This is a genomic window from Telluria sp. RT2P19, from assembly GCF_059685725.1.
This window is the reverse complement of sequence record NZ_JCASIL010000005.1, coordinates 170806-228476: the sequence shown is the minus strand read 5'-3', so window position 1 is coordinate 228476 and position 57671 is coordinate 170806. Positions and strand designations below refer to the sequence as shown.

The window sequence follows — 57671 nt, the reverse complement described above, 5'->3', positions numbered from 1 at the left end:
CGGCTGTGTTGGCGACCCAGCCGGCCAGCACCAGGCCGCGCGCCACGATCGCTTCGACCGTGAGCAAGGCGTGGCTGATGCAGCCCAGGCGCATGCCGACCACCAGGATCACCGGCAGGTTCAGTTGTGCGGCCAGGTCGGCGCTGTCGAAGGTGTCGTTGAACGGCACCCGGAAGCCGCCCACGCCCTCGACCACGACCGCGTCGGACGCGGCCTGGATCTCGGCGAAGGCGGCGATGATCGGCACCACGTCGATGGTGACGTTTTCCAGCGCGGCGGCGATGTGCGGCGCCGCCGGTTCGCGCAGCATGTACGGGGTGGTGATCGACGAAGGGAGGTGCACGTTGCCGGCGTTAAACAGCATGTCGGCGTCGTCGTTGTGCAGCTGGCCGTCGCGCAGTTCGGCGCCGGCCGCCACCGGCTTCATGCCGCAGGCGCGCAGGCCGCTCTTTGCCAGCTTGTACAGGATGGCGCTCGACACCAGGGTCTTGCCGATCTCGGTATCGGTGCCGGTGACGAAGCAGGCAAAGCGCGGCGACAGGCCATCGATGGCGCGCGCCTCGAGCTCCGGCTCCAGCGCCGGCTCGTCGAGATCGGCCTGCGGCACCACGGCCGGCGGCGCCGCGATCGGGACGTCGGTCTCGTTCAGGTTGTTCGGGTTGTTCATGGTGCGGCCTTTTCCAGTCTGTTGAGCGCCTGCGCCAGTTGCGCGACGTCGTCGATGCCGTGCGCGGCCGACAAGGTCACGCGCAGGCGCGCCGTGCCGGGCGCCACGGTCGGCGGGCGGATCGCCGGCACCCACAGGCCCTGCTCCTGCAAGGCCGCACTGGCTGCCAGCGCATCGTCGTTGCTGCCGATGATGACGGGCTGGATCGCGGTGTGCGAGCTCGCCAGTGTCCAGCGTTGGAATTCCAGCGATTCGCGCAATTGCCTGATGAGGCCCGCCAGGTGGGCGCGTCGTTCTTCGCCCTCGGCGCCGCCAATGATATCAAGGCTGGCGAGCAGGGCGTGTGCGAGGGCCGGCGGACAAGCCGTGGTGTAGATATAGGGACGGGCGCGCTGGATCAGCAATTCGATCACGCTGGCGTGGGCCGCGACGAAGGCGCCGCCGACGCCGGCCGCCTTGCCGAGCGTGCCCATATAGATCAGGTTGGGTGAGCGCAGGCCGAAATGTTCGAGCGCGCCGCGGCCATGTGTCCCCAGTACGCCGAAGCCATGGGCGTCGTCGACCACCAGCCAGGCGCCGTGGCGCTGGCATACTGCCAGCAGCCCCGGCAGCGGGGCCAGGTTGCCGTCCATGCTGAAGACGCTGTCGGTGACGACGATCCTGGTGCCGGCGCTGCTGGCCTGCAGCTGTGCTTCGAGCGCAGCGACGTCGCCGTGCGGGTAGACCGTGACGCCGGCCTTGGCCAGGCGGGCGCCGTCGATCAGCGAGGCGTGGTTCAGTTCCTCGGAAAAGATCATCGCGTCGGCATCCTGGCCCAGCGCGGTCAGGATCGCGAGGTTGGCCATATAGCCGGTGCACAGCGTGAGCGCGCGCCCCCGTTCCAGGTGCGGCGCCATCCATTCCGCCAGGCGCTCTTCCAGCACATGGTGGGCGCGGCCGTGGCCCGAGACCAGGTGCGAGGCGCCGCTGCCGGCGCCGTACAGCGACGCGCCTTCGCGCAAGGCCTCGATCACTTGCGGGTGCGCGGCCAGGCCGAGATAGTCGTTGCTGCAGAAGGCGAGCAGTTCGCGGCCGTCGACGATTTGTCGCGGCGCGCAGGCGCCGTCGGTGACGCGGCGCTTTCGCACCAGGCTGTGGGCGGCGAGCGCGTCGAGCTTGCGGTCGATGTGTGCGATCAGGTCCATGGTCAACCCGCGATCACCGACTCGAAGGTCTTGAGCGTGCGCGCAGCCAGGCCGGCGACGTCTTCGTCGTCCAGCACGTACGGCGGCATCAGGTAGACGGTGCGGCCGATCGGGCGCAGCAGCAGCTCGTTCTCGACCGCGGTCGAGAAGAAGCGGCGCGAGAAGGTCGAAGCGCGGTCAAGGTCTGGTTCGATCGCGTCGAAGGCGAAGATCATGCCGCGCTGGCGGAAGTGGCGTGCGCGTTCATGTTCGGCCAGCGGCGCCAATGCGATCGTCATCCTGGTCGCCAACTCGCGGTTGCGGTTCAGGACATCGTCTTGTTCGAAGATATCGAGCGTGGCCAGCGCCGCGCGGCAGGCCAGCGGGTTGCCGGTGTACGAATGCGAGTGCAGGAAGCCGCGCGCAATGTCTTCGCTGTAGAAGGCTTGATAGATATCGTCGCGGGTGAGCACCAGCGACAGTGGCAGGTAGCCGCCGCTGATCCCTTTCGACAGGCAAAGAAAGTCCGGCCAGATGCCGGCCTGCTCGCTGGCGAAGAAGGTGCCGGTGCGGCCGCAGCCGACCGCGATCTCGTCGGCGATCAGGTGCACGTGGTGCTGGTCGCACAGGTCGCGCAGCAGCTTGAGGTACAGCGGGTCGTACATCGCCATGCCGGTCGCGCACTGCACCAGCGGTTCGACGATGATGGCGGCGATGTTGTCGCCGCGCTGTTCGAACAGGTCCTTCACTTCCAGGATCGCGCGGCGCGCCACGTCCTGGGCGGTCTCCCCTTCGCCCGCATTGCGCGCGTCCGGTGCGCTGACCACGGTGGATGCGCGCAGCAGCGGGCCATACGCATCCTTGAACAGCGGGACATCGGTGACCGACAGCGCGCCGATGGTCTCGCCATGGTAACTGCCCTGCAGGCAGACGAATTCCTGCTTGGTCGACTTGCCGGCGTTGCGCCAGGCATGGAAGCTCATCTTCATCGCGATCTCGACCGCCGACGCGCCGTCCGAGGCGAAGGTGGCGTGGCCCAGCGCGTGGCCGGTCAGTGCGGACAGGCGCTCGGCCAGTTCCACTACCGGCGCATGCGTGAAGCCGGCCAGCATCGCATGTTCGAGCTTGTCCAGCTGGTCCTTCAGCGCGGCGTTGATGCGCGGGTTCGCGTGGCCGAACATATTGACCCACCAGGAGCTGATGCCGTCCAGGTAGCGCTTGCCGTCGTAGTCGTACAGCCACGGGCCCTTGCCGTGGCTGACCGCGATCAGCGGCACCTCTTCGTGGTGCTGCATTTGCGTGCAGGGATGCCATACGCTGCGCAGGCTGCGCGCGATCCACTCGGAAGAGGTCGATTGAGTCACTTCAGGTTTCCAATATCTATGAATGTAGCCATGTCGGCTTGCGTTTTTCGAGGAAGGAAGCCACGCCTTCGCGTCCCTCGAGCGAAGCGCGGATGGCGGCGATGCGCCCGGCCGTATCCGCCAGCAGGGCATCGTCGACGGTCTTGCCGACGATCTCGCGCACCAGCGTCTTGGCTTCCTTCACGGCGTTCGGGCTGTTATTGACCAGGGACTTGACGATACCGGCAACGGTTGCGTCCAGCGCATCGGCGCTGACGACTTCATGGACGAAGCCGATGCGGCGCGCCTGCGCCGCATCGAAGCGCTCGGCGGTAAGAAAATAGCGGCGCGCGGCCTGCTCGCCCATGGCCTTGATCACGTAAGGCGAGATGGTAGCCGGAATCAGGCCGAGCTTCACTTCGGACAGGCAAAAACCGGCGCTGTCCACGGCAACCACGATGTCGCAGGCGGCCACCAGACCCATGCCGCCGGCGTAGCAATCGCCCTGGACCCTGGCCACGGTCGGTTTCGGGCACAGGTAGATCGTACGCAGCATGTCCGCCAGGCGCAGCGCGTCCTCACGGTTTTCTTCATGCGAGTAGCCGGCCATCTTCTTCATCCAGTTCAGGTCCGCGCCGGCGCAGAAGGACGGGCCGTTCGCGGCCATCACGATGGCGCGCACCATCTCGTTGCGTCCCAGTTCGTCGAAGGCCAGCGCCAGTTCGGCGATCGCATGTTCGTTGAAGGCGTTGCGCAGCTCGGGTCGGTCCAGGGTGACGGTGGCAACCTTGTCGGCGATCGCGATGGTGAGGGTTTGATAGTCCATGGTCATCTTTCCCTTACATGCGGAACACGCCGAACTTCGTGTCCTCGATCGGCTTGTTCATTGCCGCCGACAGGCCCAGGCCGAGCACCATGCGGGTATCAACCGGGTCGATCACGCCGTCGTCCCACAGGCGCGCGCTGGCGTAGTAGGGGTGGCCCTGGTGCTCATACTGGTCCTTGATCGGTTGCTTGAACGCGACTTCTTCGTCAAGCGACCACTGGCCGCCTTTCGATTCGATGCCATCGCGCTTGACGGTGGCCAGGACCGACGCCGCCTGGTCGCCGCCCATCACCGAGATGCGCGCGTTCGGCCACATCCACAGGAAGCGCGGCGAGAAGGCGCGGCCGCACATGCCGTAGTTGCCGGCGCCGAAAGAGCCGCCGATGATGACGGTGAACTTCGGCACCGCGGCGGTGGCCACCGCCGTGACCATCTTGGCGCCGTTGCGCGCGATGCCTTCGTTTTCGTACTTGCGGCCGACCATGAAACCGGTGATGTTCTGCAGGAAGACGAGCGGAATCTTGCGCTGGCAGCACAGTTCGATGAAGTGGGCGCCCTTCAGCGCCGACTCCGAGAACAGGATGCCGTTATTGGCGATGATGCCGACCTTCATGCCGTAGATATGGGCGAAGCCGCACACCAGGGTCGTGCCGTAGCGCGCCTTGAACTCGTCGAATTCGCTGCCATCGACCACGCGCGCGATCACTTCGCGCACGTCGAACGGTTTACGGGTATCGACCGGGATCACCCCGTACAGTTCTTCGGGTGCGTACTTAGGCCCGACGCTGTCGCGCAGCGCGCCCGGCATTGCGCCCGACCCCGGCTTGACCCGGTTCAGGTTCGAGACGATGGTGCGCGCCAGCGCCAGCGCGTGCGGGTCGTTCTGGGCCAGGTGGTCGGCCACGCCCGACAGGCGGGTATGGACGTCGCCGCCGCCCAGGTCTTCGGCGCTGACCACTTCGCCGGTCGCGGCTTTTACCAGCGGCGGGCCGCCGAGGAAGATCGTGCCCTGTTCCTTGACGATGATCGATTCATCGCTCATCGCCGGCACATAGGCGCCGCCCGCGGTGCACGAGCCCATCACGACGGCGATCTGCGGGATGCCCTTGGCGGAGAGATTCGCCTGGTTGTAGAAGATGCGGCCGAAGTGGTCGCGGTCGGGGAACACGTCGTCCTGGTTGGGCAGGTTGGCGCCGCCCGAATCGACCAGGTAGATGCAGGGCAGGTTGTTCTGCTCGGCGATCTCCTGCGCGCGCAGGTGTTTTTTCACCGTCATCGGATAGTAGGTGCCGCCCTTGACGGTGGCATCGTTACAGACGATCACGCATTCCTGGCCGGACACGCGGCCGATGCCGGTGATGATGCCCGCGCTGGGGGCGGCGCCGTCGTACATCTCGTAGGCGGCCAGTTGCGAGAATTCGAGGAAGGGGGTGCCTGGATCGAGCAGGTGTTCGACGCGCTCGCGCGGCAGCAGCTTGCCGCGCGCAACGTGCTTGGCGCAGGCGGCTTCGCCACCGCCCTTGGCCAGTTGCGCGACGCGCGCGCGCAAGTCGTCCACCACCGCCTGCATCGCGCTGGCGTTGGTCTTGAAGTCCTCGCCGCGCGGGTTCAGTTTGCTTTCGATCTGGGGCATGTGCCGTCCTCTTTTCTCGTCTCTTCTTCGTCCGCCTAGGGCGGTCACTTCTTGTCGGGGAAACTGCCGTCCAGGTAGAACCAGCGAAGCGCGCCATCCGGGCCGGGCTCGCGCACGAAGCGGCTGACTTCGTGCATGCGCTGCGCACGGCCGCCGACCTTGAAGCGGGCGACGAATTCGACCGTGTCGCGGTTCGGGTCTTGCTCTGGATCGTCCGGCAATTCTGCTTTACGTTGACGTAAACGTAAAGCAGTTTTTATCTCGAGTCCGAGCCAGCGCACGGGCTCGGCGTCGTCGAGGATTGCTTCCTGCGGACGGGTGCTGGCATGCCAGGTGGCAACAAGATACGGTTCGTCCTTGAGCGTGAACGCCGTATAGCGCGAGCGCATCAGGGTTTCGGCGGTCGGCGCCATGGCCGTGCCGGCCAGGTAGGGACCGCAGCAGCGCTCGAAAGCGGCGCCGCCGCAAGGGCAGGCAGAGGTGGGACGCGTGGACATGGCGGCAATTATCCGCGATTTCGCCGACGCCGGTCATGCGCGGTGCATGAGCGTCAATCCTGGTGCTTATGTGACAACAACGGTGTCAGTGACGCAGCGTCAACCCATCGAGCGCGAATGGCGGCGCCTTCCCCTGCACCAGCTCGGCCAGCACCGCCGCCGTCCCGCAGGCAAAGGTAAAGCCCAGCGGCCCGTGCCCGACATTCAGCCACAGATTGTCATAGCGGGTGGCGCCGACGATCGGCGCGCTGCTCGGCGTGGCCGGCCGCAATCCGGCCCACACCGCTACTTGCGAATAATCCGCCGCGCGCGGCATGGTTTCGCGCACCTGGCGCGTGAGGCCTTCGACCCGCTTCGGATCGTGGCGCAGGTCTTCGCCCACCATGTCGACCATCGCCGCCACCCGCAGCCGGTCGCCGATGCGCGCATACAGCACCTTGCGTTCGAAATCGGTGACGCTGATCTCGGGCGCCACGTCATCCTGGCGAATCGGCGCGGAGAGGCTGTAGCCCTTGAGCGGGTACAGGGGCAGGTGGATCCCGATCGATTCGGCCAGGTCGCGGCTCTGGATGCCGGCGGCCAGCACGTAGGCGTCCGCCGTGAGCAGGCCGCCGGCGGTTTCGACGCCGCGGATGCGTCCACGCTCGGCGTACAGGCCGCGCGCCTCGCCGTGCACGAAGCCGCGAAAACGCGGATGTGCGCGCAGGCGCCCGGCCAGGGCCACGCAGAAAGCGTGGCAGTCGGCCACCGCCTCGCCGGCGTTGTAGATGCCGCCGGCCAGCAGGTGCTGGCTTGCGCCGAGCGCCGGTTCGCGCGCGCCGCATTCCTCGGGCGACCAGACCTGGCCGGCGCCCGGCTTGGACGTAGCGGCGTCGAATACCTCGCGCGTGCGGTAGACCACCAGCTTGCCGGCGTCGCGCCAGTGGAAGGATTCGGGCGGCACCACCAGTTCGAGCTGCTGCATCGCGCGGCGCGACAACTCGCCCAGCTCGAGCAGCTTGGCCGTGGTGCGGCGGTTGACATCGGCGCGGCAGTGGGCCAGGAAGCTGGCCAGCCAGCGGTACTGGCGCAGGTCGGCTTCGGGCTTGAAGCGCAGCGGTCCGTCGGCCTGGAACAGCCATTTGAACGCCTTGAGCGGAATGCCCTCGTCGGCCAGCGGCGAGACGTAACGGTAGCTGAGCTGGCCGCCATTGCCGTAGCTGGCGCCGTTGCCGACTTCCGGCGCGCGCTCGAGCAGGGTAACGGCATGGCCGGCTTCCACCAGCCACCAGGCCGAAGCGAGGCCGACGACGCCGCCGCCGATGACGATTATGTGCTGCATGCCGGACTCGTTCGTTCAAATAAGGTTAACGAGCTTAGAGGCTGCTTGAACGGCCGGCCAATGAATGGTGGGGGCGAAGTCATAACCGGAATATATGCGCGCATCGTGGTGGTCATTCAGGCGGCTTGGCCGAGGATGGCGCGCCGCAATACGCTCCCCAGCACGCGCTCTTCGTAGCGCGCCAGCGCGGAGTCGCGGCCCGGGTTGGCCGCCGGGTCGCGCGCGCTGCCGCCGGCCAGCACCACCACGCCGTTGCCGCGGCTGCGGTCCATGGCCAGGATCGAACGCAGGCCGTAGGCGTCGCCCAGGTGGCCGACCGCGCCAAAGCCCGGCGTCAGCCACATCCCGGGACGGTCGGGATAATGAGCGTTGCCCAGGCCGCGCGGACTGAGGATGCTGCCCAGCGGATTACCGTTGCCGCCAACGCCGTCGTAGGCCCAATGGCGCGCGAACATCCGCTCGACGGTCGCTTGCTGCAGCAGGCGCTGGCCCTGATGGACGCCGCCGGCCATCAGCATGCGCATGACGACGCCGAGGTCGCGCGCCGAGATGCGCAGGCCGCCGGTCGGGCTGAACGGCGTGGCGTTGGTCCCCGGGACGTAACCGTCCAGGCCGGGTGGCGGCTGGATGCCGGGGGCGTCGACTTGCGCGACCCAGGGCCCGTCTGGATTCCAGGTTTCGCTGTCCGCCGGGCGCTTGCGGTAGATTGTCGCCAGCCTGTCCTGCGCCGACTTCGGCAGGTCGGACGGGTTGTAGCCTGCCTCCAGGCCGAGCGGCTGCAAGAGCAGGCGCGCCATCAGGCGGTCGAAGCGTTCGCCTGTGACGCGTTCCATGATCGTGCCGACCAGGCCGAAGCCCAGGTTGCAGTAGCTATAGTAAGCGCCGTCCGGGCCGGCGACATTCGACCAGGCCGGTTGCACGTCCTTCAGCGCGGTCGCCGCCGGCCAGAAGTAGCCGCCGTCGTCGCGCAGCGAAGAGGTATGCAGCAGCAGGTGGCGCAGGGTGATCGGCTGCGCCGGGAAATGCGGATTGCGCAGCATGAAGCCGAGGTAGCCCGAGACGTCGGCCGCGAGGTCGACCTTGTTTTCTTCCAGCAGGCGCATCAGGCCGAGCGTGGTGACGAGCTTCGAGATCGAGGCGATGCGGTACAGCGTGTCAGGCGTGGCCGGACGGTCGGGGAAGGCGCCATTGCCGATCGTGCGGCGGCCGAACGCGCCTTCGTATACCGGCTGGCCGGCGCGCAAGGCTGTCACCGACAGGCTGGCCAGCGGGAATGTGGGGTCGTCGACGATGGCGGCCAGCTCGGCGTCGAGCGTGGAAGCCACGCCGCCCGCCCCTTGCGGCAGCGCCGCGAACAGCGGTTCCATCGCACCCAGCATGACCATGCCGAGCAGGGATCGTCTACCGTGATTCATTCCATTCCTTTTTTATTGGGTTTGCCGGATCAGGATACGGACAGCGCGAAACGCTTGCCTAATGAATAGCCGTAGGGAAGTCATAACTCTTTTGTATTGGTCTCAAGTGGTATGCTTCCACGGTATGAACACCCGCGTTCCCGGATTCCAGGTCAACCTGGACGACAACTCCCCCCTGTACATGCAGCTGGCGCGCAAGCTGGCGCAGGACGTGCGCGACGGCCGCTACCAGGCCGACCAGGCGTTGCCGTCCGAACGCATGCTGTCCGAACAGCTGGACGTCTCGCGCGTCACCGCGCGCAAGGCGATCGACCAGCTGGTCGAGCAGGGTCTCGTGGTGCGCCGCCGCGGCTCGGGCAACTACATCGCGCCGCGTATCGAGCAGCCGCTGTCCAATCTGTCGAGCTTTTCCGAGCAGCTGCAGCAGCGCGGCTATACCCCGCGCTCGGAATGGCTGCGGCGCGAAGTGGTATTGGCCGACGCCGACGAGCAGCTGTCCCTGGGCCTGTCGCCCGGCGCGCGGGTGGCGCGCCTGGAGCGCCTGCGCCTGGCCGACGACATCGTGATGGCCTACGAAGTCAGCCTGATTCCAGCCACCGTGCTGCCGCGGCCCGAGCGCGTGGCGGCCTCGCTCTACGCCCACCTGGGCAAGACCGGCCACCTGCCGGTACGCGCGCTGCAGCACATCCGCGCCATGAATGCCGACGCCGAACTGGCGGCGCGGCTCGATGTGCCGGAAGGCCGCGCGGTGCTGTTCATTACCCGCGTCGGCTACCTGGAGTCGGGCGAGCCGGTCGAGCTGACCCATTCCTACTGCCGCAGCGACCATTACGACTTCGTGGCCGAGCTGCGGCGGCCTACGCCGGGGGCGCCCGCATAACTTCCCGGCATGGCGGCGGCCGATCCTTTCATGGGATGGCTTGCCGAATTGGTATTACACTGGTTTTATCGAACTTGCTACTCCAGAGACGGCGATGCTCAATACCGAAACCCCTTCCCAGGCGCATGCCGCCCTCGACCAGTATCCGACCACTGAACTGGTGAATGTCTTCGTCGACGATCAGTTCCAGGCCGTCGAGGCGGTGCGCAATGCCGCGCCGCGCATCGCCGCCGCCGTCACCGCCGCGCTGCCGCGCATGGAAGCGGGTGGACGCCTGATCTACGTCGGCGCCGGCACCTCGGGCCGCCTCGGGTTGCTCGACAGCGTGGAGCTGTACCCGACCTTCTCCTGGCCGCATGGACGCGCGGTGGCGCTGCTGGCCGGCGGCAGCGACGCGATGTTCGTCGCGGTCGAAGGCGCGGAAGACGATTTCGAACAGGGCGGCGCCGACTTGCGCGGCGTGAACGTGGGCCCGGACGACGTGGTGCTGGCGATCGCCGCATCCGGCGGCACGCCCTACGTGCTGGGGGCGATCAAGGCCGCGCGCGCGGTCGGCGCGCTGACGGTGGGCTTCGCCAACAATCCGGATGCGCCGGTCACGCAGGAAGCCGAGATCGGCGTCACCCTGGATACCGGCCCCGAGGTCGTGTCGGGCAGCACGCGCCTCAAGGCGGGCACCTCGCAAAAGATCGCGCTGAACACCTTCTCGAGCGCGCTGATGGTCCGTTTGAACAAGGTCTACGGTAACCTGATGGTAGACTTGAAGGCTACCAATGCCAAACTGGTCAGGCGCGCGATCCGCCTCACCAGCTTCGCCACCGGCGCCGACGAGGAAGCCGCGCGGGCGGTGCTGGAGGAATGCGGATTCCACGTCAAGACCGCCATCGTGGCCTTGTCCAAACAAACCAGTGTCGAGCAGGCGCAAGCGCTGCTGGAAGCGGCGCGCGGCAGCGTGCGCCAGGCGCTCGCCTGAGGTATCCGCCTCAAGCGCGCCTTTCCCGCACCCCTGGCCTGCCGGCAGACGAAAGAGACATGCAGAAACCGCAAGAAAACCGCCCGTGGCTATGGGTGCCGTCCCTGTACTTCGCCCAGGCCATCCCCTATGTCGTGGTGATGAGCCTGTCCGTCATCATGTACAAGGACATGGGGGTCTCGAATTCCGACATCGCCTTCTATACCAGCCTGCTGTACCTGCCGTGGGTGATCAAGCCGCTGTGGTCGCCCATCGTCGACATGTTCGGCACCAAGCGCCGCTGGACCGTGCTGCTGCAGCTGGCGGTCGGCGCCTCGCTGATCGCGGTCGGCACCGTGTTGCACACGCCCGCCTTCTTCGCCGTGAGCCTGGCCGTCATGTGGGTCATGGCGTTCAGCTCGGCCACCCACGACATCTCGGCCGACGGCTTCTACATGCTGGGCCTGCGCCAGCAGCAGCAGGCCGCCTTCGTCGGCGTGCGCAGCACTTTCTACCGCCTGGCGACCCTGGTCGGACAAGGTCCGCTGGTGGTGCTGGCCGGCTACCTGGCGGTCAGCCTGGGCGACGTCAAGCAAGCCTGGTCGATCGTGTTCTATGTGCTGGCCGGGATCTTCTTCGTGGCCTTCGCCTGGCACCAGTTCGCGCTGCCGGTGCCTGAAGACGACCAAGCCGTCGCCCGCGGCGACAATCCGCTACGCGACTTCTTCGGCACCTTCGCCGCCTTCTTCAAGAAGCGCGACATCTGGATGATCGTCGCCTTCATCCTCACCTTCCGCCTGGGCGAGGCCCAGTTGCTCAAGCTCGTGGCGCCGTTCCTGAAGGACCCGGTCAGCGAAGGCGGCCTGGGACTCACCACCGCCGAATACGGCATCGCCTACGGCACCGTCGGCATCATCGCGCTGACGCTGGGCGGCCTGGCCGGCGGCTGGCTGATCTCGCGCCTGGGCCTCAAGCGCTGCCTGTGGCTGATGGTGTTCGCGATCCACCTGCCGGACCTCGTGTTCGTTTATCTGTCGCAGACCCAGCCGACCGACCTGGCGACCGTATCGGCCTTCCTGGCGCTCGAGCAGTTCGGCTACGGCTTCGGCTTCACGGCGATGATGATGTACATGATCATGGTGGCCGACGGTCCCAATAAAACCGCCCATTACGCGATCTGCACCGGCCTGATGGCGCTGGGCATGATGGTGCCGGGCATGTGGAGCGGCGACCTGCAAGAGTATCTCGGCTACCAGCACTTCTTCATCTGGACCTGCCTGGCGACCGTTCCCGCCTTCATCGTGGCGGCGCTGGTGAAGATCGATCCCGAGTTCGGGAAAAAATAAGGACCATGAGCGACGCACCGCTGCGCCTGACATCGCTCGACGCCTTCCGCGGCTTTACCATCGCCGCGATGGTGCTCGTGAATAATCCAGGCGACTGGGGCAATCTGCATGCGCAGCTCGCGCATGCGGCCTGGCATGGCTGGACGTTCACCGACACGATTTTCCCCTTCTTCCTGTTCATCGGCGGCGTCGCGATGGCGCTGTCGCTGGGGCGCCTGGCCGCCGCCGGCGCCGACAAGCCGCAGCTGCTCATCAAGCTCGCCAAACGCGCCGCATTGATCTTCCTGATCGGCTTCCTGCTCAACCTGATCCCGCGCTTCGACTGGGACAGCGTGCGCATTCCGGGCGTGCTGCAGCGGATCGCGCTGTGCACCCTGCTGGCCGCGCCGCTCGTGGTCTACCTGACGTGGCGCGGCCAGGCCATCGCGGTCTTGCTGATGCTGGCGCTGTACAGCGTCCTGATGCTGCTGGTACCGGTCCCCGCCATTGGCGCCGGCGTGCTCGAGCCAGGCCAGGACTTCGGCGCCTGGATCGACCGCACGCTGATGAACGGCCACCTGTGGGCAGCGGCAAGGACCTGGGACCCGGAAGGTCTCGTGTCCACGCTGCCGGCCGTGTGCAGCCTGCTGTTCGGCGTGCTGGCCGGACGGCTGCTGCTCTCGGCGCTGTCGCGCATCGAGCAGGTCGTGTGGCTGATGCTGGCGGGCCTGGCCTGCCTGGCGCTGGGTTCCATGCTCGACGCCCTGCTCATGCCGATCAATAAAAGCCTGTGGACGCCGTCGTTCTGCCTGTGGATGAGCGGCTGGGCGCTGCTGGCCTTCGGCGCCAGCTACTGGCTGCTGGACGCGGCGCCTTCCAGGGCGCTGCGCGAATGCGCCGCGCGCCTGGGCACACCGTTCGTCATCTACGGCATGAACGCGCTGTTCATCTTCGCCCTCTCGGGCCTGGTCGCCAAGATGCTCGGTTTTATCGCGCTCACCCAGCCCGACGGCAGCCGGCGCGCGCTCGGCCAGATCCTGTACGCGCCGTTCGCCGCGCTGCCGCTGGACCCACGCAACACCTCATTACTGTACGCCATCGCCTTCAATGCCTGCATGTTCTCCATCGCCTGGTGGATGTGGCGCCGGCGCTGGTTCGTCAAAGTCTGAACAGAACACACAAGGAGCCATCTTGCTTCCCAACCTGAACAAACGCGCTTTCACGCTCGGCATGGCCAGCGCCTTCGCTCTCGGCGGCCTGCTGGCCGGCTGCGGCACCAAGCCGCTCACCCGCACCGTGCCGGTCGCGGAAACCAGCGGCGGCGACGATCCGCCGGCCGCGCCGCGCGAGCTGCGCGCGGCCTGGGTCTCGACCGTCGCCAATATCGACTGGCCCAGCAAACCGGGCTTGAGCTCGGCCAGGCAGCAGCAGGAAGCCATCGCCATCCTCGACCGCGCCAGGATGCTGAACCTGAACGCCATCGTGCTGCAGGTGCGTCCGTCGGCCGACGCGATCTATCCATCGAAGATCGAGCCGTGGACCGAGTACCTGAGCGGCGCGCAAGGCAAGGCGCCGCAGCCGGCCTATGACCCGCTCAAATTCTGGATCGATCAGGCGCACGCGCGCGGCCTCGAGCTGCATGCCTGGTTCAACCCCTATCGCGCACGCATGGATGCGGCGCGCTCGCAATCGGCGCCGAACCACATCACCAATACCAACCCCGCGATCGTCAAGCGCTACGGCAAGTTCATGTGGATGGACCCGGGCGAGCCGGCCGCCGTCAAGCAGACGATGGACGTGATCCTCGACGTCGTGCGGCGCTACGACATCGACGGCGTGCATATCGACGACTACTTCTATCCCTACCCGATCGAGGCCACGCCGGCGGTGGCGGGCAATGCCGCGGCGCTGGACGGCCGCACGGCCAAGGCGGAGCTGGACTTCCCCGACGATCCGGCCTGGCAGCGCTATCTCACCAGCGGCGGCCAGCTGGATCGCGCCAACTGGCGCCGCGACAACGTCAACCGGCTGATCGAGGCCATGTACAAGGGCATCCACGCCGAGAAGAGCTGGGTGCGCTTCGGTGTCAGCCCCTTTGGGCTGGGCCGCCCGGACCGCCGCCCGCCCGGCATCGTCGGCTTCTCGCAGTATGACAAGCTGTATGCCGACGCCGAGCTGTGGCTCGAGAAGGGCTGGCTCGATTACTTCGTGCCGCAGCTGTACTGGCCGATCAAGGGGCCGGGCCAGGCCTACGACGTGCTGCTCGACTACTGGATCGGGCAGAACCCGATGGGCCGCCACATCTGGCCGGGGTTGTTCACCAGCCGCATCGGGGCGCCGACCCGCGACTACGAGCCGGACGAAGTGCTGCAGCAGGTGAGCGTGACCCGTTCGCGTCCGCGCGCCACCGGCCATATCCACTTCAGCATGGTGGCCCTGATGCAGAACCGCAAGGGCATCAGCGACCAGCTGCGCGCGAGCCGCTACACCGGCCAGGCGCTGGTGCCGGCCACGCCATGGCTGGGTAGCGCGCGCCCCGGCACGCCCGCGATCAAGGCGGCGCGCGGCGCCAAGTCGGTCGACCTGAGCCTGAAGGCCGGCAAGGGCAATTCCCTGTACGCGATCTGGGCCCGCCACGGCGGCGAATGGCGCTTCGCCGTGGCGCCGGCGTCGCGCGCGAGCTGGACGGTGTCGGACGATGCCCGCCTCGGCCCGGCCGAGGTCGTGGTGGTGAGCGCCGTCGACCGCCTCGGCAACGAGGGTGAGCGCGTGCGTGTGTGGTCGAAACCATAATGCAGGTAGCATCCCGATATGCCGACTGATCAAGACAACCTGCATGGCGTAGGCCTGGGCATCGATGCCGGCGGCACCCAGACGCGCTGGGCGCTGGCCGCACCCGGCGGCGCGATCCTGGCCGAAGGCACGGTCGCCGGGCTCTCGGCCCTGCAGATGGCCACGCCCCACGGCCGCGAAGCCGTGCGCACCACGTTCGAGGAGCTGGCGGCGGCGGTATTGCAGCACGCGAATCCGGTACGGGTGCAGGCCGGCCTGACGGGCTTTGGCGGCGATGGCGAGTTGCTGCAAGGCTGGCTGGCTGCCCTGCTGGGCGTGGCGCCGAGCGCGGTCGTCCTGTGCAACGATATCGAGATCGCCTACCGCGCCAGCTTCGCGCCGGGCCAGGGTTACCTGGTCTATGCCGGCACTGGTTCGATCGGCGCCTTCATCGATGAACAACAGGTTTTCCACCGCGCCGGTGGCCGTGGCGTGGTGCTGGACGATGGCGGCGGCGGCTTCTGGATTGCGCGCCAGGCGCTGCGCCACATCTGGCGGCGAGAAGACGAGGATCCCGGCTGCTGGCGGGCCTCGCCGATGGCGCACGCCGTGTTCGCGCACATCGGCGGTGCCGACTGGGCCCAGTCGCGCCAGTTCATCTACCATAGCGAACGGGGAACGGTCGGCAAGCTGGCGCTGGCCGTCGCCGCCAGCGCCGAAAGCGACCCGGCGGCGCATGCCATCCTGGCCGACGCGGGCCGCGAGCTCGCGCGCCTGGCGGCGGCCCTGGTCCGCCGCTTCGGCGCGCGGCCGGTGGCGCTGACGGGCCGCGCCGCCGAGCTGCATCCCGTCATTGCCGACACCATGCGCGCGGCGCTGCATGCCGATACCGATGCGACCATCGCCTTCACCCAGACCGGCCTGCGCGCGCACCACGCGGCGGCGCGCCTGGCGCTGGGCTGAACAACAAGAAACCACCAAGGAGAACAAGATGAAATCGATCGCCGCCCTACTTGCCCTGACGGTGCTGGCAGGCTGCTCCACCACGCCGCGCTACGACACCACGTATGACGCCAAAGGCCAGTCGAGCCGGGCGCGCTTCCTGGTGCTGCACTACACGGTCGCCAACACACCCGCCTCGATCAAGATCCTGACCGAGCAGCAGGTCAGCTCGCACTACCTGCTGACCGACGAGGCCACGCCGAAGATCTACCGTCTGGTGGACGAGAACCGCGCTGCCTGGCATGCCGGTAACTCGAGCTGGAAGAATTTTACCCAGCTGAACAATAGCTCGATCGGCATCGAGATCGTCAACGCCGGCTGGAAGGACACGCCGGCGGGCCGCGTCTATGCGCCGTTCCCGCAGGCGCAGGTCGACGCCCTGATCCCGCTGGTAAAAGACATCGTCCAGCGCCACGGCATCGCGCCCGAGAACGTGCTGGGCCACAGCGATATCGCGCCGCTTCGCAAGCAGGACCCGGGTCCGCAATTCCCGTGGCAGCGCCTGGCGCAGGAGGGCCTGGTGCTGTGGCCGGACGCCGCCCGCGTGGCCGCCGTGCGTCCCGCCTTCGACGCCCTGCTGCCGGACGTCGGCTGGTTCCAGCGCAAGCTGGCGACCCATGGTTTCGGCATCGTCCAGAGCGGTCTCTATGACGAAGCGACCCGCACCACGCTGGCCGCGTTCCAGATGAAATACCGTCCGCGTGACATCGCGGGCAATCCGGATGCCGAAACGGCGGCGCTGCTGGAAGTATTGACTACGCCGGCCGGCACGCCGCCGCCGCCGATGCCGGTGATTCCGGTCCAGCCACAGCCGGGGCAGGCGATGCCGGGCCAGCCACTGCCATCGACCGTGCCGCCGGCAATGCCGCCGGGCGTGCCGGTGCCACCGGCAGCCCCTGCTTCGGTTCCGTCGCCCACGCCGGCCCCGGCCCCGACCGCCGAACCACTGCCCGGCGCGCTGGAAAACGTGCCGCCGACCGCGCCGGTGCCGGCGCCCATCCCGGCCACGCCGCCAGTGAACACGCCGTGACCCATCGCCGCGCCGCGGTTTTCGCTGTATCCTTCGCCCATCCGCCCTGTGCGTATGCAGAGCGGGTTCTTACTGAAGGATGAAGCAATGCGTCTGCGTCATATCGAGGTGTTCCACGCCATCATGCAAGTCGGCACCATCAGCGGCGCCGCCCAGGTGCTGCATATCTCCCAGCCGGCGGTGACCAAGGTGCTGCAGCATGCCGAGCTGCAGCTGGGCATGCCGCTGTTCGAGCGCGTGCGCGGCAAGCTGTATCCGAAGCCGGAAGCGCACCGCCTGTTCGCCGAAACCGAGAAACTGAACCGCGACCTGCAGGGCATCCGCCGCCTGGCCGCCAGCCTCAAGGGCCGCGCGGTCGAGACGGTGCGCCTGGTGTCGACGCCGACCATCGCGGTCAGCGTGCTGCCGGTCGGGATGACGGCCTGGCGCCGCGACTTTCCCGACACCCGTTGCGAACTCGCCACACACCACACCAGCGAGATCGTGAACGCGCTGCGCCTGGGCGAGGCCGACCTGGCCCTGTCGCTGCAGGATCCGCGCCATCCCGGCATCGTCGCCGAACCGATCGCGCACGGCCTCCTGACCGTGGTGGCGCCCGCCGGCACCTGGAGCGAGGAAGCGTGCAACAAGCCCATTTCGGCCGAGGAACTGAGCGGCGAATTGATCGGCCTGGCCGACCGCGATCCGCTGGGCGAGATGGTGGTGGCGGCCTGCGAGGCGCAGGGTGTGCAGCCGGTGTTTCGCACCGTGGTGCAGACCTACCAGATCGCGCGCTCGCTGGTGGAGGCCGGCGCCGGCACCGCCATCCTCGACCCCTTCACCGCTGCTTCGGCCGCACCCAACAAGGTGCAGTGCCGCCAGTGGTCGCCGTCGATCCCGGTGCACCTGTACCTGCTCACCGCCAGCCATTCCCCCTTGTCGCACGGGGCGCGCGAGCTGGCCAACTGTATCGGCGCGACCGCGCGCGCCTGTCTCGAAAACAAGTAGATGAACCTGACCCTCGCCAGCGAGGACATCGCCGCCAGCCCGGATTTCCGCCATTTGAGCAGCATCGCCGGCATCCGGGTCGACCTGCGCTATGCCACGCCCAACAACTTCGTCGGGCGCGACCTGTATTCGCCGTACGACTGCGCCTGGCTGCACGTCGAGGCGGCGAAGGCGCTGGAACGCGTGGTCGCCTGGCTGGCGTCGCGCCGTCCCGACCTGACGCCGCTGGTGCTCGACGCCCTGCGGCCGCAGCGCGTGCAGCAGCAGTTATGGGATGCGCTCGAGGGCACCGACCTGCGGCTGTATCTCGCCAATCCGGCGCGCGGCTCGATCCACTCGTATGGCATGGCGCTCGACCTTACGCTGGTCGATGGCGATGGCGCCGAGCTGGATATGGGCACCGGCTTCGACGACATGACGGAACTGTCGCATCCGGCGTTGGAAGAGGGCTTCCTGCTGGCGGGACAGCTCACCGAGCGGCAGATCGCCAACCGCCGCCTGCTGCGCGAAGCGATGCTGCAGGCCGGCTTCCTGGGCATCAATACCGAGTGGTGGCATTTCGATTGCGGCGACCGTGAGCTGGTGCGCGCCACCTATCGCCGCGTCTTGTAGGGTTCAGGCGAGTTCGGTCGACTCCACCCGGTTGCGGCCATTGCGCTTGGCCGCATACAGCTGCTTGTCGGCCGCCAGGATCAGGTCGGGCAAGGTAATCCGCAGATCCTTGCTCGCGAAATCGAAGGTGGCCACGCCGAAGCTGGCGCTGGTCGGCACCGGCTCGGCATCGACCGTAAACCAGCTGGCGGCGAAGGCGTCGCGCAGGCGCCCGGCCAGGGCGGCCGCTCCCGCCAGGCCCGTCTCCGGCACGATCAGCAGGAATTCCTCGCCGCCGTAGCGCACCACCGCATCGACGCCCTGGCGCGTCATCCCCTGCAGCAGGGTAGCGAAGCCCCGGATCACATTGTCGCCCTGATGGTGGCCGAAGTTGTCGTTGATGTGCTTGAAGTGATCGATATCGCACAACACGACCGATACCGCATGGCCGAAGCGCCGCGCCCGCGCCAGTTCGGCGCCGAGCAGGTGATCGTTCAGGTAGTGGCGGTTGTAGCAGCCGGTGAGCTGGTCGCGCTCGGCGAGCCGCTTGAGCTGGGTCTGCAGGCGGAATTCCTCGCGCGCCACCCGGTTGAAACGGCGCGCCGCCAGGATGCCGAAGGTATTGATCATCGCCAGCAGCATGCCCATCGTGAGCAGGTCGGCCATCGGCCGTGGCGGCAGCATGAAGTGCACCAGCGCCAGGAAGATGACCACGCCGCCGCTGGCGATGGCGGTGGCATAGGCCAGCCGGTTCGGGATGTACAGGTAGATCACGACCTGGATCACCACCATCGACAGCGCATGCCAGTGCACCTCGTGCGGACGCGCGAGCGCGACCACCATGAAGCAAAGCAGCGAGAGGAACTCCGCGCTCGATGCGGCCAGCCGTGTGGCTGCTACCTTCAGCGGACGGCGATAGGCCAGCCAGGCGCCGGTGCCGCCGATGAGTGCGACGCCCAGGCGCGCCGGGAGGGTTTCACGGAGCGCGGCGTCCAGCCCCAGCGCTGCGATATCGGTCAGGAAGAATAACTGGAAGAACACGACGCAGAACAGCAGGGTGAAACCCAGCAGCGCACGCGTGCGGGGCAACTGGCTGTTGAGGAATTCGGTCTCGTCCGCGGCGCGCGCGAATTCTCCGCTCAGTGGGTGGAATTTCATGAATGATCAGGACGGCCAATCTTGAAGGTCGGTAACGCGTCCTGCGGAGACGGAAACCGGAAGCGCGGGACACGCTTTCGGCCGCTATTGTGTCAGTTTTTGCTATCGAAAACTAACGAATTATAGCTATTCGTTAGTTACTCGGTTTCAATAGCAATATTCGCCTGTACACTTCCGGTTCATGGCGCGACGGGCGTCGCCACCGGGGCCGCACCCGAACGCGCGACCCAATCGACCAGTGCATCGAGCACCACGCGTCCGCGGCCGTTGCCGCTTTGTTCGCTGTTGATCATCGCCACCAACACGCAGGCAATGCCGTTCGCGTCCGGCACATAGCCGGCCAGCGCCGTGACGTTACGCAAGGTGCCGGTCTTGAGGCGCGCACGGCCGGCGGCAGGGCTGTCCTGCAGGCGGCGGCGCATGGTGCCGTCGACCGCGCCGATCGGGATGCTGGACTGGAATTCCGGCGCCCAGGGGCTGTGCAGGCCGGCCTGCAGCAGCCGGGCCATCTGCTGCGGGCTGATGCGCTCGATGCGCGACAGGCCCGAGCCGTTGTCGATCACGAAGCCGGTGTCGTCGATCTGCTTGTCGCGCAGCCAGCCGCGAATGGCGGCGTCGGCGCGCGCGAAGGTCGAGCCTTGTGCGCTTGGCAGCGCCTGACTGCCCGCGACCGGGTCGGCCTGCAGGCTGCCCAGGCTCAGGAACAGGGTGCGCGCCAGCGCGTTATCGGAAGGCTTGTTGATGTCGCGGACCAGTTCGGGCAGCTGCCGCGATACATGGGCGGCCAGCAGGCGGGCCTCGGGCGGCGTCGCGCCGGCGATGGTGCGGCCGCTCAGGACGCCGCCCCCGTCGCTCCAGGCCTGGCGCAGCAGGCGGCCGACGTAGTCGTCGCGATCCAGGACATTGACGCCATAGCTGCGGTTGCAGTTCCTGGGGAAGGTGCCGCGCAAGACCACCTTGATGCGGCCATCGGCTTCGCGCCGCGTCTCGGGCAACTTCCAGCCGTCTTCCCATTGCGCGCAGTCGGCGTCGACCAGCATCATCTCGGACGTCACCGAGACGCGCTCCAGCTCGGGATGCATGCGCAGCTGCAGGCGTGACGCGCTCGAGCGCATGTCGAGCTGCAGCATGTTCTTGTTGACCAGCAGGGCGTCGGGAATCACGTTGTAATACGCTTCGGGCGATTCGTCGAAGGGCGGCAGGCCGACGTCCGGCCGTGCCGGCTGGAACAACTCGCGGTCAAGCACCAGGTCGCCCTCGATGCGCTCGATGCCGTCGTAGCGCAGCGCGCGCAGCATGTCGGCGATATGCTCGCCGGAGAGGTCGGCATCGGCGCCGCCCTTCAGGTACAGGCTCCCGCGCAAGACGCCATCCTCGACCCGGCCCGTGGTGCGCAGCTCGGTGCGGCCGCGAAAGACCGGCCCCAGGCGTTCCAGTCCGACCAGGGTCGTCACGAGCTTCATGGTCGATGCCGGCTGCATCGGCAGGCCGGACCGGTGTTCGAGTACCGTGGCGTCGCCGCGCAGCACCAGTATCCCGATCTCGTCCTGCGCGATGCCGTTTTGCCGCAGCGCCTGCGCCACCGGCTGCGGCAGCTGGGCATGGGCGAACGCGAAGCTCGTGAAGAGGGCGAGGGCGAGTGCCGTGCGTCGGAACATGCTGGTCCTTTAACCGAAGAAGAGGTAGGCGACGAAGATGGCGCCGATGACGCCGGCCAGGTCGGCCAGCAGGCCGTAGCCGATCGCATAGCGCGTCTTGCGGACGCCGACCGAGCCGAAATACAGGGCGACGATATAGAAAGTGGTGTCGGCGGCGCCCTGCAGGATGCTGGCCAGGCGTCCGACGAAGGAGTCGACGCCATAGGTGGTCATGGCGTCGATCATCATGGCGCGCGAGCCGCTGCCCGACAGGGGCTTCATGAGCGCCGTCGGCAGCGCGCCGACGAAGTCGGTCGGCAGGCCCAGCGCATTAAAGATCCAGGCGAAGCCGCTCACGATCAGGCCCAGGATGCCGGAATTGCGCACCACGCTGATCGCCACCAGCATGCCGACCAGGTAGGGGATGATCTTGAGCGAGGTCTCGATGCCGCCCTTGGCGCCTTCGATGAAGGCGTCGAACACATTGACCTTTTTCAGCAGCGCGCCGGTCATGAAGACGGCGATCACCGAGAACAGGATCAGGTTGGCGGCGACCACCGAAAACAGTTCGATCTGGGATTTGTCCATGAACTGGGTGATCGCCAGCACCAGGGCGCCGATCAGCGCGGTGCCGCCGCCGATCCAGCCGAATACCACCGGGTCGAGCAGGTTGATGCGCTGGCGCAGGCTGACGGCGATGATGCCGGTCATGGTCGAGCAATAGGTGGCGATCAGGGTCGGGATGAAGATGTCGGCCGGGTTGGCCGCGCCCAGGATCGCGCGCTGGGCCATGATGGCCAGCGGGATGATGGTCAGGCCCGAGGTCTGGATCACCAGGAACATGATCTGGGCGTCGCTGGCCTCGTCCTTCCTGGGATTGAGCGACTGCAGGCTTTCCATCGCCTTCAGGCCGAACGGCGTGGCGGCGTTGTCCAGGCCCAGCATATTGGCCGAGAAGTTCATCACCATATGGCCGTTGGCCGGGTGGTCCTTCGGCACGCCGGGGAAGATGCGCGAGAAGAAGGGCGCGATGACGCGCGCGAACGCATTGATCGCGCCGGCTTTTTCGCCCACGTTCATGATCCCGAGCCAGAGCGTCATGACGCCGGCCAGCGGCAGCGCGATGTCCATCACCGCCATCTTGGCCGACGAAAAGGTGCCGTCGATGATGCGCTTGAAGACCTCGGTATCGCCGAGGAAGATCCATTGTCCCAGCGCCGCGATAAAGCCGACCAGGAAGAAGCCCGTCCAGATGTAATTGAGTGCCATGTGATGATTCGCTGCTGGGTAGCGTACGATTGTGCAGTGGACAGTGGCTTAGAGCAAGCTGCATGAATGAAAGTATGCAGCCGCACCATGCGCAAAAGTTATGAGCGTTGCCTCTGCCTGGGCGCCGGCCTATGATACGCAACGCCCAACAGGACCCGCCGTCATGATATTCCGCACCGCAGCCGCCTTCCTATTCATCCTGTCCTGCCTCGGTGCGCAGGCGGCGCTGGCCCAGGCGCAGCCGCCTGCGCAGTCATCCCAGAAAGTGCTGCGCATGTTCCTGTCCACCAGCGAAACCGGGCTCGACCCGGCGGTGGCGTCCGACAACGCCACGCTGTCGCTGCTGGAAAACCTGTTCGATCCGCTGCTGCGCTACGACTACCTGGCGCGGCCGGCGAAGCTGCGCCCGAACACGGCGACCGCGATGCCGGAAGTAAGCGCCGACGGCCTGACGTATACCTTCCGCATCCGTCCCGGCATCTACTTCACGCCCGACCCGGCCTTCAAGGGCGTGAAACGCGAAGTGACCGCCGCCGACTATGTCTACAGCCTTCGGCGCCTGCTCGACCCGTCGCTCCGGTCACCCTGGTCCTATATGTTCGAGGGCAAGCGGGCCGAGGCGGTAGACCGCTACACCCTGCGCATCCGCCTGGCCGCGCCCGACAACAACTTCCTGTTCTATCTGGCGACACCGGCCACCGGCGTGGTGGCGCGCGAGGTGATCGCGGCTTATCCGGGCCAGGCCGGCAACCATCCGGTCGGTACGGGGCCTTTCATGATCGGCGAATGGAAGCGCAGCGACCGCATCGTCCTGCTGGCCAATCCCTATTCGACGGCGGTATTTTATGGCACGCCGGGCGATGACCCGGAAGACCGCGCGATCGCCACGGCCCTGGACGGCAAGCGCCTGCCTCGCGTGGACCGGGTCGAAGTGAAGATTGCCGAGGAATTCCAGGGGCGCATGCTGGGCTTCCTGAACGGCGAGTACGATTACCTGGAACAGATTCCCGAATCGATGACCGAGATGGTGGTGCGCGATGGCCAGTTGAAGCCCGAGCTGGCGGCGCGCGGCATCGTGCTGTCGCGCTTTCCCGTCCTGCAGACCTATTACATGTGGATGAACATGAACGACCCGGTGGTCGGCGGCTACAGCAAGGACAGGGTGGCGCTGCGGCGCGCGATCGCGCTGTCGTATGACAGCGCCGAGGACATCGCGCTGCTCAAGAAGGGTTTCGCGATCAAGGCCGAATCGCCGCTGCCGCCGAATGTGCTCGGCTACGATCCGCACTACCGCAGCCCCGTGCCCCATGATCCGGCGCTGGCCAATGCGCTGCTGGACCGCCATGGCTACGACAAGCGTGATCCCGACGGGTTTCGCCGTGCCCCGGGCGGCAAGCCGCTCACGCTCACCATGCACAGCGAAGCCACCGTCGGCGGCCGCCTGCGCGACGAGCTGTGGCGCAAATGCCTGAACGCGATCGGCCTGCGCGTCGTGTTCAAATCGGACAAGAAGACCGAGATCATCAAGGCCTCGCGCCTGGGCACGGTGCAGATGTTCGAGAGTAACTGGATCGCCGATTTCCCCGACGGAGACAATTTTTACCAGCTGCTGTACGGCCCCAACGCAGGCCGCGCCAACTACGCCCGCTTCAACCTGCCGGAATACAACGTGCGCTACGAAAGGGCGCGTGTGCTCAGCGATGGTGCGGAGCGCAACAAGCTGTACTTCGAGATGAACCAGCTCCTGCACGCCTATAACCCATGGGTCCCATTGACCCATGTTCTCTCCGGCGACCTGCGTCATCCGTGGTTGAAAAACTACAAACGACATCCGGTCGAATTCACGACCTGGCGTTACCTCGATGTCGATGTTGCGCAAAGGGCACGTTCGCCTAGAGCGAAGCGATAGATTTCGTTAGTTTTTCCTAAATAAAATATTCCTGCTGGTTATACTTCCCTCTGGATAATTCATTGGCACCTACGAAATTTCTGGGCGTACTCTGAATTCAGAACATAAGGTAATGCTAAGAGCGAACTAGCCATTACGAACAGAGCAGGCCAGCGCGGGCACCCGCAGTGCACCAATCTGGCCCAAGACCGCCACGGGTAACATTAGGAGAAACACGGTGAAATTAAAGAAACTGGCACGGTTGATCGCATTGATGGGCGTCGCCGCCCCGCTCCTGGCGCAGGCGCAGGCGCAAGGCGACGCGTCGATGCAGCGGGTGGAAATCACCGGCTCGAGCATCAAGCGCATCGCCAAGGAGGGTGCGCTGCCGGTCGAGATCATTTCGCGCAAACAGCTCGAAGACCAGGGCATCGTGACGGCCGAGCAACTCATCGCCACCCTCAACGTCAACGGCAACGGCTCCGACAACCTGGCCTCGAACGCGGACGTGACGTCCGGCGCCCAGCGCGGCAACAACGGCGCCTCGAGCGCCAACCTGCGCGGCCAGGGCGCCGATTCGACGCTGGTCCTGCTCAATGGCCGCCGCGTCGCGACCCACGGCATGAAGGGTTCCGCGGTCGACCTGAATTCGATCCCGATGGCGGCGGTCGAGCGCGTCGAAGTGCTGAAGGACGGCGCATCGGCCGTCTACGGCACCGACGCGATCGGCGGCGTGATCAACTTCATCCTGCGCAAGAACTATAACGGCCTGGAAGCCCAGGCCTTCACCGACGTGACCGAAGCGGGCGGCGGCGAGATCGGCCGCGCCACCCTGACCGGCGGCTGGGGCGACCTCGATACCCAGGGCTGGAACGTCCTGGTGACCGCCGCCCACAGCGAGAACAAGGCGCTGCGCGGCGACCAGCGCGATTTCGTGAACACCTTCCAGCCGAACCGCGGCGTGTCGGTCGATACGCGCGGCACGCCGAGCGCCAACGTATTCGCCACCACCCTGGCGCCGACCTTGCTGTCGCGCACCGGCACCGGCCCGACCATCCCGGGCGGCGGCACCGTCGCCTATAACGGCATCAGCCTGCTCGACCTGCCGGGTGGGCCGGGATGCGACAGCATCGACGGCATGGGCGCCTACGACGAGAAGCTGTGGGATTCGCCCGGCTCGGCCTATGGCTGCGCCTGGGACACCGGGCGCGCCGCCGTGCTGCAGCAGCCGGTCAAGAACACCAACGCGCTGGCGCGCGCCACCTTCCGCTTGGGCGAGCATGAATTCTTTGCCGAAGGCGTGGGTTCGCGCGTCGAAGTGGCCAAGCGCTTCTCGCCGAACCAGGTGTCGCCATCCGCCTCGACCTTCGGCCCGACCTCGTTCTATCCAAGCACCGGCGCGGCCTACAACGACGTCTACAATGCACTGGTCAAGGTCTTCCCGGGCATCTCGGCCAACTACGGCCTGCCGATCGCCTACCGCTGGCGCTGCATGGAGTGCGGCAACCGCGAGATCGAGACCGAGACCAAGGCCGGCCGCGTGCTGCTCGGCGCCGATGGTCCCCTCAACCTGTTCGGCAAGCGCTACGACTACCGCGTCGGCCTGTCGCGCGCCTTCAGCGAATCGGATTCGACGCTGGGCACCGGCTACAACTACACCCAGGCTTTGGCCAATGTGCTTGGCTCGGGCATCGTGAATCCCTTCCTGCTGCCGGGCCAGACCCAGAGCCAGGAAGCGATCGACGCGATCCGCGCCACCTCGGCCGCTGGTGTGGTGATGTATGGCGGGAAGGTCACCATGACTCAGTTCGACGCCGCGGTCTCGGGCGAGCTGTTCAACCTGCCGGCCGGGCCGGTCATGGCTGCAGTCGGCACCGACCTGCGTCGCGAAGAATACAAGTTCAACGGCGACCGCCGCGCCGCCAATGAACGGCCGGCGATCCTGAACGCGCCGTTCGACGACGTCAATGCGCTCGACAAGGTCAAGCGCGACATCAAGGCGGTCTACGCCGAAGTACTGGTGCCGGTAACCCAGGCGCTGGAATTGACCTTCGCCATCCGCCGCGACGACTACACGGGCTTTGGGGCAACGACCAATCCGAAGGTGTCGTTCCGCTACCAGCCGATTCCATCGCTGATGTTCCGCGGATCGTACAACGAGGGCTTCCGCGCGCCGTCGTTCAACCAGCTGTTCAATGGCCTGACCGAGTCGCCATACGCCGGCAAGGACCTGGCCGACCCCGCCACCTGCCCGACTGGCCGCGTCGACAGCACGATCGCCGGCTGCCAGGCCGTCAACCCGGTCACCATTACCGGCGGCAAGGATACGCTGGGACCGGAAACGGCCAAGCAGGCCAGCCTGGGCGTGGTGTTCGAGCCGACCAATTATTTCTCGGCCAACGCCGACCTGTGGGAGATCCGCAAGGAAAACACGATCGACTCATTCAACGTGGCGACCATGGTGGAGAACTACAACCTGTTCCAGGAGCAGTTCATCCGCGACCAGGCCGGCAACCTGGTGGTGATCGACCAGCGCTGGCTCAATGCCGGTGAACGCATCACCCGCGGCGTGGAAGTCGGCGCTCGCCTGAACGGCAAGTTCAGCACCGGTTCGATCTGGAGCATCGGCATCGATGGTTCGCGCCTGCTCGAGAAGAAGTCGCGCGCTACCCGGAACGCCGAGTTCGGCGAGAGCGAAGTGGGCCGCTTCCTGTTCACCGGCGACCTGGGCCTGAAGTGGAAGCACAGCGCCTACGCCACCTACAAGTACGGCAACTGGAGCGGCATGCTGCAGAACATCTATCGCTCGGGCTATGACGACCAGGTGCTGCCGGGCGTGGCCAGCGGCCGCATCGTGCCGACGAACTACGAGCGCAAGGTCGATGACTACTCGATCTTCAACCTGTCGGTGAACTACACGGGCTTCCAGAACCTGACCCTCACTGCGGGCGTCAAGAACCTGCTGGACGAAGATCCGCCATTCGCGATCACCTACGACAGCAACACCGGTGCCGGCAGCAGCTGGGAGCCGCGCGTCGCCGATCCGCGTGGCCGCTCGTTTACCTTGTTGGCCAACTACAAGTTCTTCTGATTGCTCTACACTGATGGCCCGTGCTGCGGAGGTGGTCGACCTCCCGGCGCGGGCCGTTTTTCTTTTGGAGCTACGCCTCACGCATGAAGATCAGCCGTCGCAGCTTTGGCGCACTCGCCGCCGCCCTGTCCCTTGCCTTGCCCAGCGTTGCCGCAGCGCGTACGCCTTCTCCACGTCCCATGAAAAAGCTCATCAAACCGCCCCGCCTCAAGCGCGGCGACGTCGTCGGCCTGATCGCGCCCGGCGGCTATACCACCGACCGCGCCATCGAGAAGGCGGTGCGCAATATCGAAGCATTGGGCTTCCGGGTCAAGACCGGCACCTATCTGCGCGAGGTATTCGGCAACTATGCCGGATCACGCGAGCAGCGCCTGGCCGACCTGCATGCGATGTTCGCCGACCCCGAAGTCAAGGCGATCTGGCCGATCCGCGGCGGCTCGGGCTGCATCTCGCTGCTCGCCGGCCTGGATTACGCGCTCATACGCCGCAATCCGAAGGTCTTGATCGGCTATTCGGATATCACGGCGCTGCACCTCGCCATCTACAAACAGACCGGCCTGGTGACCTTCCACGGCCCGGTGGCGTCGTCGACGATGACGCCGTATTCGACCGGACACATGATGGCGGTGCTGACCGACCCGCAGGCGAATTACACGATCCCGATGTCATCCGAGAATGCGCAGCGTGCCGCGAGCGAACCGCATTTCGGCGTCCACACCTTTACCCACGGCGTGGCCACCGGCCCGCTCATGGGCGGCAACCTGTCGCTGGTGGCGGCGCTGGCCGGCACGCCGTACGCGGCCGACATCAAGGACAGCATCCTGTTCCTGGAAGAGGTGAACGAAGCCCCGTACCGGATCGACCGCTGGATGACCCAGCTCGACCTGGCGGGCGGCTTCAGGAACGCGGCGGCGCTGGTGGTCGGCATCTGCGAGAACTGCGGGCCGGAGCACGAAGACATCTCGCTGAGCCTGGCGCGCACCCTCGGCCTGCACCTGCACCCGCTGACCATTCCAGCGGTGTCGGGCTATTCGATTGGTCATATCCGCAACCAGTTCACGCTGCCGATGGGCATCCAGGCGCGGATCGATACCCATGCGCAGACGATCACCCTGCTGGAGGCGGCGGTGTCCTGACCCGCCGGCTCATCATGACCGAACCGTGCGATTCGCCATCGATGCGGTACAGGTCGGGCACTTCGCCGGTGACGACGAAGCCGGCGTGCTGGTACAGGCGGCGCGCGGCGCGGTTCGCCGACAGCACGTCGAGGTCGACCCATTCGAGCGGCGGCGTGGCGGCAGCCCAGGCCAGCGCCGTCTCGACCAGTTGCCGGCCCAGTCCAAGGCGCCGGTAGTCGCGGTGCACACCCATGCCCAGCAGTGCCCGGTGACTGGAAGCCGGATCGGGCTGCGCGCGCAGGTCGACGTGGCCGGCGATCGCGCCCAGCGTATCGAGCGCGATCCACATACGACGCCAGCCCGGCTGGCCGAACGGCACCGACAAGCTGGCCGCGAAGGCCGCCGCCTTCTCGGGCGGCACGCGCGACTTTTTGCGCGACAACGGCTGGAACAGCGGCATGCCGTCGCGGCCGTTTTCTTGCAGCTGGTCGTCGAGATACTGGAACAGCTGCGCCAGCCGCTCGGGCGCCAGCGGCACGATCCGCAGCAGCGGCAGGCTCACAGCGCGCGCGCGATCAGGATTTTTTGAATGTCGCTGGTGCCTTCGTAGATCTGGCACACGCGCACGTCGCGATAGATGCGCTCGACCGGGAAGTCGGCCACGTAGCCGTAGCCGCCGAACACCTGCATCGCGCTCGACACCACGTTCTCGGCCATCTCGGAGGCGAACAGCTTGGCCATCGCCGCCTCTTTCAGGCAAGGCAGGCCAGCGTCCTTCATCGCGGCGGCGTGCAGGATCAGCTGGCGCGCGGCCTCGATCTTCATCGCCATCTCGGCCAGCCGGAACTGCACCGCCTGGTGCTCGAAGATCGGTTTGCCGAAGCTCTCGCGTTCCTTCGCATAGGCGAGCGCCGCCTCATAGGCCGCGCGCGCCATGCCGACCGATTGCGAGGCGATGCCGATGCGGCCGCCCTCCAGCCCCGACAAGGCGATCTTGTAGCCCATGCCTTCCTCGCCGATCAGGTTCTCCGCCGGGATGCGGCAGTTGTCGAACACGATCTGCGCCGTGTCCGACGAGTGCTGGCCCATCTTGTGTTCGATGCCGGCCACGATGTAGCCGGGCGTATCGACCGGCACCCAGAACGCGCTGATGCCTTTCTTGCCGGCGGCCTTGTCGGTGACGGCCATGACGATGGCCACGTCGCCATGCTTGCCGCTGGTGATGAACTGCTTGGTGCCGTTGATGACGTAATGGTCGCCATCGCCGCCTTTGTCACGTACTGCCGTGGTGCGCAGCGCCGCCGCATCGCTGCCGGTATGCGGTTCGGTCAGGGCGAAGGCGCCCAGCAGCTCGCCCTGCGCCAGCGGTCGCAGCCAGCGCTGTTTCTGCTCCTCGTTGGCGTACATCATGGCGATGCTGCACACGGGGCAGTTGTTGACCGAGATGATGGTCGAGGTGCCGCCGTCGCCGGCCGCGATCTCCTCGAGCACCAGCGCCAGCGACACATAGTCCAGGCCCGCGCCGCCATACTGCTCGGGCACCGCCACGCCGAAGGCGCCGAGGGCCGCCAGCTCCTTCAGCTCTTCCTTCGGAAAATGGTGCTCGCGGTCCCAGCGCGCGGCGTTGGGGGCCAGGCGCTCCTGCGCAAAGCTGCGCAGGGCGTCGCGGATCATCTGGTGTTCTTCGCTCAGGATCATGGTGTCTCGTGTATTTTTAGGTGTTGGTGACGGCCTACCAGGCGATGGGCGCGCCGTCGTGGTTCAGGAAGCTGCCGTTGGCGCTGGCATCCACCCTGGCCAGCGTGGCGCGCATATCGCGCACGCTATGCTCGGGCGTCAGGCTGGCGCCGGAGCCGCCCATATCGGTCTGGACCCAGCCCGGATGGAAGGCGATGCAGGTCAGGCCCTGTGCGCCGTAGGTGATGGAGGCGTCCTTCAGCACCGAGTTGAGCGCGGCCTTGCTGGCGCGGTATAGCGTGCCCTGGGTATCGGACCGTTCGCCGATCGAGCCCATGCGCGAGGACAGCACGGCCAGCTTGCCGCGGGTGTCGGCCAGCAGCGGACCGATGATGGGGATCAGGCGCATCGCGGCCAGCACGTTGGTGTGCATGACGGCGTCGAATTCGGGGCCGGTCGGGAAGCTGCCGTGGTCCGGGCCGTAGACGCCCGCCACCAGCCAGGCGCTGTCGATCTTTTCATCGTCCAGGCGCCAGCCCAGCGCAGCGATCGATTCGGCGCTCGTGACGTCCAGCTGGTGCGCTACCGCGCCCATGTGGACCAGCGCGTCGCAGTCTTCCTGCTTGCGCGCGGTGGCGATGACGCGCCAGCCGTCCGCGCGGTATTGGCGGACCATTTCGTGCCCGATGCCGCGCGAGGCGCCGATGATCAACACGGTAGGCATGATGAACTCCTTGTGAACGGTTGAGGGACGTGAGTCGTCAATGTTCGCATGGTTTGTTCATCACGGTTCGTTCATCACCGAGGCGCGCTGGTCGAACGGGATTACACCAGCTCGACCGCCATGGCCGTCGCTTCGCCGCCGCCGATGCACAGCGAGGCCACGCCGCGCTTGCCGCCGGTGCGCTTGAGCGCGCCGAGCAGGGTGACGATGATGCGCGCGCCCGAGGCGCCGATCGGATGACCCAGGGCGCAGGCGCCGCCATGGATATTGACCTTGCTGTGCGGGATGTCGAGGTCGCGCATGGCGGCCATCGGCACCGCGGCGAAGGCTTCGTTGATCTCGAACAGGTCGACGTCGCCGGCCGTCCAGCCGGTTTTCTTGAACAGCTTTTGCATCGCGCCGATCGGGGCGGTGGTGAACAGGTTCGGCTCCTGGGCGAATGTTGCATGGCCCAGCACGCGCGCGATGGGCGTAAGGCCCAGCTCCCTGGCCTTCGATTCGCGCATCATCACCAAGGCTGCGGCGCCGTCGTTGATCGACGACGACGAAGCGGCGGTGACGGTGCCGTCCTTTTTGAAGGCCGGCTTGAGCGACGGGATCTTGTCGACCTTGGCCTTGAGCGGGCCTTCGTCCTTGTCGATCACGGTGTCGCCGGCGCGGCTGGTGACGGTGACCGGTGCGATCTCCCAGTCGAAGCCGCCGTCAATGCTGGCGGCCTGCGCGCGCTTGACCGAAGCGATCGCGAACGCATCCTGTTCCTCGCGGGTGAACTGATAAGTGGCCACGCACTCTTCGGCGAAGGTGCCCATCGAGCGGCCTTCGCCGGTCTTTTCGTTGCGCGAGTAGGCGTCCTCCAGGCCGTCGAGCATCATGTGGTCGAACATCGGCGCGTGGCCGATGCGGTAGCCGCCGCGTGCCTTCGGGATCAGGTAGGGCGCGCCCGTCATCGATTCCATGCCGCCGGCGACCACGATGTCGGCGCTGCCGGCCACCAGCTGGTCGTGGGCGAAGATGGCGCTCTGCATCGCCGAGCCGCACATCTTGGACAGGGTCACGGCGCCGGTCGACATCGGCAGGCCGGCCTTGATCAGCGCCTGGCGCGCCGGGGCCTGGCCCTGGCCGGCCATCAGGCAGTTGCCGAAGTAGACATGCTCGACCGACTCGGGGGCGACGCCGGCGCGCTCGACGGCGGCCTTGATGGCCACCGCACCGAGGTCGCTCGCGGTCTTGGAAGAGAAATCGCCCTGGAAGGCGCCCATCGGGGTGCGCGCTGCGCCGACGATGACGACTGGATCATTCATGGTGTAGGTCTCCGAATAAATTACATGGTTTCGCCGAACAGCTCGCGGCCGATCAGCATGCGGCGGATCTCGCTGGTGCCGGCGCCGATCTCATACAGCTTGGCGTCGCGCCACAGGCGGCCGACCGGGTATTCATTGATGTAGCCGTTGCCGCCCAGGGTCTGGATCGCTTCGCCCGCCATCCAGGTCGCCTTTTCGGCGCTGTACAGGATGGCGCCGGCGGCGTCCTTGCGCAGGGCGCGTACCTGTTCTGGCATCGTTGCGCGATCGCAGGCCTGGCCGACGGCGTACACATAGGCGCGGCAAGCCATCATGGTCGAATACATGTCGGCGATCTTGCCCTGCATCAGTTGGAATTCACCGATAGCCTGGCCGAATTGCTTGCGGTCGTGGATATAGGGCACGACCACGTCCATGCAGGCCGACATGATGCCCAGCGGACCGCCGGACAGCACGGTGCGCTCGAAGTCCAGGCCCGACATCAACACGTTGACGCCGCGGCCGACGCCGCCCAGCACGTTTTCCACCGGTACTTCGCAGTCCTGGAACACCAGTTCGCCGGTGTGCGAGCCGCGCATGCCCAGCTTGTCCAGCTTTTGCGCGACCGAGAAGCCCTTGAAGCCTTTTTCGATCAGGAAGGCGGTCATGCCGCGCGGGCCGGCTTCGAGGTCGGTCTTGGCGTACACCACCAGGGTGTCGGCGTCGGGACCGTTGGTGATCCACATCTTGCTGCCGTTCAGGACGTAGCGGTCACCCTTGAGGTCGGCGCGCAGCTTCATGCTGACCACGTCGGAGCCGGCGTTCGGCTCGGACATCGCCAGCGCACCGACGTGCTCGCCCGAGATCAGCTTGGGCAGGTACTTGCGCTTCTGCTCTTCATTACCGTTACGCTTGATCTGGTTGACGCACAGGTTCGAGTGGGCGCCATACGACAGGCCGACCGAGGCCGACGCGCGCGAGATTTCTTCCATGGCGACGATATGCGCCAGGTAGCCCATGTTTGCGCCGCCGTATTCCTCGCTGACGGTGATGCCCAGCAAGCCCAGCTCGCCCATCTTCTTCCACAAGTCCATCGGGAACTGGTCGCTGTGGTCGATCTCGGCGGCGCGCGGCGCGATTTCGCTCGCCGCGAACTGTTGGACTGCTTCGCGCAGCGCGGCGATATCTTCGCCATGGTCAAAGGTCAAGCCAGGAAGGTGCAGCATGTCGTCCTCACGGTGAGCGGTAGTTGGGCAGAATGGGGCAGCCAATGAAGGAATATCATACTCGTCTGTTACGTTAACGTAAACGTCAACCAGCTGCCGAAAAAAAAGGCGGAATCGCGGTTCGCGCCTAGGTTCAGGCCGCGGCCGTGTTCTTGCCGCTAGTCGCGTCCTCGCGCAGCAGGTGGCGGCATTCTTCTTCATGGGACGAGATCTCTTCCAGTGCCATGTCGATGTCGGCGCGCTGTTGTTCAAGCGTCAAACGCTGCTGAGCCAGTACGCCAAGGAAACGGTTGATCTGGGCCACGGTGTCCTTTGGCGATTCGTACATGTCGACGATGCTCTTAATCTCGGACAAGGTCAGGCCGAGCCGCTTGCCGCGCAAGGTCAGTTTCAAGCGGGTGCGGTCGCGCGGGGTGTAGACGCGGTTGCGTCCGCCCACACCCTCGCGCATGGGACTGATCAGCCCCTGGTCTTCATAAAAACGGATCGCCCTTGCGGTGATGTCGAATTCGCGCGCCAGTTCGGCGATGGTATAGGTATTGGGCATGGGTTCTAAGGCAATTGGGAAACGTTCGCGGGAATCGCTTAGAATCGAAAACGAATCTTAATTGCCGTTTACGTTAACTGTCTCGCCACATTGTAGCGCGGTCCTTGGACCTGTAAAACGAAAGATTGCCATGAATGCCCTCGAAGCCCAGCTGGATTATCCGTTTGGCGACACCATCCCCGCTCCCGGCGCCGTGCACGACGTCCTGCCCGGCCTGCGCTGGGTACGTATGCCGCTGCCGTTTGCGCTGGATCATGTCAATGTGTGGCTGCTGGAAGACGAACTCGAGGAGGAGCGGGGCTGGACCCTGGTCGACACCGGCGCCGGCACCGACGCCACCCGCGCCGCCTGGGAGCAACTATTGGCGAGCGGCCTGGACGGCCGGTCGCTGGTGCGGGTGATCGCTACCCACTGCCACCCCGACCACGTCGGCCTGTCGGGCTGGTTGTGCGCGCGCTTCGGTGCGCCGTTCTGGACCACCACCGGCGAGTTCGGCTTCATGCGCATGATGGCGGCGGCGCTGCCCGGCGTGGACGGGCCGTCGGCGATTCCCCATTTCGAGCGCCACGGCCTGGCGGACGCGGCGATGCTGGACCAGATGCGCGGCCGCCGCAACTACTACCCATCGCTGGTGCCGTCGGTCCCGCAATCCTATACCCGGCTGCAGGATGGCCAAGTGGTCGGGATCGGCGGCCACGCCTGGCGCGTGATCACCGGCTTCGGCCATTCGCCGGAACACGCCTCGCTGTACTGCGCGGCGCTGAACGTGCTGCTGTCGGGCGATATGGTGTTGCCGCGCATCTCGACCAATGTCTCGGTGTTCGCGGTCGAGCCGGAGGGCAATCCGCTTCAGCTCTACCTCGATTCACTGTCCAGATTTGCTGACCTGCCCGACGACGCGCTGGTGCTGCCGGCGCATGGCAGGCCTTTCCGTGGCTTGCACACCCGTATCGCCCAGTTGCGCGACCACCATGCCGCACGCCTGGCCGAAGTGATCGGGGCCTGCGCCACGCCACAATCGGCGATGGATATCGTGCCGACCATGTTCAGGCGGCCGCTGGATTCCCACCAGCTCAGCTTTGCGTTGGGCGAGGCCCTTGCTCACTTGCACAAGCTCTGGTACGACGGTGCATTACGACGGGTAAACGCGCACGACGGCGTGATTCGATTTCAACAAATCTAACATTCGATTTGTAACCATCGGATACAATTTTTTTGGAACGCGCATTCCGGTTATCTCGTCTAAGTAATGCTGCGTATTATTATTCATTTCAAATAATAGAAAATTTCGTGAGAATCATACTTTGCTGTATTGCTGTTGGGTATTAGTTGCATTGGGCGTAAAAACTCTTAAAAAACCACATCATTGTTACATTTTGGTTGTATGATTTGGACCTTTGGCCTCTCTCCTAAAGGAGAGCAGGCCGCCCGTCCGGTCTCAACGAACCCAGTATCACATGAACTCTACGAATGAACGGGAGAGCTTCAGCGAGCGTCTGCAGCAGGCTTTGAAGAACGCGCACTACTCGCCCGACAGCCCCACCCGCCTTGCCCGAGAATTTAATATCCGCTTCGAAGGCCGTCCGATCACGGTCCATGCCGCCCGTAAATGGCTGGTAGGCGAAGCCATCCCCACGCAAGAAAAACTGCGCATGATCGCGCAATGGCTCGGCGTGCCGGCCGACTGGCTGCGCTTCGGCGGCGCCGAGCAGGCCGCCACCACCGACGCCGCCAATGGCGGCGCCCGCTTCGAGTCGGCCGACGTCAAGCTGATCGCCGACCTGCAACGCCTGGATGAGCACCACCGCCAGCTGGCGCGCGAGTTCATCCGCATGCTGGTGCGCATGAATCATCAAAAGGCCGACGCCAAGCAAGCTTGAAGCTTGAAGTTTCCGTACCTCACTTTTTGCATGCGGAACGGCACAAACGCCCTTGTCTGGTTCATAATCTGACCAGGTGGCGGGGATTCCCGGCACCTCACCAGGTTTACCCAGGAGCAGCTGACGCATGCGAAACAACTACGCCAATACCGCCCAGCTCAAGGATTTGATGACGGCGCCGCCAATGACGGCAGCGCGTCATGCCGAGGTCATGCGAGAGCGCAATGCCCGGCGACGAATGCTTGAAGAGGCGCGCGAGTTGAAGAAGTCCGAAGACAAGCAGTACGACGACAAGCGTTAAGCACAGCGCAGGCAGGACGCCGGCGCCGCGCTTCACACGTCTTGTTCGCCCTTCATGCCGCCCCAGCGGGCGGCCTGGGCATTCTCTATCCCTAATAAATCCACCACACGGTCCACCGTGTGCTCGACCATGTCGGCGATCGTCGCCGGCCGGTGATAAAAGCTCGGCAGGGGAGGGAAGACGATGCCGCCCATCTCGGTCACGGCCGTCATATTGCGCAAGTGCGCCAGGTTGAACGGCGTTTCGCGCACCATCAACACCAGGCGCCGGCGTTCCTTGAGGATTACGTCGGCCGCGCGCGTCACGAGGTTGTCGGAAAAACCATGGGCTACCGCCGCCAGCGTCTTCATCGAGCAGGGGGCGATCACCATGCCGTCGACCTGGTACGAGCCGCTGGCGATCGAGGCGCCGATGTCGCGGTTGCGATGGACGACGTGGGCCAGTGCCTCGACGTCGCGTCGCTGCAGGCCGAGCTCCTGGTGCAGGGTGAGGGAGGCGGCGTCTGAAACGACCAGGTGGGTCTCGACGCCAGGGGTGGCGTGCAGCCGCCGCAGCAGCTGCACGCCATAGGTCGCGCCGGTCGCGCCGGTGATGGCGACAATGATTCGCCGGTCGCCACCGCAGCGCGGGCGATCAGACATATGGTCAGTCTTTTTTGAACAGGGTCTGCAGCTCGCCGGAATCGTACATCTCGTTCATGATATCGGTGCCGCCGATGAACTCGCCGTTTACGTACAGTTGCGGAACGGTTGGCCAGTTCGAGAAGTCCTTGATGCCCTGGCGCACTTCCGGGTCGTCCAGCACGTTGACGGTGGCAACGTTGTCAACGCCGCAGGCTTTCAGGATCTGGATGGCGCGGCCCGAGAAGCCGCACTGCGGGAACTGGGCGGTGCCCTTCATGAACAGCACGACCGGGGTATTGGTCACGGTTTCTTTGATCCAGGTTTGCACGTCGCTCATTTGTTTTGCCTTTGAAGAAAAGGAATAAGTAGATGGCGACATTCTATAAGAATTCGACGTGGCCGACACAGTCGGCCACGTCGCCCCGCGCAGGCGGGGGCGCAGTTCGCCATCGCTGCCGACCGTCGCGGTCTACTGTATCATCGACCAGTTCAAGATTAACAAGAAAGACGATGAAGACGTTTGCTACCTTGCCGCCCGTCGCCATGTGGGTGTTCGCGGCCCTGCTGGGACTGCCTGCGCTGTACGACCTCGGGAACGCGGTTGTCCAGGGCCGGCTCCTTGGCATCTTCCTAGCGGTCGGCCCGCTGATGATGGCGCTGTTCCTGGCCTGGTGCGCGCTGCAGCGCAAGGCCGGCCGCCTGGCGTTGCTGGAATCGCCGCGCGTCACGCTCGCTGGCTACATCTGCTTCGGCGCCTTCGTCGGCAGCTTCGTGGTCAAGATCCTGACCCAGGGCTCGACTTTGACGCTGGCTGGGTATGCAGCCGGCATTGCGGTATGATCCCCGGGTTTGCCACCTGATATCGGAGTAAAGATGCAGCCACCTCGCCCGCGCGTACCATCGCCGAACATGAACTTCGTGATCGCTGCCCTGCTGGGCATTCCCGGCCTGCTGAACATCTATGGCGGCATCACCCGCTCCAGCCCGGGCGACCTCCTGTCCGGCCTGGCGGCCCTGGTGTACGCCGTGCTGCTGGTGCGCGACGCCCTGCATATCAAGAAGACCGGCCTGCCGGCGATCGCGCAGGCGAAGATGCTGCTGATCGGCTTCGGCTGCCTGTCGGTCTACCTGATCGGCATGTTCATGAAACACAGCGGATAAGCTGCCTGCCCATGCAGATCGACACGGCGCGGCCGGCATAGCGTCCGTAGGGCGGCACTTCCACGTAGCCGTGCCGTTCATAGAAATCGACCGCGCGCAGGTTCACTCGCCGGGTCGACAGCCATAGCTGGCGGTAGCCGCAGGCAGCGGCATGCCGTTCCAGCGCCGCCAGGATATGCGCGCCGGCGCCGCTGCCGGGACGCGCATACATGCGCTTGATTTCACCTACCGCTCCCTCGAGCGGGCGCAGGGCGCCGCAGCCCACCGCGGCCCCTCGCCGGTCATGGGCCATCATGAAGACCGCGCCAGGTCCGCGGCAATCCTGCGGATCGAACGACGAGGCCCCGTTGTCGCCGGTGATCGCCGCCAGCGCCGTATCCAGTGCAGCGATCAAACGCCGCGCGTCGTGGCTGTCCGGATCGGCGCTGGCAACCCGCATCTGCTTATTTTCCGCGCAGCTTGGCGAAGGCATCGGCCATCGCGTTATTGGACGGCGGCGCCGAACGCTCCTGGCGCTGATGCTGGGTCACGCGCTTGGCATCGGTACGGTCGCCGCGCTGTTCCGGTCGCGAACCAGGCTGCGGCGCGCTGTCCGTCAAGCGCATGGTGAGCGCGATGCGCTTGCGCTTGGGGTCCACTTCCAGCACCTTGACCTTGACTACCTGGCCGGCCTTGACCACCGTGTGCGGGTCCTTCACGAAGGTGTTCGACAGCGCCGAGATGTGGACCAGCCCATCCTGGTGGACGCCGATGTCCACAAAAGCGCCAAAGGCCGCGACGTTCGTCACCACGCCCTCCAGGATCATGTCCGGACGCAGGTCGGAGATCTCTTCCACACCCTCCTTGAAGGTGGCCGTCGTGAATTCCGGACGCGGGTCGCGGCCCGGCTTTTCGAGCTCTTTCAGGATGTCGCTCACGGTCGGCACGCCGAATTTCTCGTCCGCGTACTTCGACGGCGATAGGCCTTTGAGCAAAGTGCTGTCGCCGATCACGGTCTTCATGTCGCGCTTGACGTCCGCCAGGATTTTCTCGACCACCGGATACGATTCCGGGTGCACCGCCGATGCGTCCAGCGGATTGGCGCCGTTCACGATGCGCAGGAAACCGGCTGCCTGCTCGAAGGTCTTGTCGCCCAGACGCGGCACTTTTTTCAGCGCCGCGCGCGAGGCAAAAGCGCCGTTGGCGTCGCGGTAGGCTACGATGCCCTGGGCCACGGTGTTCGACAGGCCCGAGACGCGCGCCAGCAGCGGCGCCGAAGCGGTATTGACGTCCACCCCCACCGCATTGACGCAATCCTCGACCACGGCGTCGAGCGAGCGCGCAAGCTGGGTCTGCGACACGTCGTGCTGGTACTGGCCGACGCCGATCGATTTCGGATCGATCTTGACCAGTTCGGCCAGCGGATCCTGCAAGCGGCGCGCGATCGAGACGGCGCCGCGCAGCGAGACGTCCATGTCGGGCAGCTCGCGCGAGGCGAATTCTGACGCCGAATAAACCGAGGCGCCGGCTTCCGACACCACGATCTTGGTCAGCTTGAGCTCGGGCTGAAGCTTGATCAGGTCTTGCGCCAGCTTGTCGGTTTCGCGCGAGCCGGTGCCGTTGCCGATCGAGATCAGCGACACCTGGTGCTTGGCCGCCAGCTGGCCCAGCGTGTGCAGCGCGCCGTGCCAGTCGTTGCGCGGCTGGTGTGGATACACGGTGGCGGTATCGACCACCTTGCCGGTGGCGTCGACCACCGCCACCTTGACGCCCGTGCGCAGGCCGGGATCGAGGCCCATGGTGGCGCGCTGGCCGGCCGGCGCCGCCAGCAGCAGGGCCTTCAGGTTGCGCGCGAAGACGCCGATCGCGTCCTGCTCGGCCTTGTCGCGCAATGCGCCCATCAACTCGGTATCGAGGTGCATGAAGCTCTTGACGCGCCAGGTCCAGCGCGCGGTGTCCTGCAGCCATTTGTCGGCCGGGCGGCCCTGGGCCTTGATGCCGAAGCGCGCCGCGATGCGGCCTTCGCACGGATTCAGCGGCGCATCCCACTTCGGCTTTTCGGGTTCGGAATCCAGACGCAAGCTCACGTCCAGCACGCCCTCGCGGCGGCCCCGCAGCAGGGCCAGCGCGCGGTGCGACGGCACGGCGGCAAGTGGCTCGCTGTAATCAAAATAATCGGCGAACTTCTCGCCCTCGTCTTCCTTGCCGGCGACGACCTTCGATTCCACCACACCGTGGTCCTGCACGTACTCGCGCAGCGATTGCAGCAGTTCGGCGTCTTCGGCGAAGCGCTCCATCAGGATCTGGCGCGCGCCGTCCAGGGCGGCCTTGGTGTCCGCCACGCCGGGATTGGCGCCGCCATCGGCGTTCGTGAACGCCTCGCGCAGGTAGCTGCTTGCGACTTCTTCCGGGTTGAGGGTCGGGTCGGCCAGCAGGGTATCGGCCAGCGGCGCCAGACCCGCCTCGATCGCGATCTGGGCCTTGGTGCGGCGCTTCTGCTTGTACGGCAGGTACAGGTCTTCGAGGCGGGTTTTATCTTCGGCCAGGGCGATCGCCTGCATCAGCTCCGGCGTCATCTTGTTCTGTTCCGTGATCGAGGCATTGATCGCGGCGCGGCGCTCTTCGAGTTCGCGCAGGTAGCGCAGGCGCTCTTCGAGCAGGCGCAACTGGATGTCGTCGAGACCGCCCGTGGCTTCCTTGCGGTAGCGGGCGATGAAGGGCACGGTGGCGCCTTCGTCGAGCAGGGCGATGGCGGCGGCCACCTGGGCCGGCCGGGCGGCGAGTTCTTGGGCGAGGCGTTGTTCGATGGAGGGCAGCATGGATCGTGGATCGTTGTATCGAAGGTCGAGCGGCCAATGATACGCGCTCATCGACGATGCGCCAGTCTTGACAGCGTGTCGCGGACATGAGAGAACAACCGGTTGACGAGAAAGCGTGCGCATTGCGCGCCGATGAGATTTGTCCGCTACGTGCGATTCCGAACAAAACGGAAGTGTTCGTATGCGAGATAATGCCGTTTATTGCCTTTTTTGATACGAAGCCACGAGACCCAATGACGACAGTCGATTATCTTCGCGAGAAAGCCGGCGACGCACCTGCGGTCCGCGCTCCCGCACGTTCCCCGGCCCTTCCGGCGCCGGTGGTGAGCTGGCTGCAGCGGGTCGAGGCAGCAGCCCACCCCCAGCCGAAGCTGACCGACGAAGTCGTCGACCCCAAGGCAGCGCAATACAAATTCGTCTACGTCATGGCGCCCACCAGTGGCGGCCGCCACGTCGCGCTGTGCCTGTGCAAGGCGCGCCTGCGTCCGAACGGCGACGTGGCCGCGGCCAGCCCGGTCAGCGAAGTGTTTTCGCTGCTGTCGGCGCCGCCCGCCTACCTCGAAGGCGACGACGTCGACCTGGTGCGCTTCTTCATCGCCATGCGCAGCGGGTCGGCGCAGGGCACCAGCGCCACCGAACCGAAAGGCAAGGTCGGGGCGATCCTGCTGCAGATGCTGCTCGAACAGGGCAAGCTGCTGTGGGCGAACTCGTGGTCCGACATGTCCAGCGGTCTCGTGTACCCGCTGCAGGGCGGTCCTACCCGCCTGGCCAGCCTGGCCTGGCGCGACGAAGGCCGCGTGGCCAAGCTCGGATGGTCGGTGGAGCCGGTCGGCGGCGCCGCCACCCACAGCGCGGCCGACCAGATCGACTACATGCTGCCGACCGATCCGCCGTGGTATATCGACAACCTGTCGTGCGGCCCGCTCGAACTCAATCGCGGCGGCATCGACATCTCGCTGGCCGAACTGCAGGCGCTGGTGGCGCAAGCCCCGGCCCTGACCGGCACCGACAAGAAACGCGTTTCGCAGCTGCTGCTGGCCCATGGCCTGCAAGGCCTGATGCCGCTGCCGCAGCCGCTTACCCAGCGCCTGCGGAACGACGTCAAGCCGATTCCTCACCTGCTGCTCGATGCGGTGCAGCTGGCCGACGGCAACGTCACGCGCTGGCAAGACTTCGCCGTGCTGGCCTTCGACTACGACGGCCAGCGCGTCTCGTTCGACCCATCGCAGCGCGTGGTACGCCAGATCGGCGACCTCACCGAGATCATCGAACGCGATCCCAAGGCCGAAAGCGACGCCCTCGACAAACTGGGCGAGATCGGCTTCCGCAAGCCGGCCACGGCGCCGTTCAACGCCATGGCCGGCGCGCTGCAGCTCGAGAGCCAGGCGCACTGGTTGCGTTTTGCCGAGAGCGACGTCGACGCCCTGTCCGACGCCGGCTGGCACCTGCAGAAATCGAACAAGTACAGGTACGACGTGGTACCGGTCGAAGACTGGTATGCCGACATCGACGAGCCGGTCGAGGCGGGCAATGCCTGGTTCGAGCTGGAGCTGGGGATCGTGGTGGCGAAGAAGCGCGTGCCGCTGCTGCCGGTGCTGGTGCAACTGATCCGCAGCGCGCCGCTCGAATTCGACCCCGCCGTGCTGGCCGCCCACCACGAGGCCGACCAGATGCTGGCCGTGCTGCCGGACGGCGTGCGCGTGGCGCTGCCGTGGGGCCGCCTCAAGCCGATCCTGGCCACCTTGGGCGAGCTGTATTTCAACGACAAGATCAAGGGCAAGCTGCGCCTGTCCACGCTCGATGCGGCGCGCCTCGAAGAACTGGCGCGCGGCGTCGAGCTGCGCTGGACCGGCGGCGAACGCCTGCGCGAGACCGGCCGCAAGCTGAGCCAGTTCGGCGCGGTCAAGAAGGTCGAGGCGCCTGCCGGCTTGCAGGCGACCTTGCGCGACTACCAGCTCGACGGCCTGTCGTGGATGCAGTTCCTGCGCGAATATGACCTGGGCGGCATCCTGGCCGACGATATGGGCCTCGGCAAGACCGTGCAGACGCTGGCCCACATCCTGACCGAAAAAGAAGCCGGCCGTCTCACCAGCCCGGCCCTGGTGATCGCTCCGACCAGCCTGATGGCCAACTGGTTCGACGAAGCCGCGCGCTTCGCGCCAAGCCTCAAGGTCCTGCTCTTGCAGGGCAAGGAGCGCATGGACCTGTTCGACCAGATCGACGGCGCCGACATCGTCCTGACCACCTATGCGCTGTTGCCGCGCGATGAAGAAGAACTGCGCAAGCACCACTATCACCTGGTGATCCTGGACGAATCGCACTACATCAAGAACACCCGCTCGAAAGCGGCGCAGACGGCCGGCTCGCTCGATGCCAGCCATCGCCTGTGCCTGTCGGGCACCCCGCTCGAGAACCACCTGGGCGAGCTGTGGTCGCAATTCCACTTCCTGCTCCCTGGCCTGCTGGGCGACGAAAAGGCCTTCAATACGCAGTTCCGCCATCCGATCGAGCGCCAGGACGACCCGGTGCGCCGCACCCTGCTCAATCGCCGTATCCGTCCTTTCCTGCTGCGCCGCACGAAAGACCACGTGGCCAAGGAACTGCCCGAGAAAACCGAGATGGTGCGCCGCATCGAGCTGTCCGGCCCGCAGCGCGACCTGTACGAAACCGTGCGCCTGGCGATGGACAAGAAGGTGCGCGACGAGATCGACCGCAAGGGCGTGGCGCGCAGCCAGATCGTCATCCTCGAGGCGCTGCTCAAGCTGCGCCAGGTCTGCTGCGATCCGCGCCTGGTCAAGGCGATGCCGTCCAAGAAGAACACGGCGGCGGTGTCGGCCAAGCTGGTCGATCTGATGCAGATGGTCGAAGACCTGCTGGGAGAAGGCCGCAAGATCCTCGTGTTCTCGCAGTTCACCAGCATGCTCGGCCTGATCGAAGAAGAACTCGACGCGCGCAACATCCCGTACGCGATCCTGACCGGCGAGACGCGCGACCGCTCGGCTCAGGTGGCGGCCTTCCAGCAAGGCGCGGTGCCGATCTTCCTGATCAGCCTGAAGGCCGGTGGCGTGGGCCTGAACCTGACCGCGGCCGACACCGTGATCCACTACGACCCGTGGTGGAATCCTGCGGCCGAAAATCAAGCGACCGACCGCGCCTGGCGCATCGGGCAAGACAAGCCCGTGTTCGTCTATAAACTGATTGCGAAAGGCACGCTGGAAGAAAAGATCCAGCTGCTGCAGCAGAAGAAGTCGGAGCTGGCGCAGTCCATCCTGTCCGAAGGGGAGTCGCAGAAGATGGCGCTGACGCAGGAAGACCTGCAGGCGATCTTCGCGCCGCTGGAAGATTGAACGTTTCCTGCCCCGAGATGGGGCAACGCATTGGGAATGAAACCGGCGTCGCGCTTTTTCGTTGAGCGCGACCTGGGAAGACACGCGGCGCAAGGCCGCGTGCTGACATCTTATTTGTAGAAGGCTTCGACCTTGCCCTTGAGCTTGATGAGCATCGGCTTGCCCTTGCGATCCAGGGTCTTGCCGGCGGCGACCTTGATCCAGCCTTCGCTGAGACAATACTCTTCGACGTCGTAGCGATCCTTGTCGTTGAAGCGAATGCCGATTTCGCGCTGGAACACGTCACGGTCGTGGAAAGGGCTGCTCGGATCGATCGACAGCCTGTCTGGGAGCGGGGGGAGGGTTGCGGTATCGTTCATGGTGGGCGAATTATCCCTCAACTCGCCGGAGCATGGCGCATTTCTTTGCGCGGACATCGGGCCTTCCCGCACCTTGCCGCGCGGCCTGGCCGCGATCATTGCTTGTGCGCGCGAGATATTTCACAGGCATCGTTACGCGGCTGTATACTTGCTGGTAAACCTGGCATCCTTGCCAGTTGGTTAAGAAAGAGCCTCGATGAAGTCCAGCCCTCCTGCCGCCGCCCCTTCCGCCGTCCGGGATCATTCTGGCGACGAAGCGCTGCCGGCCCGGCAGTTCCGCACGATCGCCGAACTGGGCGGCGATGTGGTCTTCGCCATCGCGCTGCCCGTACACCGCCTCGATTACCTGAGCCCCAATTTCGCCGAATTGAGCGGCTTCGGGAGCGAGGCGCTGCAGCAGGCGCTCGACGGCGACGGCGCATCGGCCCTGGCGCCGCTCGCGGCCTGGTTGCGCGAGGCGGCCGGCGGCCAGCCGGGCGCGCGCAGCCGGTGCGAGTTCGACCTGCTTGACGCCGAGGGCCGGCCGCTGGCGCTGGAAGCCCTGGCCATCGTCCCGCCCGACGATGCCGCGACCCTGGTCGGCCAGCTGCGCGACCTGGCGGCGCGGCGCGCCCATCAAAGCGAGCAGAAGCGCTTCGCCAGCATGCTCAACCATGAATTTCGCACCCCACTGGCCACCATCGACGGCGCCATCCAGCGCCTGGAGGCGACCTCGAGCCACGCCGACGAACCGACCCGCACGCGCTACCGCAAGATCGGCGCCGCGGTCGACCGCCTGATCGGCATGCTGGACGAATACTTGTCGCCGGACCGCATGGCCGCGATCGGCCGTGCGCGCCAGCCGAACACGATCACCGTGAGTGACCTGATCGAGACCGGCGCCACCCAGATCCGCGCGGCCGGACGCGAAGCCGTGCTGCGGCTGGACGAACTGGCGTCCAGCCAGGGCGACAAGCTGCAGCACACGCTGCGGGGCGAACCGGAAGGGCTGCGCCTCGTCCTGAAGGTCTTGATCGACAATGCGCTGGCGTTTTCGCCGCCCTCGGCCCCCGTGATCCTGCGCGCGCGGCGTAGCGGCGGTGGGGTCGAGCTGGCGGTGCTCGATGGCGGCGCCGGCGTGCCGCCGGACGATGCGGCACGGGTCTTCGAGAAGGGCTACCGCGGCCGCAACGCCGCCGGCCTGGCCGGCAGCGGCCTGGGCCTGTACATGGCGCGCTCGATCGTCGAGGTGCATGGGGGGGTGCTGAGCCTGGCACCGGGACAGGAGGGCGCGGGCGCCGAATTCCGTCTGTGGATGCCGGCGCTGGGACTGTAGAAGAACAACTCCTTGCTTCAGATCGCCTCAACAGTGATAATCGGGACCGCACCCGGCGTGGATAACGCTACCATTGGTAGCTTTGCCAGGTGAAGAGAACAATATGGCCAAGGCATGACGCAGATACTGATTGTTGAAGACAATGGCGAATACGCCGACGACATGGCCGAGTTCCTGAAGGAGCTCGACCATGACGTGACGATTGCCAGGACCGCCAGCGAGATGTGGGCGGCGCTGACGCGCACGCCGGCCGCGGTGGTGGTGCTCGACCTCGGTTTGCCGGACGAGGACGGTTTCAACGTGATCCCGCGCATGCGCCAGCTATATCCCGAGATCGGTTTGCTGGTCTTGACGGGCCGGGTGGCGTTCGACCACCGCATCCTGGGTCTGCGCCTGGGCGCCGACCACTATCTGACCAAGCCGATCAAGTTCCCCGAACTGGCGGCCCACATCGAAGCCCTGGACCGCCGCGTCCGGCCCCCGGATCCCGCTCCGGCCCCCAGCAAGTGGACACTCAGAGTCAGCGCCCGCCAGCTGGAGCTGATGGGCAAGGTCATCGACCTGACCGAAAAAGAGTGCAACTTCCTGCACCTGCTGACGATCAATACCCGTCCCGTACCGCGTCATGTGATCGTGGCCGGCATGGGCGGCGAAGATCCGGACGCCAGCCGCCGGGTCGACATGCTGGTCTACCGCCTGCGCAAGAAGGCCCGCTCCGGCCTCGGCCAGGACCTCCCCCTGCGCAGCGCCTACGGCGAAGGCTACAGCCTCTCCGCCGGCTTCACCCTCAATTAGGGTCAGAGTAGAATTATTGGCCAATTTCTTCTGCAATCTTGCTGTTTTACGCAGATTGGCAAAAAATTCTCTTGCGGCTACCACGCTTGAACCATGTTCTGAATAAAATAGGGACAGAGTCAGCCTGTTCTGAGCGAAGCTTGTGATTAATGAGGGACAGAGTAGTTTTCTATTGTAGAATCGGCGGCTCAGTATGTGAGAAGACGCCATGGCACGCCAACCCCGACTCATCGTTCCCGAGCAACCGCACCACGTCATCCAGCGCGGCAATAACCGCCAGGTGATCTTTCGCGAGCAGGCCGACTACCAGCGTTTCCTGGTCTGGCTCAAGGAAAGCGCCAAGTTCTACGATGTGGCGATCCACTCGTACGTGCTCATGCCCAACCACCTGCACCTGCTGGCCACGCCCAGCGACGCCACCGGCCTGGCGCTGATGATGCAGAAGGTGGGCCGGCTATATGTCCCCTGGTTCAATCTCAAGTACGAACGCAGCGGCGGGCTGTTCGAAGGGCGTTTTCGCACCTCGCTGATCGATTCGGACCGCTATTTCATGACTTGCAGCCGCTACATCGAGCTCAATCCCGTGCGTGCGCAGCTCACGGTTGCGCCGGACGACTATCCGTGGTCGAGCTACGCGCACCACGCCGGCATTCGTACCGATACCCTGGTCGCCGACCATCCCTTGTTCTGGGGACTGGGCAATACGCCATTCCAGCGCGAAGCCGCCTATATCGACATGGTCCGGCAAGGCCTCAGTACGGAAGAGGTCGATTTCATCACGGTCGCGATCCTCAAGAACCAGCCCCTCGGTTCGCTCACCTTCAAGACCGAACTCGAACAAAAAACACAGCGCCAGATTCTTCCAGCCAAGCGTGGAAGGCCGTTCAAAGCGCCTTTGCCACCGCTTTCACCAGCCTGATGCAGGCATTTCTTGACACGATGGCGCGGTTATTCGCGCCATTTTTTTACCAAAAACCACAGTATTATCAGTAGCTTAGCGCCAGAGGGAATGGACTGGGCCAAGATCGAATGACTCTGTCCCCAATTAATCGAGAATATAAAAAGTTGTCAAACAATTCGACTCTGACCCTAATTATTCTGGTTGACGCGGTATTTTGCAGTGCACTATTCTCGGCGTTCGACCCCTGAAAAGTAGTGGAGATTGCCTCATGATTGCCCAAGGTTTGTATGACCCAGCCAATGAACACGATGCCTGTGGCGTCGGCTTCATCGCCCATATCAAGGGCAACAAGAGTCATTCGATTATTGAACAGGGTCTGCAGATCCTGAAGAACCTCGACCACCGGGGCGCTGTCGGCGCCGATGCGCTGATGGGCGATGGCGCCGGCATCCTGATCCAGATCCCGGACCAGTACTTCCGCGACGAAATGGCCAAGCAGGGCGTTGAACTGCCGCCGCCTGGCGAATACGGCGTCGGCATGGTGTTCTTGCCGAAAGAGCATGCCTCGCGTATCGCCTGCGAACAGGAAATCGAGCGCGCCGTGCGCATCGAAGGTCAGGTCGTGCTGGGCTGGCGCAATGTGCCGGTCGACGAGACCATGCCGATGTCGCCCTTCGTGCGCGCCAAGGAGCCGGTCATCCGCCAGATCTTCATCGGCCGCGGCCCGGACATCATGGTTACCGATGCGCTCGAACGCAAGCTGTACGTGATCCGCAAATCGTCCGGCCATGCGATCCAGGCCCTGAAGCTCCTGCACGGCAAGGAGTTCTTCGTGCCGTCGATGTCGGCGCGCACCATCGTTTATAAAGGCCTGCTGCTGGCCGACCAGGTCGGCGTCTACTATAAAGACCTGCAGGATCCGCGCTGTATCTCGGCCCTGTCCCTGGTCCACCAGCGCTTCTCGACCAATACCTTCCCCGAGTGGCCGCTGGCCCACCCGTACCGCATGATCGCCCACAACGGCGAGATCAATACGGTCAAGGGCAACTTCAACTGGACCCGCGCGCGCGAAGGCATGCTCAAGTCGGCCGTGCTGGGCGAAGACCTGAACAAGCTGTTCCCGCTGATTTACGAAGGCCAGTCCGACACCGCCTGCTTCGACAACGCGCTCGAACTGCTGGTGATGGCCGGCTACCCGGTGGCCCAGGCGATGATGATGATGATCCCGGAAGCCTGGGAAAACCACACCGCGATGGACGACAACCGCCGCGCCTTCTACGAATACCACGCGGCGATGATGGAACCATGGGACGGCCCGGCCGCCATGGCCTTTACCGACGGCCGTCACATCGGCGGCACCCTGGACCGCAACGGGCTGCGTCCGGCGCGCTACGTCATCACCGAGGACGACCTGGTCGTGATGGCCTCGGAGTCGGGCGTGCTGCCGATCCCAGAATCGCGCATCGTCAAGAAGTGGCGCCTCCAGCCGGGCAAGATGTTCCTGATCGACCTCGAAGCCGGCCGCATCATCGACGACAAGGAGCTCAAGGACAGCTTCGCCAACGCCAAGCCCTACAAGGCCTGGATCAAGTCGGTGCGCATCAAGCTCAATGAAATCAAGCTGTCCGAATCACAGCTGATGGCCGGCCGCGCCAAGGATGCGCAAGGCGAGAAGCAGGCCCTGACCCTGCTCGACCGCCAGCAGGCCTTCGGCTACACGCAGGAAGACCTCAAGTTCCTGATGGCGCCGATGGCCGTACTGGGCGAGGAAGCCACCGGCTCGATGGGCAACGATTCGCCACTGGCCGTCACGTCCAACAAACTCAAGCCGCTGTATAACTACTTCAAGCAGCTGTTCGCCCAGGTGACCAACCCGCCGATCGACCCGATCCGCGAAAGCATGGTCATGTCGCTGGTGTCCTTCATCGGCCCGAAACCGAACATCCTCGACACCAACAACGTCAACCCGCCGATGCGCCTCGAAGTGGCGCAGCCGATCCTCGGCTTCGACGATATGGCGCGCCTGCGCGCCATCGGCCAGCATACCGGCAGCAAGTTCAAGGCTTATGAGCTGAACATCTGCTACCCGGTAGCGTGGGGCAAGGAAGGCATCGAAGCGTCACTGGCCTCGCTGTGCGCCGAAGCGGTCGACGCCGTTAAATCGGGCCACAACATCCTGATCGTGTCCGACCGCCGCCTGTCGCCCGACCTGGTCGCGATTCCCGCGCTGCTGGCCACTTCCAGCGTGCACCAGCACCTGGTGGCGAAGGGCCTGCGCGCTTCCACCGGCCTCGTGATCGAGACCGGCTCGGCGCGCGAGACCCACCACTTCGCCCTGCTCGCCGGCTACGGCGCCGAAGCCGTCCATCCTTACCTGGCACTGGAAACCCTGGCCGAGCTGGCCCACGGCCTGCCGCACGAGATGTCGGCGGAGACGGCGAGCTACAACTACATCAAGGCGATCGGCAAGGGCTTGCTGAAGGTAATGTCGAAGATGGGCATCTCCACCTATATGTCCTACTGCGGCGCCCAGATCTTCGAGGCCGTGGGCCTCAACAAGTCGCTGGTCGACAAATACTTCAAGGGCACCTCGTCGAACGTCGAAGGCATTGGCCTGTTCGAAGTGGCCGAAGAAGCGCTGCGCCTGCACGCCCTGGCCTTCGGCAACGATCCGGTGCTGGCCAACAGCCTCGACGTCGGCGGCGAGTACGCCTTCCGCGTGCGCGGCGAAGACCACCTGTGGACGCCGGACGCGATCGCCAAGCTGCAGCACTCGACCCGCGCCAACAACTTCTCGACTTACAAGGAGTACGCGCAGCTGATCAACGACCAGACGCGCCGTCACCTGACGCTGCGCGGCCTGTTCGAGTTCAGGATCGACCGCGACAAGGCGATTGCGATCGAGGAAGTCGAACCGGCCAAGGACATCGTCAAGCGCTTCGCCACCGGCGCGATGTCGCTCGGCTCGATCAGCACCGAAGCCCATGCCACGCTGGCCATCGCGATGAACCGCATCGGCGGCAAGAGCAATACCGGCGAGGGCGGCGAAGATCCGGCGCGCTACCTCAACGAATTCAAGGGCATCGCCATCAAGAAGGGCGAGAGCCTGTCGTCGGTCCTGGGCAAGGACCGCGTCATGGTCGACATCCCGCTGGAAGACGGTGATTCGCTGCGCTCGAAGATCAAGCAGGTGGCCTCGGGCCGCTTCGGCGTCACCGCCGAATACCTGAACGCGGCCGATCAAATCCAGATCAAGATGGCGCAGGGCGCCAAGCCGGGCGAGGGCGGTCAGCTGCCGGGCCACAAGGTTTCGGATTACATCGCCAGCCTGCGTTTCTCGGTGCCGGGTGTCGGCCTGATCTCGCCGCCGCCGCACCACGACATCTATTCGATCGAAGACCTGGCGCAGCTGATCCACGACCTGAAGAACGCCAACCCGCGCGCCTCGATCTCGGTCAAGCTGGTGTCGGAAGTCGGCATCGGCACCGTCGCTGCGGGCGTCTCGAAAGCCAAGGCCGACCACGTGGTGGTGGCCGGTCATGACGGCGGCACCGGCGCCTCGCCGCTGTCGTCGGTCAAGCACGCCGGCACGCCGTGGGAGCTGGGCCTGGCCGAGACCCAGCAGACGCTGGTGCTCAACGGCCTGCGCAGCCGGATCCGGGTTCAAGCGGACGGACAGATGCGCACCGGCCGCGACGTCGTCATCGCCGCGATGCTGGGCGCCGACGAAGTGGGCTTTGCCACCGCGCCACTGGTGGTCGAAGGCTGCATCATGATGCGTAAATGTCACCTCAATACCTGCCCGGTGGGCGTGGCCACGCAAGACCCGGTCCTGCGCGCCAAGTTCCAGGGTAAGCCTGAACACGTGGTGAACTACTTCTTCTTCGTCGCCGAAGAAGCGCGCCAGATCATGGCCCAACTGGGCATCCGCACCTACGATGAACTGATCGGCCGCGCCGACCTGCTGGACAAGTCGAAGGCGGTCCAGCACTGGAAGGCGCAGGGCCTGGACTTCTCGAACATCTTCTACCAGCCGCAAGTCGACAGCCGCAGCGCCCTGTACCATACGGGCGAGCAAGACCACGGCCTCGACAAGGCGCTGGATCATAAGTTGATCGCGCAGGCCAAGGCCGCGCTGGAGAAGGGCGAGCGCGTCTCGTTCATCTCGCCGGTGAAGAACCTGAACCGCACCGTCGGCGCCATGCTGTCGGGCGAAGTCGCCAAACGCTATGGCCACGCCGGCCTGCCGGACGACACCATCCACATCCAGCTGCAAGGCACGGCGGGCCAATCGGCGGCGGCCTTCCTGGCCGGAGGCATCACGATCGACCTGGTCGGCGAAGGCAACGACTACGTCGGCAAGGGCCTGTCGGGCGGCCGCATCATCGTGCGGCCGAACACCGAGTTCCGCGGCTGGGCGGTGGACAACATCATCGTCGGCAATACCGTGATGTATGGCGCGATCTCGGGCGAGGCCTTCTTCAACGGCGTGGCCGGCGAACGCTTCGCCGTGCGTAACTCGGGCGCGATCGCGGTGGTCGAAGGCTGCGGCGACCACGGTTGCGAATACATGACCGGCGGCACCGTCGTCGTGCTGGGCGAGACCGGACGCAACTTCGCGGCCGGCATGTCGGGCGGCGTGGCCTTCGTCTACGATCCCAAAGGCGAGTTCGCTGGCCGCTGCAACACCACGATGGTCAACCTGGAACCGGTGCTGTCGTCGAAGGAGCAGAGCGACCCGGCGGCCTGGCACAGCCAGACCCGTAACGGCGAACGCGAATGCGATGAAGCGATCCTGCGCCGCCTGATCGAGCGCCACTTCAAGCACACCGGCAGCACGCGCGCGCGCAACCTGCTGGACGACTGGGCCAACAGCCGCGGCAAGTTCGTCAAGGTGTTCCCGACCGACTACAAGCGCGCCCTCGAGGAGATGCACAACTCGAGCATGGAAGAAGCGAACGACAAGATTGAGTTGGCGGCTTGACCGCAGAGCTTGGGTCCCCGCCCGCCTCCCGGCAAGGGCGGGGATGACCTTGGTTTCGATCACCGCAGCGGAAAAATTAAGGAATTAACGTGGGCAAAATCACCGGTTTCATGGAATTCGCGCGGCAGGAAGAGGAATACCTCGATCCGCCCGTGCGTCTCAAAAACTACAAGGAATTCGTCGTCACCCTGACCGACGGCCAGGCCAAGGTCCAGGGCGCGCGCTGCATGGATTGCGGCATCCCGTTCTGCAATACGGGCTGCCCGGTCAACAATATGATCCCGGACTGGAATGACCTGGTCTTCCATGGCAATTACCGCCATGCGCTGGACAACCTGCACTCGACCAATAACTTCCCCGAGTTCACCGGCCGCATCTGTCCAGCGCCGTGCGAATCGGCCTGTACCCTGGGCATCAACAACGATCCGGTCGGCATCAAGTCGATCGAGCGCAAGATCATCGACACCGGCTGGGAGCACGGCTGGGTGGTGCCGCAGCCGGCAAGCGTCAAGACCGGCAAGAAGGTCGCCATCGTCGGCTCCGGCCCGGCCGGCCTGGCCGCGGCCCAGCAGCTGGCGCGCGCCGGCCATGACGTGACGGTGTTCGAGAAGAGCGACCGCATTGGCGGCCTGCTGCGCTACGGGATCCCCGACTTCAAGATGGAGAAGGACCTGATCGACCGTAGGGTGGAGCAAATGCGCGAAGAGGGAGTAACGTTCCGCACCAGTGTCCTGATCGGCAAGGACTTCCCGGCCACGGTCAGCAATATGGCGTGCGAGACCATCTTCCCGGAAGACCTGGAAAAAGACTACGACGCCGTGGTCCTGGCCGGTGGCGCCGAGCAGCCGCGCGACCTGCCGGTCCCGGGCCGCCAGCTGAAGGGCGTGCACTTCGCGATGGACTTCCTGCCTCAGCAGAACCGGGTCAACGCCGGCGACAAGCTGAAGGACCAGATCAAGGCGACCGGAAAGCACGTGGTCGTGATCGGCGGCGGGGATACCGGCTCGGACTGCGTCGGCACCTCGAACCGCCACGGCGCCGCCTCGGTCACCCAGTTCGAACTGATGCCGCAGCCGCCGGAACACGAAAACAAGCCGCTGGTCTGGCCGTACTGGCCGACCCGCCTGCGCACTTCGTCATCGCACGAGGAAGGCTGCGAGCGCGACTGGGCGGTGGCGACCAAGCGCCTCGAAGGCAAGGGCGGCAAGGTCGAGAAGCTGATCGCCTGCCGCGTCGAGTGGAAAGACGGCAAGATGGCGGAAGTGCCGGACAGCGAATTCGAACTCAAGGCCGACCTGGTGTTCCTGGCGATGGGCTTCGTCTCGCCGGTGCAGCAGGTGCTGGACGCCTTCGGCGTGCAGAAGGACCCACGCGGCAATGCGCGCGCCGCGACCGAAGGCGAAGGCGCCTACCAGACCTCGAACCCGAAGCTGTTCGCCGCCGGCGACATGCGTCGAGGCCAGTCGCTGGTGGTGTGGGCGATCCGCGAAGGCCGCCAGTGCGCGCGGTCGGTCGACGAGTTCCTGATGGGCGTGTCGAACCTGCCGCGCTAAGCAGGTAACGGGGAACCTAGGCGCGGCCGCGCAAGGCGGCCGCCACCGCTTTCGCTCCCGCATCGATCGCCGCCTCGTCGAAGGCGGCAAATCCCATCACCAGCGATGGCGCCGGCTGCGCCTGCGCGCAATAGCGCTCGAGCGGAAACGCCGTCAGGCCGGCCGCGTTCAGGCGCTGCCAGGCATCGCGCTCTTCGTGCTGTACCAGCCGCGTCACCACGTCCAGCCCCGCCGTCACCGGCGGCACATCGATCAAGCCGGTCCAATGGCGCTGCGCCGCCTCTTCGAAGGCGGCGGCGCGGCCGGCGTACACGCGCCGCATGCGCCGCACGTGGCGGTCGAAGTGGCCATCATCGATGAAGTCGGCCAGTACCGCCTGCGAGAGCGCGTTCGCATTGCGCGTGGCCAGCGAGGCGGCGCGGATGAACGGGTCGACCAGCGTCCAGGGCAGGGCCACGAAGGCCAGCCGGATCGCCGGGAACAGCAGCTTGCTGAAGGTGCCGGCCAGGACCACGTGCGACTCGGTCCCTTCCATGCTGCGCAGCGCCGGCACCGGTTTGGCACTGAAGCGGTATTCGCTGTCGTAGTCGTCCTCGAACACGATGGCGCCATGTGCGCGCGCCCAATGCAGCAAGGCCAGCCGGCGTTCCGGCGCCAGCGCCATGCCCAGCGGCGCCTGGCGCGCCGGCGTCACGTAGGCCAGCCGCGCCCTTGGTGCACTGGAAATCGCATCGTGCAACCGCATGCCGTCGCCGTCGAGCGCGACGTCGACCACCCGCGCGCCATGGGCCTGCATGGCCTGGCGCGCGCCGGGATAGCCGGGATCTTCCATCCACACCGCCTCGCCCGGCGCGACCAGCAGGCGCAGGCAGATGTCGAGCGCTTGCTGCACACTGCCCAGGATCACGATCTGGTCGGGCGAGACCGCCACCCCGCGCGCCAGGTCGAGGTGGCGCGCGATCGCGGCGCGCAGCAGGGGCAGGCCGGCGGCGTCGCTCTCGGACAGAATCGCCAGTTTCGAGGACCGCAGGTGACGGCCGTGCAGGCGCCGCCACAGGTCGATGGGGAAACCGCGCACGTCGCAGCGGTGCGGGTGGAAGGCGGGCGGGAGGCCGCTGCCCGGCCGCAGCGGAAAGGCCGGCGCCTGCTCGCCGACATTGCGCAGCCAGGAGCCGCCGGGCTCGAAGCGAAATGGTTCTTCCAGCACGCGCACTGGCGCCGGACCGGCTTGCAGGCTCGCATCCGGCAGCACCCGGCTGACCCGGGTGCCACTACCGCGCCGGGCCTGCAGATAGCCCTCGGACAGCAGTTGGTCGTAGGCCAGTTGCACGGTGCCGCGCGCCATCGTGTACTGCTGCGCGAGCGTGCGGGTGCCGGGCAGGAGGACGCCGTCGGGCAGGCGGCCGTCGAGGATGGCCTGGCGCAGGCTGCGGGACAGCCAGCGCTGCAGGGTCTCGCCCGGCGCCGGGGCGCCCAAGGCAAGCGCACCACGGCGCCATGGTATCGACGACGCCTCTGTCATGGGAAGTGGATCAATCGTTTGTGAGAAGACTGGCTCAATACACCAGGCCAGTCTACCCGCAGAATGGGTTGGTACGCCACTGCGGCATCGACAACCAACCCAAGGAGACCATCATGATCCAGAACGTCATCATCGCCGGCAACGGCTTCGCCGGCCTGTGGGCCGCCATCGCCGCCGCCCGCGCCGCCCACGTGGCCGGCAAGTCGGACGAACTCGCCATCACCGTGGTTTCGCCGGTCGCCGAGCTGCACATGCGTCCGCGCCTGTACGAGGCGTCGCTCGAGAACATGGCGCCCGAACTGGGCCCGCTATTTACCGCAGTGGGCGTGCGCCACGTGGCCGGCCGCATCGAGAAGATCGACGCCAAGGCGCGCCAGGTCTCGGTGGCGCTCAACAACGGCAGCCACACGAACCTGCCCTACGACCGCTTCGTGCTGGCCACCGGCAGCCAGGTCCTGACGCCGAACGTGCCGGGCCTGGCCGAGTATGGCTTCAACGTCGACCAGCTGCAACAGGCCGAAAGGCTGGAACGCCACTTGCAAAGCCTCGCCAGCCAGCCACAGAGCGAGTCGCGCGACACGGTGGTGGTGGTCGGCGCCGGCTTCACCGGCATCGAGACCGCGTCCGACATGCCGGAGCGCCTGCGCGCCATCCTCGGCCAGGATGCAAAGGTGCGGGTGCTGATGCTGGAATACGCGCCGGTGGTGGGGCCCGAGCTTGGCGCCGGTCCGCGTCCAGTGATCGAGGAAGCACTGCGAGAAGTCGGCGTCGAGACCCTCACCTCGAGCGGCGTGGCCGCGATCGAGCCCGATGGCGTGGTCACTGCGGACGGCCGCCGCTTTTTCGCATCGACCGTGATCTGGACCGCCGGCATGCGCGCCAATCCGCTGGCCGAGCAGGTCGGCGGCGAAGTCGACCGCTTCGGCCGCGTCCACGCCGACCCCTACCTGCGCGCACCCGGAACGGACGGCATCTACGTCACCGGCGACGTGGCGCGCGCCGCCACCGACAATGAAGGCAATGTGGCCGCGATGTCGTGCCAGCACGCGCTGAGTCTGGGGCGCGTCGCCGGCTACAACGCGGTGGCCGAACTCGTGGGCCTGCCGCTGCACGCCTACAGCCAGCCGAAGTACGTGACCTGCCTCGACCTCGGTTCATGGGGCGCCTTGTATACAGAGGGCTGGGACCGCCAGGTCAAGCTGACCCGCGCCGAAGGCAAGGCCTTGAAGCGCGCCATCAACACCGAGTGGATCTATCCGCCGGCCCCGGAGCGCGATGTCGCCTTCGCCATGGCGCGCCCGGATCACGTCATCGTTCCTTGAAGGGAGGGACCGGCATGGACGGCATCGAGCTGATCCAAGGAAGAAGGTGCGCCTGGCGTACCGCCCGCCCCTGGTCGAGCTCTTCCTGACCGGGGTGTTCGACTTTACGATCGTGACCGGCCTGCGCCTGCCTGGCGCTGGAGCGCGCGGCCGCTGGATGCGGCGCGCGTCCAGCAAGTGGCCGCCGGCGTATATCTGGTGTGGGCCGTGATCAGCCACGTGAATGCGGTGCCGTACCTGGCGCGCGTGCACTTCGGGATCGACCCCGACCGGGGCTTCGCGGTCGCGCGCCGGCGGGCATGCTGCGCGATCCCTGGAATATCCGCCTGTTGCCGTATTACCCGGGCGGGGCGTTCGCCGTGGTGGCGCATGCCTTCCGCAACGTGCGCATCGTGATGCTGGCGCACCATGCGCCGCGTGCGAGCGCGGACCGCGTGCTGGCGGGGCATCGTGTTCGCCGCGCTGCCGGTCATCACCATCATCCTCGCGATGTGCGGCTGCGCCTGCACTTCGCCTGATTTCACTGTCGGTACTGGAGACCATATGAACATCCTGCACATCAGCGCCAGTCCGCGCGGCGCACAAGCGGCCAGCCGGGCACTGTCCAATCTCGTCGTCGAGCGCCTGCTGGCGCGCCATCCCGGCGCCAGCGTCAGCGTGCGCGAACTGGCCGGCGGCGAGGACGGAGATGCGCTGCCCCATATCGACGCCGCCTATGCGCTGGCCCTGTCGAGCGCCGCCAACGAGCCGGGCGTCGATGGCGCGCAGCTGCGCTCGGATGGCCTGATCGA

Annotated in this window: 50 protein-coding genes (2 of these 50 only partly in view); 27 read left to right on the top strand and 23 right to left on the bottom strand. The window is 65.8% G+C overall.

The window, feature by feature from the left end:
- The 8 genes from bioD to AC56KW_RS09120 all read right to left on the bottom strand — a co-directional run.
- On the bottom strand, window positions 1–667 hold the 5' portion of the coding sequence (bioD, locus tag AC56KW_RS09155; protein ID WP_497170419.1) for a dethiobiotin synthase. 170 nt of this gene lie to the left of the window's left edge; 667 of the gene's 837 nt are visible here — the first part of the coding sequence; the start codon lies at window positions 665–667; its stop codon lies beyond the left edge, outside the window.
- Complete coding sequence (gene bioF / locus AC56KW_RS09150) at window positions 664–1851, bottom strand: 8-amino-7-oxononanoate synthase (protein ID WP_497170418.1); 1188 nt, start codon at window positions 1849–1851, stop codon at window positions 664–666. Before bioF ends, bioD begins: the two co-directional genes overlap by 4 nt.
- 2 nt (window positions 1852–1853) lie before the next feature.
- Complete coding sequence (bioA, locus tag AC56KW_RS09145; protein ID WP_497170417.1) at window positions 1854–3194, bottom strand: adenosylmethionine--8-amino-7-oxononanoate transaminase; 1341 nt, start codon at window positions 3192–3194, stop codon at window positions 1854–1856.
- Between the two features lie 16 nt (window positions 3195–3210).
- A complete protein-coding gene (locus AC56KW_RS09140; protein WP_497170416.1) occupies window positions 3211–3999 on the bottom strand; it encodes an enoyl-CoA hydratase/isomerase family protein in 789 nt (262 codons plus the stop codon).
- A gap of 13 nt (window positions 4000–4012) precedes the next feature.
- Window positions 4013–5632, bottom strand: coding sequence for a carboxyl transferase domain-containing protein (locus AC56KW_RS09135; RefSeq protein WP_497170415.1), 1620 nt, complete (start codon window positions 5630–5632; stop codon window positions 4013–4015).
- A gap of 44 nt (window positions 5633–5676) precedes the next feature.
- Window positions 5677–6129, bottom strand: a complete 453-nt coding sequence (locus AC56KW_RS09130) for a YchJ family protein (RefSeq protein WP_497170414.1) — start codon at window positions 6127–6129, stop codon at window positions 5677–5679.
- A gap of 85 nt (window positions 6130–6214) precedes the next feature.
- On the bottom strand, window positions 6215–7450 hold the full coding sequence (locus AC56KW_RS09125; protein ID WP_497170413.1) for a D-amino acid dehydrogenase: 1236 nt from the start codon (window positions 7448–7450) through the stop codon (window positions 6215–6217).
- A gap of 116 nt (window positions 7451–7566) precedes the next feature.
- Window positions 7567–8865, bottom strand: coding sequence for a serine hydrolase domain-containing protein (locus AC56KW_RS09120; protein ID WP_497170412.1), 1299 nt, complete (start codon window positions 8863–8865; stop codon window positions 7567–7569).
- 124 nt (window positions 8866–8989) lie between these two features.
- Here AC56KW_RS09120 and AC56KW_RS09115 point away from each other — a divergent pair, with 124 nt between their 5' ends.
- The 9 genes from AC56KW_RS09115 to AC56KW_RS09075 all read left to right on the top strand — a co-directional run bounded on the left by AC56KW_RS09115 (window position 8990) and on the right by AC56KW_RS09075 (window position 18425).
- A complete protein-coding gene (locus AC56KW_RS09115) occupies window positions 8990–9745 on the top strand; it encodes a GntR family transcriptional regulator (protein ID WP_497170411.1) in 756 nt (251 codons plus the stop codon).
- Window positions 9746–9839: 94 nt separating this feature from the next.
- Entirely contained in the window at window positions 9840–10718 is an 879-nt protein-coding gene (murQ, locus tag AC56KW_RS09110) for an N-acetylmuramic acid 6-phosphate etherase (RefSeq protein ID WP_497170410.1), read from the top strand.
- A 59-nt stretch (window positions 10719–10777) separates the two neighbouring features.
- Window positions 10778–12043 carry an MFS transporter gene (locus AC56KW_RS09105; protein ID WP_497170409.1) on the top strand — a complete coding sequence of 422 codons (1266 nt, stop codon included), beginning with the start codon at window positions 10778–10780 and terminating at the stop codon, window positions 12041–12043.
- Window positions 12044–12048: 5 nt separating this feature from the next.
- Entirely contained in the window at window positions 12049–13191 is a 1143-nt protein-coding gene (locus AC56KW_RS09100) for an acyltransferase family protein (protein WP_497170408.1), read from the top strand.
- Window positions 13192–13213: 22 nt separating this feature from the next.
- A complete protein-coding gene (locus tag AC56KW_RS09095) occupies window positions 13214–14815 on the top strand; it encodes a glycoside hydrolase family 10-like protein (RefSeq protein WP_497170407.1) in 1602 nt (533 codons plus the stop codon).
- 18 nt (window positions 14816–14833) lie between these two features.
- On the top strand, window positions 14834–15757 hold the full coding sequence (locus tag AC56KW_RS09090; RefSeq protein ID WP_497170406.1) for an N-acetylglucosamine kinase: 924 nt from the start codon (window positions 14834–14836) through the stop codon (window positions 15755–15757).
- Between the two features lie 28 nt (window positions 15758–15785).
- Entirely contained in the window at window positions 15786–16826 is a 1041-nt protein-coding gene (locus tag AC56KW_RS09085) for an N-acetylmuramoyl-L-alanine amidase (protein WP_497170405.1), read from the top strand.
- 87 nt (window positions 16827–16913) lie between these two features.
- Entirely contained in the window at window positions 16914–17813 is a 900-nt protein-coding gene (locus AC56KW_RS09080) for a LysR family transcriptional regulator (protein ID WP_497170404.1), read from the top strand.
- Complete coding sequence (locus tag AC56KW_RS09075) at window positions 17814–18425, top strand: M15 family metallopeptidase (RefSeq protein WP_497170403.1); 612 nt, start codon at window positions 17814–17816, stop codon at window positions 18423–18425.
- Between the two features lie 3 nt (window positions 18426–18428).
- On the opposite strand, the gene AC56KW_RS09070 is transcribed toward AC56KW_RS09075, so the two are convergent.
- From AC56KW_RS09070 to AC56KW_RS09060, 3 genes are all read right to left on the bottom strand, one after another.
- Complete coding sequence (locus tag AC56KW_RS09070; protein ID WP_497170402.1) at window positions 18429–19562, bottom strand: GGDEF domain-containing protein; 1134 nt, start codon at window positions 19560–19562, stop codon at window positions 18429–18431.
- Window positions 19563–19741: 179 nt separating this feature from the next.
- The gene (dacB, locus tag AC56KW_RS09065; RefSeq protein WP_497170401.1) at window positions 19742–21220 is read right to left on the bottom strand and encodes a D-alanyl-D-alanine carboxypeptidase/D-alanyl-D-alanine endopeptidase; all 1479 of its coding nucleotides are present in this window, start codon (window positions 21218–21220) and stop codon (window positions 19742–19744) included.
- A gap of 9 nt (window positions 21221–21229) precedes the next feature.
- Window positions 21230–22468, bottom strand: a complete 1239-nt coding sequence (locus AC56KW_RS09060; RefSeq protein WP_497170400.1) for a nucleoside recognition domain-containing protein — start codon at window positions 22466–22468, stop codon at window positions 21230–21232.
- Window positions 22469–22631: 163 nt separating this feature from the next.
- Here AC56KW_RS09060 and AC56KW_RS09055 point away from each other — a divergent pair, with 163 nt between their 5' ends.
- The 3 genes from AC56KW_RS09055 (at window position 22632) to AC56KW_RS09045 (ending at window position 28583) form a co-directional block, all read left to right on the top strand.
- A complete protein-coding gene (locus AC56KW_RS09055; RefSeq protein WP_497170399.1) occupies window positions 22632–24377 on the top strand; it encodes an ABC transporter substrate-binding protein in 1746 nt (581 codons plus the stop codon).
- A 217-nt stretch (window positions 24378–24594) separates the two neighbouring features.
- A complete protein-coding gene (locus AC56KW_RS09050; RefSeq protein WP_497170398.1) occupies window positions 24595–27447 on the top strand; it encodes a TonB-dependent receptor domain-containing protein in 2853 nt (950 codons plus the stop codon).
- A gap of 179 nt (window positions 27448–27626) precedes the next feature.
- Window positions 27627–28583 carry a S66 peptidase family protein gene (locus tag AC56KW_RS09045; protein WP_497170397.1) on the top strand — a complete coding sequence of 319 codons (957 nt, stop codon included), beginning with the start codon at window positions 27627–27629 and terminating at the stop codon, window positions 28581–28583.
- Here AC56KW_RS09045 and AC56KW_RS09040 read toward each other — a convergent pair.
- From AC56KW_RS09040 to AC56KW_RS09015, 6 genes are all read right to left on the bottom strand, one after another.
- Window positions 28555–29127, bottom strand: a complete 573-nt coding sequence (locus AC56KW_RS09040; RefSeq protein WP_497170396.1) for a GNAT family N-acetyltransferase — start codon at window positions 29125–29127, stop codon at window positions 28555–28557. The genes AC56KW_RS09045 and AC56KW_RS09040 overlap by 29 nt on opposite strands.
- Complete coding sequence (locus tag AC56KW_RS09035) at window positions 29124–30263, bottom strand: acyl-CoA dehydrogenase family protein (RefSeq protein WP_497170395.1); 1140 nt, start codon at window positions 30261–30263, stop codon at window positions 29124–29126. The genes AC56KW_RS09040 and AC56KW_RS09035 overlap by 4 nt, the downstream gene beginning before the upstream one ends.
- A gap of 34 nt (window positions 30264–30297) precedes the next feature.
- Entirely contained in the window at window positions 30298–30966 is a 669-nt protein-coding gene (locus tag AC56KW_RS09030; protein ID WP_497170394.1) for an SDR family oxidoreductase, read from the bottom strand.
- A gap of 101 nt (window positions 30967–31067) precedes the next feature.
- The gene (locus tag AC56KW_RS09025) at window positions 31068–32267 is read right to left on the bottom strand and encodes an acetyl-CoA C-acyltransferase (RefSeq protein WP_497170393.1); all 1200 of its coding nucleotides are present in this window, start codon (window positions 32265–32267) and stop codon (window positions 31068–31070) included.
- Between the two features lie 20 nt (window positions 32268–32287).
- On the bottom strand, window positions 32288–33472 hold the full coding sequence (locus AC56KW_RS09020; RefSeq protein ID WP_497170392.1) for an isovaleryl-CoA dehydrogenase: 1185 nt from the start codon (window positions 33470–33472) through the stop codon (window positions 32288–32290).
- Window positions 33473–33605: 133 nt separating this feature from the next.
- Window positions 33606–34019, bottom strand: a complete 414-nt coding sequence (locus AC56KW_RS09015; protein ID WP_497170391.1) for a MerR family transcriptional regulator — start codon at window positions 34017–34019, stop codon at window positions 33606–33608.
- A gap of 130 nt (window positions 34020–34149) precedes the next feature.
- On the opposite strand from AC56KW_RS09015, the gene AC56KW_RS09010 reads away from it, so the two are divergent.
- The 3 genes from AC56KW_RS09010 to AC56KW_RS09000 all read left to right on the top strand — a co-directional run bounded on the left by AC56KW_RS09010 (window position 34150) and on the right by AC56KW_RS09000 (window position 36200).
- On the top strand, window positions 34150–35202 hold the full coding sequence (locus AC56KW_RS09010) for an MBL fold metallo-hydrolase (RefSeq protein WP_497170390.1): 1053 nt from the start codon (window positions 34150–34152) through the stop codon (window positions 35200–35202).
- Between the two features lie 274 nt (window positions 35203–35476).
- The gene (locus tag AC56KW_RS09005; RefSeq protein WP_497170389.1) at window positions 35477–35899 is read left to right on the top strand and encodes a hypothetical protein; all 423 of its coding nucleotides are present in this window, start codon (window positions 35477–35479) and stop codon (window positions 35897–35899) included.
- A 127-nt stretch (window positions 35900–36026) separates the two neighbouring features.
- Window positions 36027–36200: a hypothetical protein gene (locus tag AC56KW_RS09000; RefSeq protein WP_170976722.1), complete on the top strand. Its 174-nt coding sequence runs from the start codon at window positions 36027–36029 to the stop codon at window positions 36198–36200.
- A 32-nt stretch (window positions 36201–36232) separates the two neighbouring features.
- Here the strand turns inward: AC56KW_RS09000 and AC56KW_RS08995 are convergent, their stop codons facing one another.
- Together AC56KW_RS08995 and grxD are read right to left on the bottom strand one after the other, a co-directional pair.
- A complete protein-coding gene (locus tag AC56KW_RS08995; protein WP_497170388.1) occupies window positions 36233–36841 on the bottom strand; it encodes a UbiX family flavin prenyltransferase in 609 nt (202 codons plus the stop codon).
- A gap of 4 nt (window positions 36842–36845) precedes the next feature.
- Window positions 36846–37160 carry a Grx4 family monothiol glutaredoxin gene (gene grxD, locus AC56KW_RS08990; protein WP_497170387.1) on the bottom strand — a complete coding sequence of 105 codons (315 nt, stop codon included), beginning with the start codon at window positions 37158–37160 and terminating at the stop codon, window positions 36846–36848.
- Between the two features lie 173 nt (window positions 37161–37333).
- Here grxD and AC56KW_RS08985 point away from each other — a divergent pair, with 173 nt between their 5' ends.
- Together AC56KW_RS08985 and AC56KW_RS08980 are read left to right on the top strand one after the other, a co-directional pair.
- Window positions 37334–37663, top strand: a complete 330-nt coding sequence (locus tag AC56KW_RS08985) for a hypothetical protein (protein WP_497170386.1) — start codon at window positions 37334–37336, stop codon at window positions 37661–37663.
- A 33-nt stretch (window positions 37664–37696) separates the two neighbouring features.
- Window positions 37697–37984 (top strand): hypothetical protein, encoded by a 288-nt coding sequence (locus AC56KW_RS08980; RefSeq protein WP_497170385.1) that lies wholly within the window; start codon window positions 37697–37699, stop codon window positions 37982–37984.
- Here AC56KW_RS08980 and AC56KW_RS08975 read toward each other — a convergent pair.
- Both AC56KW_RS08975 and AC56KW_RS08970 read right to left on the bottom strand, forming a co-directional pair.
- Window positions 37965–38423, bottom strand: a complete 459-nt coding sequence (locus AC56KW_RS08975; RefSeq protein ID WP_497170384.1) for a GNAT family N-acetyltransferase — start codon at window positions 38421–38423, stop codon at window positions 37965–37967. The two genes, AC56KW_RS08980 and AC56KW_RS08975, sit on opposite strands and share 20 nt — an antisense overlap.
- A gap of 4 nt (window positions 38424–38427) precedes the next feature.
- A complete protein-coding gene (locus AC56KW_RS08970) occupies window positions 38428–40782 on the bottom strand; it encodes a Tex family protein (protein ID WP_497170383.1) in 2355 nt (784 codons plus the stop codon).
- Window positions 40783–41015: 233 nt separating this feature from the next.
- Here AC56KW_RS08970 and AC56KW_RS08965 point away from each other — a divergent pair, with 233 nt between their 5' ends.
- Complete coding sequence (locus tag AC56KW_RS08965; protein ID WP_497170382.1) at window positions 41016–44129, top strand: DEAD/DEAH box helicase; 3114 nt, start codon at window positions 41016–41018, stop codon at window positions 44127–44129.
- Window positions 44130–44239: 110 nt separating this feature from the next.
- On the opposite strand, the gene AC56KW_RS08960 is transcribed toward AC56KW_RS08965, so the two are convergent.
- Window positions 44240–44488 (bottom strand): DUF3297 family protein, encoded by a 249-nt coding sequence (locus tag AC56KW_RS08960; RefSeq protein WP_497170381.1) that lies wholly within the window; start codon window positions 44486–44488, stop codon window positions 44240–44242.
- A 196-nt stretch (window positions 44489–44684) separates the two neighbouring features.
- Here AC56KW_RS08960 and AC56KW_RS08955 point away from each other — a divergent pair, with 196 nt between their 5' ends.
- The 5 genes from AC56KW_RS08955 (at window position 44685) to AC56KW_RS08935 (ending at window position 54036) form a co-directional block, all read left to right on the top strand.
- Complete coding sequence (locus AC56KW_RS08955; RefSeq protein WP_497170380.1) at window positions 44685–45803, top strand: sensor histidine kinase; 1119 nt, start codon at window positions 44685–44687, stop codon at window positions 45801–45803.
- Between the two features lie 114 nt (window positions 45804–45917).
- Window positions 45918–46598, top strand: a complete 681-nt coding sequence (locus AC56KW_RS08950) for a response regulator transcription factor (protein WP_497170379.1) — start codon at window positions 45918–45920, stop codon at window positions 46596–46598.
- A 208-nt stretch (window positions 46599–46806) separates the two neighbouring features.
- Window positions 46807–47517 (top strand): transposase, encoded by a 711-nt coding sequence (locus AC56KW_RS08945; RefSeq protein WP_497170378.1) that lies wholly within the window; start codon window positions 46807–46809, stop codon window positions 47515–47517.
- Window positions 47518–47767: 250 nt separating this feature from the next.
- Entirely contained in the window at window positions 47768–52483 is a 4716-nt protein-coding gene (locus AC56KW_RS08940; protein WP_497170377.1) for a glutamate synthase-related protein, read from the top strand.
- An 89-nt stretch (window positions 52484–52572) separates the two neighbouring features.
- Complete coding sequence (locus AC56KW_RS08935; RefSeq protein ID WP_497170376.1) at window positions 52573–54036, top strand: glutamate synthase subunit beta; 1464 nt, start codon at window positions 52573–52575, stop codon at window positions 54034–54036.
- Between the two features lie 16 nt (window positions 54037–54052).
- On the opposite strand, the gene pdxR is transcribed toward AC56KW_RS08935, so the two are convergent.
- Window positions 54053–55558 (bottom strand): MocR-like pyridoxine biosynthesis transcription factor PdxR, encoded by a 1506-nt coding sequence (gene pdxR / locus AC56KW_RS08930; RefSeq protein WP_497170375.1) that lies wholly within the window; start codon window positions 55556–55558, stop codon window positions 54053–54055.
- Between the two features lie 113 nt (window positions 55559–55671).
- Here pdxR and AC56KW_RS08925 point away from each other — a divergent pair, with 113 nt between their 5' ends.
- From AC56KW_RS08925 to AC56KW_RS08910, 4 genes are all read left to right on the top strand, one after another.
- The gene (locus tag AC56KW_RS08925) at window positions 55672–56880 is read left to right on the top strand and encodes an NAD(P)/FAD-dependent oxidoreductase (protein ID WP_497170374.1); all 1209 of its coding nucleotides are present in this window, start codon (window positions 55672–55674) and stop codon (window positions 56878–56880) included.
- Window positions 56881–56926: 46 nt separating this feature from the next.
- Entirely contained in the window at window positions 56927–57091 is a 165-nt protein-coding gene (locus tag AC56KW_RS08920; RefSeq protein WP_497170373.1) for a hypothetical protein, read from the top strand.
- A gap of 88 nt (window positions 57092–57179) precedes the next feature.
- Window positions 57180–57398, top strand: a complete 219-nt coding sequence (locus AC56KW_RS08915; protein ID WP_497170372.1) for a hypothetical protein — start codon at window positions 57180–57182, stop codon at window positions 57396–57398.
- 25 nt (window positions 57399–57423) lie between these two features.
- Window positions 57424–57671, top strand: partial view of an FMN-dependent NADH-azoreductase gene (locus tag AC56KW_RS08910; protein ID WP_497170371.1) — the start only. 370 nt of this gene lie beyond the right edge of the window; 248 of the gene's 618 nt are visible here — the first part of the coding sequence; its start codon is at window positions 57424–57426; its stop codon lies beyond the right edge, outside the window.

What these genes read in the sequence shown, in the direction of transcription:
- bioF (WP_497170418.1), bottom strand. Translation starts at nt 1,851, where the DNA reads ATGGACCTGATCGCACACATCGACCGCAAGCTCGACGCGCTCGCCGCC.
- AC56KW_RS09140 (WP_497170416.1), bottom strand. Translation starts at nt 3,999, where the DNA reads ATGGACTATCAAACCCTCACCATCGCGATCGCCGACAAGGTTGCCACC.
- AC56KW_RS09135 (WP_497170415.1), bottom strand. Translation starts at nt 5,632, where the DNA reads ATGCCCCAGATCGAAAGCAAACTGAACCCGCGCGGCGAGGACTTCAAG.
- AC56KW_RS09130 (WP_497170414.1), bottom strand. Translation starts at nt 6,129, where the DNA reads ATGTCCACGCGTCCCACCTCTGCCTGCCCTTGCGGCGGCGCCGCTTTC.
- AC56KW_RS09125 (WP_497170413.1), bottom strand. Translation starts at nt 7,450, where the DNA reads ATGCAGCACATAATCGTCATCGGCGGCGGCGTCGTCGGCCTCGCTTCG.
- AC56KW_RS09120 (WP_497170412.1), bottom strand. Translation starts at nt 8,865, where the DNA reads ATGAATCACGGTAGACGATCCCTGCTCGGCATGGTCATGCTGGGTGCG.
- AC56KW_RS09115 (WP_497170411.1), top strand. Translation starts at nt 8,990, where the DNA reads ATGAACACCCGCGTTCCCGGATTCCAGGTCAACCTGGACGACAACTCC.
- murQ (WP_497170410.1), top strand. Translation starts at nt 9,840, where the DNA reads ATGCTCAATACCGAAACCCCTTCCCAGGCGCATGCCGCCCTCGACCAG.
- AC56KW_RS09105 (WP_497170409.1), top strand. Translation starts at nt 10,778, where the DNA reads ATGCAGAAACCGCAAGAAAACCGCCCGTGGCTATGGGTGCCGTCCCTG.
- AC56KW_RS09100 (WP_497170408.1), top strand. Translation starts at nt 12,049, where the DNA reads ATGAGCGACGCACCGCTGCGCCTGACATCGCTCGACGCCTTCCGCGGC.
- AC56KW_RS09090 (WP_497170406.1), top strand. Translation starts at nt 14,834, where the DNA reads ATGCCGACTGATCAAGACAACCTGCATGGCGTAGGCCTGGGCATCGAT.
- AC56KW_RS09085 (WP_497170405.1), top strand. Translation starts at nt 15,786, where the DNA reads ATGAAATCGATCGCCGCCCTACTTGCCCTGACGGTGCTGGCAGGCTGC.
- AC56KW_RS09080 (WP_497170404.1), top strand. Translation starts at nt 16,914, where the DNA reads ATGCGTCTGCGTCATATCGAGGTGTTCCACGCCATCATGCAAGTCGGC.
- AC56KW_RS09075 (WP_497170403.1), top strand. Translation starts at nt 17,814, where the DNA reads ATGAACCTGACCCTCGCCAGCGAGGACATCGCCGCCAGCCCGGATTTC.
- AC56KW_RS09070 (WP_497170402.1), bottom strand. Translation starts at nt 19,562, where the DNA reads ATGAAATTCCACCCACTGAGCGGAGAATTCGCGCGCGCCGCGGACGAG.
- dacB (WP_497170401.1), bottom strand. Translation starts at nt 21,220, where the DNA reads ATGTTCCGACGCACGGCACTCGCCCTCGCCCTCTTCACGAGCTTCGCG.
- AC56KW_RS09060 (WP_497170400.1), bottom strand. Translation starts at nt 22,468, where the DNA reads ATGGCACTCAATTACATCTGGACGGGCTTCTTCCTGGTCGGCTTTATC.
- AC56KW_RS09055 (WP_497170399.1), top strand. Translation starts at nt 22,632, where the DNA reads ATGATATTCCGCACCGCAGCCGCCTTCCTATTCATCCTGTCCTGCCTC.
- AC56KW_RS09045 (WP_497170397.1), top strand. Translation starts at nt 27,627, where the DNA reads ATGAAAAAGCTCATCAAACCGCCCCGCCTCAAGCGCGGCGACGTCGTC.
- AC56KW_RS09035 (WP_497170395.1), bottom strand. Translation starts at nt 30,263, where the DNA reads ATGATCCTGAGCGAAGAACACCAGATGATCCGCGACGCCCTGCGCAGC.
- AC56KW_RS09030 (WP_497170394.1), bottom strand. Translation starts at nt 30,966, where the DNA reads ATGCCTACCGTGTTGATCATCGGCGCCTCGCGCGGCATCGGGCACGAA.
- AC56KW_RS09025 (WP_497170393.1), bottom strand. Translation starts at nt 32,267, where the DNA reads ATGAATGATCCAGTCGTCATCGTCGGCGCAGCGCGCACCCCGATGGGC.
- AC56KW_RS09020 (WP_497170392.1), bottom strand. Translation starts at nt 33,472, where the DNA reads ATGCTGCACCTTCCTGGCTTGACCTTTGACCATGGCGAAGATATCGCC.
- AC56KW_RS09015 (WP_497170391.1), bottom strand. Translation starts at nt 34,019, where the DNA reads ATGCCCAATACCTATACCATCGCCGAACTGGCGCGCGAATTCGACATC.
- AC56KW_RS09010 (WP_497170390.1), top strand. Translation starts at nt 34,150, where the DNA reads ATGAATGCCCTCGAAGCCCAGCTGGATTATCCGTTTGGCGACACCATC.
- AC56KW_RS09005 (WP_497170389.1), top strand. Translation starts at nt 35,477, where the DNA reads ATGAACTCTACGAATGAACGGGAGAGCTTCAGCGAGCGTCTGCAGCAG.
- AC56KW_RS09000 (WP_170976722.1), top strand. Translation starts at nt 36,027, where the DNA reads ATGCGAAACAACTACGCCAATACCGCCCAGCTCAAGGATTTGATGACG.
- AC56KW_RS08995 (WP_497170388.1), bottom strand. Translation starts at nt 36,841, where the DNA reads ATGTCTGATCGCCCGCGCTGCGGTGGCGACCGGCGAATCATTGTCGCC.
- grxD (WP_497170387.1), bottom strand. Translation starts at nt 37,160, where the DNA reads ATGAGCGACGTGCAAACCTGGATCAAAGAAACCGTGACCAATACCCCG.
- AC56KW_RS08985 (WP_497170386.1), top strand. Translation starts at nt 37,334, where the DNA reads ATGAAGACGTTTGCTACCTTGCCGCCCGTCGCCATGTGGGTGTTCGCG.
- AC56KW_RS08980 (WP_497170385.1), top strand. Translation starts at nt 37,697, where the DNA reads ATGCAGCCACCTCGCCCGCGCGTACCATCGCCGAACATGAACTTCGTG.
- AC56KW_RS08975 (WP_497170384.1), bottom strand. Translation starts at nt 38,423, where the DNA reads ATGCGGGTTGCCAGCGCCGATCCGGACAGCCACGACGCGCGGCGTTTG.
- AC56KW_RS08970 (WP_497170383.1), bottom strand. Translation starts at nt 40,782, where the DNA reads ATGCTGCCCTCCATCGAACAACGCCTCGCCCAAGAACTCGCCGCCCGG.
- AC56KW_RS08965 (WP_497170382.1), top strand. Translation starts at nt 41,016, where the DNA reads ATGACGACAGTCGATTATCTTCGCGAGAAAGCCGGCGACGCACCTGCG.
- AC56KW_RS08960 (WP_497170381.1), bottom strand. Translation starts at nt 44,488, where the DNA reads ATGAACGATACCGCAACCCTCCCCCCGCTCCCAGACAGGCTGTCGATC.
- AC56KW_RS08955 (WP_497170380.1), top strand. Translation starts at nt 44,685, where the DNA reads ATGAAGTCCAGCCCTCCTGCCGCCGCCCCTTCCGCCGTCCGGGATCAT.
- AC56KW_RS08950 (WP_497170379.1), top strand. Translation starts at nt 45,918, where the DNA reads ATGACGCAGATACTGATTGTTGAAGACAATGGCGAATACGCCGACGAC.
- AC56KW_RS08945 (WP_497170378.1), top strand. Translation starts at nt 46,807, where the DNA reads ATGGCACGCCAACCCCGACTCATCGTTCCCGAGCAACCGCACCACGTC.
- AC56KW_RS08940 (WP_497170377.1), top strand. Translation starts at nt 47,768, where the DNA reads ATGATTGCCCAAGGTTTGTATGACCCAGCCAATGAACACGATGCCTGT.
- pdxR (WP_497170375.1), bottom strand. Translation starts at nt 55,558, where the DNA reads ATGACAGAGGCGTCGTCGATACCATGGCGCCGTGGTGCGCTTGCCTTG.
- AC56KW_RS08925 (WP_497170374.1), top strand. Translation starts at nt 55,672, where the DNA reads ATGATCCAGAACGTCATCATCGCCGGCAACGGCTTCGCCGGCCTGTGG.
- AC56KW_RS08915 (WP_497170372.1), top strand. Translation starts at nt 57,180, where the DNA reads ATGCTGCGCGATCCCTGGAATATCCGCCTGTTGCCGTATTACCCGGGC.